Source organism: Streptomyces sp. NPDC005195 (genome assembly GCF_040608315.1).
In the GTDB taxonomy this organism is placed as follows: domain Bacteria; phylum Actinomycetota; class Actinomycetes; order Streptomycetales; family Streptomycetaceae; genus Streptomyces; species Streptomyces kaempferi.
This window is the reverse complement of the sequence record NZ_JBEXHZ010000004.1, coordinates 177,145-233,693: the sequence shown is the minus strand read 5'-3', so window position 1 is coordinate 233,693 and position 56,549 is coordinate 177,145. Positions and strand designations below refer to the sequence as shown.

General features: G+C 71.2%; 51 protein-coding genes and 3 pseudogenes (1 of these 54 running past the window's edge). 18 read left to right on the top strand and 36 right to left on the bottom strand.

What is annotated here, in order from left to right; translation table 11 throughout:
• Positions 1-79 carry the final stretch of a helix-turn-helix transcriptional regulator gene (locus ABZV34_RS07350; protein WP_356272166.1) on the top strand. Its footprint begins 761 nt before the window's first position, so only the last 79 of its 840 coding nucleotides appear in the window; its start codon lies beyond the left edge, outside the window; the stop codon is at positions 77-79.
• A complete protein-coding gene (locus ABZV34_RS07345; protein ID WP_356272164.1) occupies positions 76-264 on the top strand; it encodes a DUF397 domain-containing protein in 189 nt (62 codons plus the stop codon). Before ABZV34_RS07350 ends, ABZV34_RS07345 begins: the two co-directional genes overlap by 4 nt.
• A gap of 63 nt (positions 265-327) precedes the next feature.
• On the opposite strand, the gene ABZV34_RS07340 is transcribed toward ABZV34_RS07345, so the two are convergent.
• On the bottom strand, positions 328-1,614 hold the full coding sequence (locus ABZV34_RS07340) for an adenylosuccinate synthase (protein ID WP_356272162.1): 1,287 nt from the start codon (positions 1,612-1,614) through the stop codon (positions 328-330).
• 191 nt (positions 1,615-1,805) lie between these two features.
• On the opposite strand from ABZV34_RS07340, the gene ABZV34_RS07335 reads away from it, so the two are divergent.
• Positions 1,806-2,702 carry a diacylglycerol kinase family protein gene (locus ABZV34_RS07335; RefSeq protein ID WP_356272160.1) on the top strand — a complete coding sequence of 299 codons (897 nt, stop codon included), beginning with the start codon at positions 1,806-1,808 and terminating at the stop codon, positions 2,700-2,702.
• A 17-nt stretch (positions 2,703-2,719) separates the two neighbouring features.
• Here ABZV34_RS07335 and ABZV34_RS07330 read toward each other — a convergent pair whose 3' ends face one another.
• A complete protein-coding gene (locus ABZV34_RS07330) occupies positions 2,720-3,223 on the bottom strand; it encodes a MarR family transcriptional regulator (RefSeq protein WP_356272158.1) in 504 nt (167 codons plus the stop codon).
• 103 nt (positions 3,224-3,326) lie between these two features.
• On the opposite strand from ABZV34_RS07330, the gene ABZV34_RS07325 reads away from it, so the two are divergent.
• A complete protein-coding gene (locus ABZV34_RS07325; protein WP_356272156.1) occupies positions 3,327-4,244 on the top strand; it encodes an ABC transporter ATP-binding protein in 918 nt (305 codons plus the stop codon).
• Entirely contained in the window at positions 4,241-5,845 is a 1,605-nt protein-coding gene (locus ABZV34_RS07320; RefSeq protein WP_356272154.1) for an ABC transporter permease, read from the top strand. The genes ABZV34_RS07325 and ABZV34_RS07320 overlap by 4 nt, the downstream gene beginning before the upstream one ends.
• A gap of 89 nt (positions 5,846-5,934) precedes the next feature.
• On the opposite strand, the gene ABZV34_RS07315 is transcribed toward ABZV34_RS07320, so the two are convergent.
• The 8 genes from ABZV34_RS07315 to ABZV34_RS07280 form a co-directional block, all read right to left on the bottom strand.
• On the bottom strand, positions 5,935-7,155 hold the full coding sequence (locus tag ABZV34_RS07315; protein ID WP_356272152.1) for a cytochrome P450: 1,221 nt from the start codon (positions 7,153-7,155) through the stop codon (positions 5,935-5,937).
• Positions 7,156-7,260: 105 nt separating this feature from the next.
• The gene (locus ABZV34_RS07310) at positions 7,261-8,007 is read right to left on the bottom strand and encodes a response regulator transcription factor (RefSeq protein ID WP_356272150.1); all 747 of its coding nucleotides are present in this window, start codon (positions 8,005-8,007) and stop codon (positions 7,261-7,263) included.
• Positions 8,004-9,365 carry a histidine kinase gene (locus tag ABZV34_RS07305; RefSeq protein WP_356272148.1) on the bottom strand — a complete coding sequence of 454 codons (1,362 nt, stop codon included), beginning with the start codon at positions 9,363-9,365 and terminating at the stop codon, positions 8,004-8,006. Before ABZV34_RS07305 ends, ABZV34_RS07310 begins: the two co-directional genes overlap by 4 nt.
• 128 nt (positions 9,366-9,493) lie before the next feature.
• A complete protein-coding gene (locus ABZV34_RS07300; protein WP_356272146.1) occupies positions 9,494-10,168 on the bottom strand; it encodes a response regulator transcription factor in 675 nt (224 codons plus the stop codon).
• Complete coding sequence (locus tag ABZV34_RS07295) at positions 10,165-11,616, bottom strand: sensor histidine kinase (RefSeq protein WP_356272144.1); 1,452 nt, start codon at positions 11,614-11,616, stop codon at positions 10,165-10,167. Before ABZV34_RS07295 ends, ABZV34_RS07300 begins: the two co-directional genes overlap by 4 nt.
• Positions 11,617-11,662: 46 nt before the next feature.
• Positions 11,663-12,868: an acyltransferase gene (locus ABZV34_RS07290; protein WP_356272344.1), complete on the bottom strand. Its 1,206-nt coding sequence runs from the start codon at positions 12,866-12,868 to the stop codon at positions 11,663-11,665.
• Positions 12,869-13,007: 139 nt separating this feature from the next.
• Positions 13,008-14,009 carry an alpha/beta hydrolase gene (locus ABZV34_RS07285; protein ID WP_356272142.1) on the bottom strand — a complete coding sequence of 334 codons (1,002 nt, stop codon included), beginning with the start codon at positions 14,007-14,009 and terminating at the stop codon, positions 13,008-13,010.
• A 184-nt stretch (positions 14,010-14,193) separates the two neighbouring features.
• A complete protein-coding gene (locus ABZV34_RS07280) occupies positions 14,194-15,072 on the bottom strand; it encodes an alpha/beta hydrolase (RefSeq protein WP_356272140.1) in 879 nt (292 codons plus the stop codon).
• Between the two features lie 158 nt (positions 15,073-15,230).
• On the opposite strand from ABZV34_RS07280, the pseudogene ABZV34_RS07275 reads away from it, so the two are divergent.
• A pseudogene (locus ABZV34_RS07275) lies at positions 15,231-15,359 on the top strand (TetR/AcrR family transcriptional regulator C-terminal ligand-binding domain-containing protein); the annotation flags it as partial.
• A gap of 25 nt (positions 15,360-15,384) precedes the next feature.
• On the opposite strand, the gene kynU reads toward ABZV34_RS07275, so the two are convergent.
• The 12 genes from kynU to ABZV34_RS07215 all read right to left on the bottom strand — a co-directional run bounded on the left by kynU (position 15,385) and on the right by ABZV34_RS07215 (position 27,341).
• Positions 15,385-16,572, bottom strand: coding sequence for a kynureninase (gene kynU, locus ABZV34_RS07270; protein ID WP_356272138.1), 1,188 nt, complete (start codon positions 16,570-16,572; stop codon positions 15,385-15,387).
• Positions 16,565-17,413, bottom strand: coding sequence for a tryptophan 2,3-dioxygenase family protein (locus tag ABZV34_RS07265; protein ID WP_356272136.1), 849 nt, complete (start codon positions 17,411-17,413; stop codon positions 16,565-16,567). The genes kynU and ABZV34_RS07265 overlap by 8 nt, the downstream gene beginning before the upstream one ends.
• Before the next feature lie 155 nt (positions 17,414-17,568).
• A complete protein-coding gene (locus tag ABZV34_RS07260) occupies positions 17,569-17,982 on the bottom strand; it encodes a DUF3151 domain-containing protein (RefSeq protein ID WP_356272134.1) in 414 nt (137 codons plus the stop codon).
• 96 nt (positions 17,983-18,078) lie between these two features.
• The gene (locus ABZV34_RS07255; protein ID WP_356272132.1) at positions 18,079-19,614 is read right to left on the bottom strand and encodes an MFS transporter; all 1,536 of its coding nucleotides are present in this window, start codon (positions 19,612-19,614) and stop codon (positions 18,079-18,081) included.
• 61 nt (positions 19,615-19,675) lie between these two features.
• Entirely contained in the window at positions 19,676-20,698 is a 1,023-nt protein-coding gene (gene fbaA, locus ABZV34_RS07250; RefSeq protein ID WP_153289441.1) for a class II fructose-bisphosphate aldolase, read from the bottom strand.
• A 160-nt stretch (positions 20,699-20,858) separates the two neighbouring features.
• Complete coding sequence (pyrE, locus tag ABZV34_RS07245) at positions 20,859-21,407, bottom strand: orotate phosphoribosyltransferase (protein WP_356272130.1); 549 nt, start codon at positions 21,405-21,407, stop codon at positions 20,859-20,861.
• A 10-nt stretch (positions 21,408-21,417) separates the two neighbouring features.
• A complete protein-coding gene (locus ABZV34_RS07240) occupies positions 21,418-22,206 on the bottom strand; it encodes an aldose 1-epimerase (RefSeq protein ID WP_356272128.1) in 789 nt (262 codons plus the stop codon).
• A 354-nt stretch (positions 22,207-22,560) separates the two neighbouring features.
• Positions 22,561-23,436, bottom strand: a complete 876-nt coding sequence (locus ABZV34_RS07235; RefSeq protein ID WP_356272126.1) for an SRPBCC domain-containing protein — start codon at positions 23,434-23,436, stop codon at positions 22,561-22,563.
• 87 nt (positions 23,437-23,523) lie between these two features.
• Complete coding sequence (locus ABZV34_RS07230; protein WP_356272124.1) at positions 23,524-25,167, bottom strand: polyamine aminopropyltransferase; 1,644 nt, start codon at positions 25,165-25,167, stop codon at positions 23,524-23,526.
• Positions 25,168-25,410: 243 nt separating this feature from the next.
• The gene (locus tag ABZV34_RS07225; protein WP_266700463.1) at positions 25,411-25,953 is read right to left on the bottom strand and encodes a DUF2617 family protein; all 543 of its coding nucleotides are present in this window, start codon (positions 25,951-25,953) and stop codon (positions 25,411-25,413) included.
• 523 nt (positions 25,954-26,476) lie between these two features.
• Complete coding sequence (locus ABZV34_RS07220; protein WP_356272122.1) at positions 26,477-26,776, bottom strand: hypothetical protein; 300 nt, start codon at positions 26,774-26,776, stop codon at positions 26,477-26,479.
• Between the two features lie 178 nt (positions 26,777-26,954).
• The gene (locus ABZV34_RS07215) at positions 26,955-27,341 is read right to left on the bottom strand and encodes a tyrosine-type recombinase/integrase (RefSeq protein WP_356272120.1); all 387 of its coding nucleotides are present in this window, start codon (positions 27,339-27,341) and stop codon (positions 26,955-26,957) included.
• 23 nt (positions 27,342-27,364) lie between these two features.
• Here ABZV34_RS07215 and ABZV34_RS07210 point away from each other — a divergent pair.
• Positions 27,365-27,820 (top strand): annotated as a pseudogene (locus ABZV34_RS07210) (AAA family ATPase); the annotation flags it as partial.
• 1,254 nt (positions 27,821-29,074) lie between these two features.
• Here the strand turns inward: ABZV34_RS07210 and ABZV34_RS07205 are convergent.
• Positions 29,075-29,407: a hypothetical protein gene (locus ABZV34_RS07205; RefSeq protein ID WP_356272118.1), complete on the bottom strand. Its 333-nt coding sequence runs from the start codon at positions 29,405-29,407 to the stop codon at positions 29,075-29,077.
• A 249-nt stretch (positions 29,408-29,656) separates the two neighbouring features.
• Between ABZV34_RS07205 and ABZV34_RS07200 the strand changes: the two genes are divergently transcribed.
• From ABZV34_RS07200 to ABZV34_RS07175, 6 genes and pseudogenes are all read left to right on the top strand, one after another.
• Entirely contained in the window at positions 29,657-30,646 is a 990-nt protein-coding gene (locus ABZV34_RS07200; protein WP_356272116.1) for a LysR family transcriptional regulator, read from the top strand.
• Between the two features lie 478 nt (positions 30,647-31,124).
• A complete protein-coding gene (locus tag ABZV34_RS07195) occupies positions 31,125-32,321 on the top strand; it encodes a pyridoxal phosphate-dependent aminotransferase (protein ID WP_356272114.1) in 1,197 nt (398 codons plus the stop codon).
• Between the two features lie 71 nt (positions 32,322-32,392).
• Positions 32,393-32,650 (top strand): type II toxin-antitoxin system prevent-host-death family antitoxin, encoded by a 258-nt coding sequence (locus ABZV34_RS07190; RefSeq protein ID WP_307044807.1) that lies wholly within the window; start codon positions 32,393-32,395, stop codon positions 32,648-32,650.
• A 9-nt stretch (positions 32,651-32,659) separates the two neighbouring features.
• On the top strand, positions 32,660-32,920 hold the full coding sequence (locus ABZV34_RS07185; RefSeq protein ID WP_356272112.1) for a Txe/YoeB family addiction module toxin: 261 nt from the start codon (positions 32,660-32,662) through the stop codon (positions 32,918-32,920).
• Positions 32,919-33,017, top strand: a pseudogene (locus tag ABZV34_RS07180) (aminotransferase); the annotation flags it as partial. The gene ABZV34_RS07185 and the pseudogene ABZV34_RS07180, both read left to right, overlap by 2 nt.
• A 205-nt stretch (positions 33,018-33,222) precedes the next feature.
• Positions 33,223-34,326, top strand: coding sequence for a glycosyltransferase family 39 protein (locus ABZV34_RS07175; RefSeq protein WP_356272343.1), 1,104 nt, complete (start codon positions 33,223-33,225; stop codon positions 34,324-34,326).
• A 27-nt stretch (positions 34,327-34,353) separates the two neighbouring features.
• Here ABZV34_RS07175 and ABZV34_RS07170 read toward each other — a convergent pair whose 3' ends face one another.
• A complete protein-coding gene (locus ABZV34_RS07170) occupies positions 34,354-34,890 on the bottom strand; it encodes a YbjN domain-containing protein (protein WP_356272110.1) in 537 nt (178 codons plus the stop codon).
• Between the two features lie 360 nt (positions 34,891-35,250).
• Positions 35,251-37,848, bottom strand: a complete 2,598-nt coding sequence (clpB, locus tag ABZV34_RS07165; protein WP_356272108.1) for an ATP-dependent chaperone ClpB — start codon at positions 37,846-37,848, stop codon at positions 35,251-35,253.
• Positions 37,849-38,019: 171 nt separating this feature from the next.
• On the opposite strand from clpB, the gene ABZV34_RS07160 reads away from it, so the two are divergent.
• Entirely contained in the window at positions 38,020-38,433 is a 414-nt protein-coding gene (locus ABZV34_RS07160; RefSeq protein ID WP_356272106.1) for a TIGR03618 family F420-dependent PPOX class oxidoreductase, read from the top strand.
• A gap of 170 nt (positions 38,434-38,603) precedes the next feature.
• Here the strand turns inward: ABZV34_RS07160 and ABZV34_RS07155 are convergent, their stop codons facing one another.
• Together ABZV34_RS07155 and ABZV34_RS07150 are read right to left on the bottom strand one after the other, a co-directional pair.
• Positions 38,604-38,900: a (2Fe-2S)-binding protein gene (locus ABZV34_RS07155; protein ID WP_356272341.1), complete on the bottom strand. Its 297-nt coding sequence runs from the start codon at positions 38,898-38,900 to the stop codon at positions 38,604-38,606.
• 40 nt (positions 38,901-38,940) lie between these two features.
• Positions 38,941-39,192, bottom strand: coding sequence for a hypothetical protein (locus tag ABZV34_RS07150; protein ID WP_356272104.1), 252 nt, complete (start codon positions 39,190-39,192; stop codon positions 38,941-38,943).
• 143 nt (positions 39,193-39,335) lie between these two features.
• Here ABZV34_RS07150 and ABZV34_RS07145 point away from each other — a divergent pair, with 143 nt between their 5' ends.
• On the top strand, positions 39,336-40,319 hold the full coding sequence (locus ABZV34_RS07145) for a helix-turn-helix transcriptional regulator (protein WP_356272102.1): 984 nt from the start codon (positions 39,336-39,338) through the stop codon (positions 40,317-40,319).
• On the opposite strand, the gene ABZV34_RS07140 is transcribed toward ABZV34_RS07145, so the two are convergent.
• The 8 genes from ABZV34_RS07140 to ABZV34_RS07105 all read right to left on the bottom strand — a co-directional run bounded on the left by ABZV34_RS07140 (position 40,282) and on the right by ABZV34_RS07105 (position 49,813).
• The gene (locus ABZV34_RS07140) at positions 40,282-41,316 is read right to left on the bottom strand and encodes a helix-turn-helix transcriptional regulator (protein WP_356272100.1); all 1,035 of its coding nucleotides are present in this window, start codon (positions 41,314-41,316) and stop codon (positions 40,282-40,284) included. The genes ABZV34_RS07145 and ABZV34_RS07140 overlap by 38 nt on opposite strands.
• Positions 41,317-41,988: 672 nt before the next feature.
• Entirely contained in the window at positions 41,989-42,519 is a 531-nt protein-coding gene (locus tag ABZV34_RS07135; protein ID WP_356272098.1) for a hypothetical protein, read from the bottom strand.
• A 114-nt stretch (positions 42,520-42,633) separates the two neighbouring features.
• Positions 42,634-43,761, bottom strand: a complete 1,128-nt coding sequence (locus tag ABZV34_RS07130) for a substrate-binding domain-containing protein (RefSeq protein WP_356272096.1) — start codon at positions 43,759-43,761, stop codon at positions 42,634-42,636.
• Positions 43,762-44,525: 764 nt separating this feature from the next.
• Positions 44,526-44,972, bottom strand: coding sequence for a helix-turn-helix domain-containing protein (locus ABZV34_RS07125; RefSeq protein WP_356272094.1), 447 nt, complete (start codon positions 44,970-44,972; stop codon positions 44,526-44,528).
• A gap of 4 nt (positions 44,973-44,976) precedes the next feature.
• Entirely contained in the window at positions 44,977-46,164 is a 1,188-nt protein-coding gene (gene dnaJ, locus ABZV34_RS07120; protein ID WP_356272092.1) for a molecular chaperone DnaJ, read from the bottom strand.
• 33 nt (positions 46,165-46,197) lie between these two features.
• Entirely contained in the window at positions 46,198-46,860 is a 663-nt protein-coding gene (gene grpE / locus ABZV34_RS07115) for a nucleotide exchange factor GrpE (protein WP_356272090.1), read from the bottom strand.
• Positions 46,857-48,698, bottom strand: coding sequence for a molecular chaperone DnaK (gene dnaK, locus ABZV34_RS07110; protein ID WP_356272088.1), 1,842 nt, complete (start codon positions 48,696-48,698; stop codon positions 46,857-46,859). Before dnaK ends, grpE begins: the two co-directional genes overlap by 4 nt.
• Before the next feature lie 95 nt (positions 48,699-48,793).
• The gene (locus ABZV34_RS07105; protein ID WP_356272086.1) at positions 48,794-49,813 is read right to left on the bottom strand and encodes an MraY family glycosyltransferase; all 1,020 of its coding nucleotides are present in this window, start codon (positions 49,811-49,813) and stop codon (positions 48,794-48,796) included.
• A gap of 233 nt (positions 49,814-50,046) precedes the next feature.
• Between ABZV34_RS07105 and ABZV34_RS07100 the strand changes: the two genes are divergently transcribed.
• The 3 genes from ABZV34_RS07100 to ABZV34_RS07090 all read left to right on the top strand — a co-directional run bounded on the left by ABZV34_RS07100 (position 50,047) and on the right by ABZV34_RS07090 (position 55,504).
• Positions 50,047-52,329 (top strand): (Fe-S)-binding protein, encoded by a 2,283-nt coding sequence (locus ABZV34_RS07100; protein ID WP_356272085.1) that lies wholly within the window; start codon positions 50,047-50,049, stop codon positions 52,327-52,329.
• Between the two features lie 305 nt (positions 52,330-52,634).
• A complete protein-coding gene (locus tag ABZV34_RS07095; RefSeq protein WP_356272083.1) occupies positions 52,635-54,140 on the top strand; it encodes an FG-GAP and VCBS repeat-containing protein in 1,506 nt (501 codons plus the stop codon).
• A gap of 332 nt (positions 54,141-54,472) precedes the next feature.
• On the top strand, positions 54,473-55,504 hold the full coding sequence (locus tag ABZV34_RS07090; protein WP_356272081.1) for a Yip1 family protein: 1,032 nt from the start codon (positions 54,473-54,475) through the stop codon (positions 55,502-55,504).
• A 786-nt stretch (positions 55,505-56,290) separates the two neighbouring features.
• On the opposite strand, the gene ABZV34_RS07085 is transcribed toward ABZV34_RS07090, so the two are convergent.
• On the bottom strand, positions 56,291-56,549 hold a 259-nt coding region (locus ABZV34_RS07085), incomplete at its 5' end, for a hypothetical protein (RefSeq protein WP_356272079.1).

Genomic DNA, 56,549 nt, shown 5'->3' with positions numbered 1-56,549 from the left:
GAAGATCCGCACACAGGCTCTGAGCCCGGACGACTCGCTGAGCCTCATCGAGCGGGTGGCAGGAGAAGACCAGCGATGACAAGCACCTTGCAGTGGTTCAAATCGAGCTACAGCAACGACAGCGGAGGCGAATGCCTCGAAGTCGCCTACGAAAACCGCCCCGCGCGAGTGGACGCCATCCACATCCGCGACTCCAAGAACCCCACCGGCCCCGCCCTCGCCGTCACCCCGGACGCCTGGCGCCGGTTCGCCGGGTCCGTCTGACGGTCCCGGACACAGCACACCCCCGGGTCGGCCGAAGCCTCGCCGGGGGCGCGCTCAACGGCCCTACGAGATGAACGAGTTGATCTCGATCGTCTCGTCGCGGCCGGGGCCTACGCCGATCGCCGAGATCGGGGCGCCCGACATGTCCTCCAGCGCCCTGACGTACGCCTGGGCGTTCTTCGGCAGGTCGGAGAAGGACTTCGCCTTGGTGATGTCCTCGGACCAGCCCGGCAGGGTCTCGTAGATCGGCTTCGCGTGGTGGAAGTCGGTCTGGGAGTACGGGAGTTCCTCGACGCGCTTGCCGTCGATCTCGTACGCCACGCAGACCGGGATCTCGTCCCAGCCGGTCAGGACGTCCAGCTTGGTGAGGAAGAAGTCCGTCAGGCCGTTGACCCGGGTCGCGTAGCGGGCGATGACCGCGTCGAACCAGCCGCAGCGGCGGTCACGGCCGGTCGTGACACCCCGCTCGCCGCCGATGCGGCGCAGCGCGTCGCCGTCGTCGTCGAAGAGCTCGGTCGGGAACGGGCCCGAGCCGACGCGGGTGGTGTACGCCTTCAGGATGCCGATGACCCGGCTGATCTTCGTCGGGCCGACGCCCGCGCCGGTGCAGGCGCCACCGGCGGTCGGGTTGCTGGACGTGACGAAGGGGTAGGTGCCGTGGTCGATGTCCAGCAGGGTGCCCTGGCCGCCCTCGAAGAGGACCACCTTGTTGTCGTCGAGCGCCTTGTTGAGCACCAGGACCGTGTCGGTCACGTACGGGCGCAGCCGCTCCGCGTACGTCAGCAGTTCCTCCACCACCTGGCCCGCCTCGATGGCGCGGCGGTTGAAGACCTTGGTGAGGAGCTGGTTCTTGCCGTCGAGGGCCGCCTCGACCTTCTGCGTCAGGATCGACTCGTCGTAGAGGTCCTGGACGCGGATGCCGACGCGGTTGATCTTGTCCGCGTAGGTGGGCCCGATGCCCCGTCCCGTCGTACCGATCTTCCGCTTCCCGAGGAAGCGTTCCGTCACCTTGTCGACGGTGACGTTGTACGGCGTGATGATGTGAGCGTTCCCGCTGATCAGAAGCTTGGAGGTGTCGACGCCGCGCTCGTTCAGTCCGTTCAGCTCGGAGAACAGGACCGACGGGTCGACGACGACTCCGTTTCCGATCACCGGAGTGCACTCCGGTGTGAGGATTCCGGAAGGGAGGAGGTGGAGGGCGTACTTCTGATCGCCCACGACTACCGTATGGCCGGCGTTGTTACCGCCCTGGTAGCGCACCACATAGTCCACGGATCCACCGAGCAGGTCGGTGGCCTTTCCCTTGCCTTCGTCACCCCACTGAGCACCGAGCAGCACAAGTGCGGGCACAGGCGTACACCCCTTCCGGGCGGGGCATGTCCAAGGTCGGAGACGTACGCTGCTGTTTCTTTGCACGGCTGCGTACGCCGGCGACCTCCTTTGGCCGCGACCGTCGGACCGGATGCCCCGGAATAGACGAAGCCCCTGGCGCAATAGCGCAAGGGGCTCTTGCACAAAGATGCTACCCGAGGAAGCGAGGCATGACCGAGGTGGCGGCTTCCGACCAGCTTCTGGTGGTCATCGACCCGGTCGCCCGACGCCGTGACGGTGAGTCGGTACGGATCGCAAAAGACGTGCTCAGCGCGGGTGCGGCCACCAAGGTGTGCCTCCCGGAGGGACCCGAGGAATTCGCCCGCGCGCTGGCCCGCAGAGGGGCCCGGAGGCCGGTCGTCGTGGGCGACGACCGGACGCTGCTGCGCGCTGTGTCCCTTTTGCACCGCCAACGGGATCTGGCCGTGTGCGGGTTGGCGCTGGTGCCCGTGGGGGGATCGCTCTCCCTGGCGCGGGCCCTGGGGGTGCCCACGAGCGCGGTGGCCGCGGCACGGGCGGTGCTCGACGGGGTCGAGCGGCGGCTGGATCTGCTGGTCGACGACAGCGACGGGGTCGTACTGGGGGCGCTGCGCATACCGCCGGTGGGCTCGCCGGTGCCGTTCTCCGACGGGGCCGAGGAGATGGGGGCCGACGCTCCTGGGGCGCATCCGTGGCTGCGTACCTGCCAGTCGTTGGTCCGTACGCTCGCCGCCCGGCCCGCCGGGGTGGCGTCGGGGCGGACGAGGGCCTGGGGACGGGTGGCGTCCCTGCCCGCCGGGCCGGGACCCTCGCGGCTGCGGGTCGAGGTCGACGGGGTGACCCTGGTCGATCTGGATCAGCCGGTGGAGACGGTGTCCGTGATACCAGGGGTCTCCGGGGGCGCGGAGGTGGAGGTGCGGCCGGTCTCCGTGGGGGCGCAGGCCTCGCCGTTGCGGATGGTGGGGCAGCGGGTCACCGTGTCCGGGGCCGACTTCCGCTACCGGGCGGATTCGGTGGTCTCGGGGCCGGTGCGGACGCGGACGTGGACGGTGCGGGAGGGCGGGTGGGGGCTGACCCTCCCGGGCTGAGGCCCGGCCGCCCGTCGTCAGTGGCCGCCGTCGCCGAACAGCTTCTCCCGGTGGGTGCGCCAGCGTTCCATCATCCCGGCGATCTCGCCGTCGATGAACTCGAAGAAGGCGAGGGTCTCGGCGAGCCGGCCTCCGGCGGGGGTCGCAGGACCGAGGCTCTCGACGCCCGCGCGCAGGGCCGTCTCCCATCGCTTGAGCACGGCGTCACGGCTGGTCAGCGCCTCGTACCACTGGTCGCTGTGCACGCGGTACCGCTCGCGCCGGGAGCCGGGGTCCCGCTCGCGCGAGACCATGTGCTGCTGCGCGAGATAACGCACCGCGCCGGAGACGGCGGCCGGACTGACCTGGAGCCGCTCGCCGAGTTCGGCGGAGGTCATGGCACCGGAGTCGGAGGCGAGCAGCGCCGCGAAGACCCGGGAGGGCATCCGCTGCATCCCGGCCTCGACGAGCTGCGCCGCGAAGCCCTCGACGAACTGCGAGACCGCCTCGGGATCCCGCTCCGCCGCACTCGGTCGCTCCATCTGCCGATCCTCTCCCCTGCTCACGCGTCACCGTCGAGTCTATCCGGAGTTCATACCTTTCCTTAACTTCACAAATTTCTGAAAGAAGCGTACGTTCTGAATCATGACGAAGGCACACCTCGCCCTGGAGGTATCCGCACTGCGCAAGTCGTTCGGCAGGACGCATGCCCTGGACGGTCTCGACCTGCGCGTCGAAGCCGGCGAGGTGCACGGTTTCCTCGGCCCGAACGGCTCCGGGAAGTCCACCACCCTCCGCGTCCTGCTCGGCCTGCTGCGGGCCGACGCGGGCACGGTACGGGTGCTGGACGGGGACCCCTGGAAGGACGCGGTGGAACTGCACCGCCGGATCGCCTACGTCCCCGGCGACGTGACGCTGTGGCGGAACCTGTCCGGCGGCGAGGTCATCGACCTCTACGGACGGCTGCGCGGCGGCCTCGACCGGGGCCGGCGCGAGGAGCTGATCCAACGGTTCGAGCTCGACCCCACCAAGAAGGGCCGCACCTACTCGAAGGGCAACCGCCAGAAGGTCGCCCTCGTCGCCGCCTTCGCCTCGGACGTCGACCTGCTGATCCTCGACGAGCCCACCTCCGGCCTCGATCCGCTGATGGAGGAGGTCTTCCAGCACTGCGTCGAGGAGGAGCGCGACCGGGGCCGCACGATCCTGCTGTCGAGCCACCTCCTCAGCGAGGTGGAGGAACTCTGCGACCGGGTCAGCATCATCCGCAGCGGCCGCACCGTCGAGAGCGGCACACTCGCCGAACTGCGCCACCTCACCCGTACCAGCGTCACCGCCGAACTCGCGGGCCCACCGGGCGCCCTGGCCGCGCTGCCCGGGGTGCACGACATCGACATCCAGGGGACCCGGGTGCGGCTCCAGGTCGACACGGACCAGCTGAACGCCGTACTGCGCTCGCTCACCGACTCCGGCGTACGGTCCCTGGCCGCCGCCCCGCCGACCCTGGAAGCCCTGTTCCTGCGGCACTACCAGGAGGACGCGCCGGCGGAGGCGATGGCGCGATGACCGCCACAGCCTTCGCGGTACGGACCGGAGGCACCCGCCCACTGGCCGGAACCGGCACCCTCCTGAGGTTCGCGCTGCGCCGCGACCGCGTGCTCACACCGCTGTGGACCGGTGTGATCGCGCTGATGGTCCTCTCGCTGCCGAACACGCTGAAGACGGTGTACGGCACCGCGGCCGAACGCGCCGGTCTGACACGGCAGATGCTCACCAACAGCTCGCTGCGTGCCACGTACGGGCCGGTGTTCAGTGATTCCCTCGGCGGCCTCACCGCCTGGCGCGTGGGCGGCTACGCCGGGCTGTTCGCCGGGATCATGAGCCTGCTCGTCGTCGTCCGGCACACCCGTGACGAGGAGGAGAGCGGCCGCCAGGAACTCCTCTCCTCCGCGAGGGTGGGACGGCGGGCCCCGCTGACGGCGGCGCTGCTGGCCGCCCTGGCCGCGAACGGCGCGCTCGCCGTGCTCATCGCGGGCGGACTGGCCGGCCAGGGCGCCCGGGGCGCCCTGGCGCTCGGACTCGGCGTCGGGGGCGTCGGCATGGTCTTCGCCACGGCGGCGGCGATCGTCGCCCAGTTCACGCAGAGCGCGCGGCTGGCGAAGGGGCTGACGGGCGGAGTGCTGGGCACGGCGTTCGTCCTGCGGGCGGCCGGTGACTCCGCGGCGACCGACGGTTCGTCCCCGCTGACCTGGGTGTCGCCGCTGGGCTGGCTGGAGAACGAGCGGCCGTTCGCGGACGAGCGGTGGTGGGTGCTGCTCCTGTTCGCCGTGGCCGTCACCCTTCAGGGCGCACTCGCCTACGCGCTCACCGGGCGGCGCGATGTCGGCATGAGCTTCCTGCCGACGCGGCCGGGACCGGCCTCGGGGCGGCTAGGCACGGCCTGGGCACTGGCCTGGCGGCTCCAGCGCGGCAGTGTGCTCGGCTGGAGCCTCGGCTTCCTCGCCGCCGGGACCGCGTTCGGCGGGATCACCAAGGGCGCGTCCGGCCTGGTCGGCGACAACGCCAGGACCCGCCAGATCATCGAGCGGATGGGCGGCCGGTCCGGGATCACGGACGCGTTCCTCGCCACGATGACCGGCATGCTCGGGATGGTGGCCGCGCTGTACATCGTCTCCTCCGTGCTGCGGCTGCACGGCGAGGAGACCTCCCAGCGGGCCGAGCCGATCCTCGCGAACGCGGTGGGACGGCTCCGCTGGGCAAGCGGGCACCTGGTCATCGCCTTCGGCGGAGCCGCGCTGATCCTGCTGCTGGGCGGAGCCGGTCTCGGGCTGGGCTACGGCCACGAGCCGGGGCCGGTCCTCGGCGCCTGCCTCCTCCAGATCCCGGCGGTCTGGACACTGGGCGGCCTGGCGGTCCTCCTGTACGGGGTCTTCCCCCGGTCGGCACCCGGCGCCTGGGGCGCGGCGGGCCTCGTCCTCCTGCTGGGCTGGATCGGGCCCGCCCTGGACGTCCCCCAGGTGCTCATGGACCTCTCCCCCTACGGCCACCTCCCCAAGCTGCCGGGCGGGGAGATGACCTGGACACCGGTGCTGGTCCTGACCGTCATCGCGGCGGGCCTGACCGCCGCCGGGCTGGCGACCCTGCGCCGACGGGACCTGAGCGCCTGACACCGCACACCCGCGCGGGTCACCCGCGGGCGCGGGCGTCCTCGGCGGAACGGCCGCCGCCCTGGCGCTGTGGGCGCTCGGCCGGCGGATCAGAGGGCCACGCTGAGTCCCTCGAGTCCCCGGATCACGAAGTTCGGCTTGCGTTCCGGTTCCTCCGCGAGCCGCAGCGTCGGGGCCTGCTCGAGCAACGCCCCGAGCGACGCCGCCAGTTCGATCCGGGCCAGCGGCGCGCCGATGCAGTAGTGGATGCCCGCGCTGAAGGAGATGTGCGGGTTGTCGGTGCGGGAGAGGTCCAGTTCGCCGGGGCGGGTGAAGACCGCCGGGTCATGGTTGGCGGAGCCGAAGAGCAGGGCGATCTCCGCACCGCGCGGGATCGTCGTACCGTCGATCTCGATGTCGTCCAGCACCCACCGCTCGAACATCTGCAACGGGGTGTCGTAGCGCATCAGTTCCTCCACCGCCGTGGGGACCAGCGAGCGGTCGGCGCGCAGCTCCGCCAGCCGGCCGGGGTGGCGGAACAGCGTCCACCAGCCGTTCACCGTGGCGTTGACCGTCGCCTCGTGCCCCGCGTTCAGCAGCAGCACACAGGTGGAGATCATCTCCTGCTCGGTGAGCCGGTCGCCCTCGTCGTGCGCGGCGATGAGCCCCGAGATCAGGTCGTCGCCCGGCTCCTTGCGTCGGGCCTCGATCAGCTCCCGCAGATACTCCGTGAACTCGACCGACGCCCGTACCGCCCTGGCCGCCGTCTCCCGCGAGGGGTTCAGCTCGTACATCCCGCAGATGTCCGCCGACCACGGCCGCAGCGGTGCCCGGTCGGACTCCGGGATGCCCAGCATCTCGGCGATCACGGCGACCGGGAGCGGCTCGGCGACATCGGTGAGCAGATCACCGCCGCCGGCCGCGACCAGACCGGCGACCAGCTCGGCCGCCAGCCTCCGCACATACGGTCCCAGCCGCTCGACCGTGCGCGGGGTGAACGCCTTGGAGACCAGCCGGCGGATCCTGGTGTGGTCCGGCGGCTCCAGGTCGAGCATCCCGTGGTCGTTGAGCACGTGGAACGGCTCGTGCTCGGGCGGGGGCGCCGTCCGCCCGAAGTCCTCGTGCGTGAAGCGGTGCTGGTACGTCCGGCCCAGGCGCCGGTCCCGCAGCAGCGCCGACACGTCCGCGTGGTGCGGGACCAGCCACTGGTCGGTCGGCTCGTAGTAGTGGACCCGGCCGCGCGCACGCAGTTCCGCGTAGGCGGGGTACGGGTCCGCCACGAACGCCGGGTCCCAGGGGTCGAAGGTCCCGGGAGTCTCCAAAGCTGCCATGACCGGACGCTAGCCCGCCGCACCCCCCTCTGAACAGGGGCGTCCCGGCGGACGGCCCCCCGTGCCACCCGCGCCCTGCCACCTCCCGCCGGGACCGGGACCGGGTCACCTGGGCGTGATCAGCCGCGCCTCGTAGGCGAAGACCGCCGCCTGGGTGCGGTCCCGCAGCCCCAGCTTCACCAGGATGCGGCTCACATGGGTCTTGATCGTGGACTCCGCGACGAACAGCCGCGAGGCGATCTCCGCGTTCGACAGACCCTGCGCGATCAGGACCAGCACCTCCGTCTCGCGCTCGGTCAGGTCGCCGTAGGCCGCCTGTGCCGTGGCCGACAGCCGCGGGGCGTCGGCGAGCCGGGAGAACTCGGTGATCAGCCGCCTGGTGACCGAGGGCGCGAGCAGCGCCTCGCCCGCCGCGACCACCCGAACCCCGTCGGCGAGCTGCCGCGCGGAGGCGTCCTTGAGCAGAAAGCCGGAGGCTCCCGCGCGCAGCGCCTGGTACACGTACTCGTCGAGGTCGAAGGTGGTGAGCACCAGCACCTTCGCGGTGCTGTCCGCGGCGACGATCTCCCGGGTCGCCTCGATGCCGTTCAGCTCCGGCATGCGGATGTCCATCAGTACGACGTCCGGGCCGAGTTCGCGGACCCGCTCCACCGCGTCCCGCCCGTTGACCGCCTCGCCGACCACCTCGATGTCCGGCATCGCGCCGAGCAGCACCGAGAACCCCTCGCGGACCATCACCTGGTCGTCGGCGATCAGCACGCGGATGGTGTCACCCGCCGCCCCGCCGGCCGTCCGGCCCGGTGCCCCGCCGGTCGCCCCGTCCGGTGTCCCGCCCGTCGTCCCGCCCGTCATCCGGACTCCTCCGCCACGGGCACCGGCACCGGCAGGAACACCGTCACCTCGTATCCGCCGTCGTCCGTCTCGCCCGTCGTCATCTCGCCGTCCAGCATCGTGACCCGCTCCCGCATGCCGGTGATGCCGTGGCCCGCGCCGTGCGTGGACTTCACCAGGTTCGCGGCCGGCGCGGGGCCGTTGACTATCCGCAGGCCGAGCCCGCCGAGGACGTAGCCGATCTCCACGCGGGCCATGGCACCGGGCGCGTGCCGCAGCGCGTTGCTCAGCGCCTCCTGGACGATGCGGTACGCCGACAGCTCGACGCCCTGCGGGAGTTCACGCACCGCACCCGTGACCACCTTCTCCACGCTCAGGCCCGCGTCCCGCACATTGGCGAGCAGCGCTTCGAGATCGGCGAGGGTGGGCTGCGGGGCGTCCGGCGCCTCGTAGTCCTCGGCCCGTACGACACCGAGGACACGACGCAGCTCGGTGAGCGCCGCCACCGCGTTCTCCCGGATCGTGACGAAGGCCTGCTCCAGCTCCGGCGGCGGGTTCTCCACCCGATAGGGCGCGGCCTCCGCCTGAATGGCGACCACCGACATGTGGTGGGCCACCACGTCGTGCAGCTCGCGCGCGATCGTCGTGCGCTCCTCCAGCAGGGTGCGCTTGGAGCGCTCGTGCGCCGTCACGGACAGCTGGGCGGTCACCTCCCGCTCCGCCGCGCGGCGGATGTGCAGGACGGTGACGACCAGCAGGGCGAGCGCGGCGAGAAACAGCAGGGCGACCGAGTCGGTCTCGTAGTGCCCGGCGCCGAAGACGGTCTCGGCCGCCATCCCGTACAGCGCGGTCAGCACCCACATCCAGGCCGCGGTGCGCGGCCGCGTCCGCAGCGCCACCACCGTCAGCACCACCAGGTGGGAGACGAAGGCGCCCGGCGCCCAGGGCCAGTCGCCCCAGCTGTCGCTGAACACGGCCGCGAACGGTGTCGCCACGAGGGAGAACCAGAAGGCACCGACCGGCCGGACGAGCGTCAGCAGGACCGGGAGCAGCGCGAGGAATCCGGGCACCAGGCCGGGCACCAGGCTCGGGGTGCCGGGGCCGCCGTCGTTCTCGGTGCTCGCGACGGCCATCGCGAGCAGTCCGCACAGCACGGTGGCGGCGTGCGGAGCCCAGGCCGCGTACTCCCTGACACTCTCGGGGAGACGTCGGGTGAGCGGACCGTCCACCCGCATGCGCGGGAGCGGACGGTAGGCGAAGGCATCGTGGAGCAGGTCCTGCCGGAGTCCGCGCAGGGCGTCCACGTCGAGCCGGAACTCCGGGCTGCGTGGCTTGGCCCCGCCCGGCGGCGTCTTCTGCGTCTGGGTCGTGTCGGTCACGTTCGAAACGGTAGGCCGCCCGCCGGGCCGCCGTCGTCACCTGTGAGAAGGGTCCTGCCGGGTCCGTCTCAGGTACTACGGGGTGCGCCCGAGGGGGCGGCGGCCGGGCCCGCGCCACCGCCCGGCACTCAGTAGCCGGACGGGCGTACCAGTCCCGACTCGTAGGCGAAGACCGCGGCCTGGGTGCGGTCGCGCAGACCCAGTTTCACCAGGATCCGGCCCACGTGGGTCTTCACGGTCTGTTCGGCGACGACGAGGCGCTCGGCGATCTCCGCGTTCGACAGACCCTGCGCGATGAGGGCGAGGACCTCCGTCTCGCGCTCCGTCAGCTCGCCCACGCGCTGCTTGAGCGGGGTACGGGGTGCGGAACCCAGACGGGAGAACTCGGCGATGAGACGACGGGTGATCCCGGGCGCGATCAGCGCGTCGCCCGCCGCCACCACCCGTACCGCCTCGGCGAGCTGGTCGGCGGACGCGTCCTTGAGCAGGAACCCGGAGGCACCGGCCCGCAGCGCCTCGTACACGTACTCGTCGAGGTCGAAGGTGGTCAGCACCAGCACCCTGATCAGGGGTGTCTCGGCGGTGATGCGGCGGGTCGCGTCGATTCCGCCGAGCTCGGGCATGCGGATGTCCATCAGCACGACGTCCGGGGCGAGTTCGGCGACCTGGGCGATCGCGTCCAGGCCGTCCACCGCCTGGCCGACCACCTCGATGTCGGGCTGGGTGTTGAGCAGCACGGTGAAGCCCTGGCGGACCATCTGCTGGTCGTCGGCGATCAGTACACGGATGGTGCTGCTCGTCATCGGCTCTTGTCTCCTGTGCGGCCCGATGTGTCGACGTCGGGGGGCGGGTGGTCGGGGGGCGGGTGGTCGGGGGACGGACGGTCCGCGGACGGGTGGTCGGGGGAGGCGTCGTCGGTCAGGGCGACGCCGTTGCGGGGCAGGAAGGCGGCCACCACGAAGCCGCCGTGCGACGTCTCGGCGGTCACCAGGGTGCCGCCCAGCATCGCGGCCCGCTCCCGCATCCCGAGCAGACCGTGCCCCGCGCCCGGGGACGGCGGGGCCGGGCGCTCGGGTCTCGAATTGATGATCCGCACCTGGAGGCCCCTCGGGAAGTGCCACAGCTCGACGCGGACCGCCGAACCGGGCGCGTGCCGCAGCGCGTTGCTCAGCGCCTCCTGGATGATCCGGTAGGCCGACAGCTCGACGCCCGGCGCCAGCGGAAGCTGCTCGCCGGAGATCTCCGTCGTCACCTCCAGACCGGCCGCGCGGGTGTTGGCGACGAGCGCGTCGAGGCGGTCGAGCGTGGGCTGCGGGGAGTTGGGGGCGGCGCCGGTGCCGGCTCCGAGGCCGTACGGGTCCTCGGGGTTCTCCGAGCGCAGCACACCAAGGACACGGCGCAGCTCGATCAGTGCCTCCAGGGCGTTCTGCCGGATGCCCGCGAGGTTCTCCCTCAGCTCCTCGGACGGGTTCTCGACCAGGTGGGGAGCGACCTGGGCCTGAATGGAGATCACCGACATGTGGTGGGCGACCACGTCGTGGAGTTCGCGTGCGATCCGGCTGCGCTCCTCCAGCAGGGTGCGCCGGGCACGCTCCTCCGCGGTCAGCGAGGCCTGTTCGACGAGCTGGGTGCGGGCCTCGCGGCGGCCGCGCAGGGCGATGCCGAGGAGGAGCACGGCGGCGAAGACGGCGAGTGCCGGCAGGCCCGTGGAACGGTAGGCCGCTCCACCGACCACGCCCTGCAGGAAGTACGTCACCAGGGCGGTCAGGGACAGCGCGCCGACGGCCGCTCTGGTGCGCAGCCGCAGCGCGAGCAGGAAGAGCACGAAGGCGTGCGCGGTGATCGTCGCCGATCCCCACGGCCAGTCGGGGCCCGGGAAGTGGACGCCCGTCACCATGCGGTTCCTCGCCGCCATGGCGCCGAGGACGGTGCCGCCCAGGGACAGCCACCAGGCCGGCACCGGCCGCCACAGGGCGAGGGCGACCGCCACGCCCTGCGCGATTCCGAACAGGTTGCCCAGGGGGAGGCCGAGCCGGTACTCGGTGGTGAAGGTGTCCGCGCTCGTGAAGATGATCAGGAGGGCGACCATGCCCACCAGGAAGTGCGGCAGCCGTCGCAGCCACCGGGGCCGGGACAGCGGCGGCAGGGGCGCGGCCGCCGTCGACGCGAGGTCGGCGAGGACCTCCCGTACCGGGACACGGGGCCGGGCCGCACTCCGGCGGCTCCGCCGCGGGGGCGTCGCGTCGGGCATGGAGGGCTCCTTGTCCGGCTCCCCGGGCTCCGTGCCGGTCACCCCGTCATCCCTGGGCACGAGGGGCCGTTCGTGTGCCCGCCGGACCACCACGGCGGTGCACGCGGACGATACGGGAGGGGCGGCCCGTGCGGCGGCGCGGGCCCTGTTCGCGGGAGCGGAACGCGGCCCGGCAGACGGCCAGGGCGAGGGTGAACACCGGGAGCCAGGCGAGGCGGGCCGCCACCCAGCCGAGGTCGTCGGGAACCGTGTGCAGTCCGGGCAGCCGGCCCACGGACAGGCCCACGGCGGTGACCGCCATCAGGGACGTCTGGTGCCAGAGGAATATCGTCATCGCCGACAGGTTGACCATCGCCACCGCCGCCCAGGCGAGCGGCCGTCGCAGCCACCGGCGGAGGGGCTCGCGCAGCAGCAGCGCGAGGCCGCACTGGGCCAGGCCGAAGGTGACCGCGGCCAGCGTCGGCGGGTTCAGGTTCGAGACCGCCGCGCCCGGGACGCCCACCATCGACGCGGGGTAGCCGGCCCACGCCACCAGCGCGGCCGTCGCCGCCGCGCCGCAGCCGAACAGCACCCAGCCCGCGCGCCGCCGGTCCAGCTCGCCGCGGGTCCAGGCCGCGCCCAGCGTGTACGGGACCAGCCAGCCCGCCGCCACGTTCACCCAGCCGAGCCAGGAGGGTCCGCCGAGTCCGAATCGCACCAGGTCCACATGGAGAACGACGGCCAGCGGCCACAGCGGGTTCAGTCGGGTGAGCAGCGGGGTCGCCGCGGTCAGCCCGGCGAACACCAGGAGGAACCACAGCGGGGACAGGGCGAGTTCGACGAGGGCGTGGACGGTCCCGACGCCGGTGCCCGACCCGAGCAGGCAGGCCGCGACCACCGCCCAGAGGGTCAGTAGGGCGGCCACCGGCTTGAAGAGTCTCGCCAGGCGTGCGCGCAGCCACTGACCGTACGTCATGCCCCTTGCCCGTGCCGACGCATGACTCCTCGTCGCCACATGGCCGCCGACCAGGAAGAACACGGCCAGGGTCTGGAAGGCCCAGGAGATGGGGGCCAGCCACGGCAGGTGCCGTAACGGGCTCTCCGCGCGCAGTGTGCCGCCGTCCTCGACCAGGGCCGTCACCAGCCAGTGGCCGAGGACCACCCCGAGGATCGCGAAGGCGCGCAGCGCGTCGACGGCACGGTCCCGCCGCGCGGGGGTGGCCGCGTCGACGCGCCGGGCGCCGCCGCCGACGGCCCGCGCCGCGGCCCTCAGGCCGGAGCGCTCGCCCGCCCGCGCATCCCGACGGCCGGCTTCCTGTCCGCCGCCCCCGACGGCCTCCTCCGCTTCTTCCGTGACGCCGGTTCCGGCTTCCGGCGGGCGCGGCGTGCGCTGTACCGACGTGGGTGATGGCTTACGCACGGGGCACCTCCGAGGTGTCTCCGAGGACGATCCGGGCGAGGTTGTCCAGGGACACCGAGCCCGGCTTGAAGTAGTCGCTGTGGCCGCCGCCGCCCGCCGTGAAGACGTGGGCGCCGAAGGCCGGGGACATCGGGTCGGTGCCGAAGCCGACCGTCGTGCCGAAGAGGTCGGCGCGGCCGTGGGGGACGTTCGCGATCCAGTCGCCGGCGCCGCGGGCCGCCCAGACGCGGGCGGACGTGCCCAGGTCCGCCACGGAGTCCGAGCCGGTACCCGGGCTGCCGACCAGGGCGATGTCCGCCACGTCCAGCCCTCGCGCCGCGCGGCCGCAGACGACCGAGCCGTAGGAGTGGCACAGCAGGGAGAAGTGCGCCTCGGGGCCGACGACGCCGCGCAGTTCGCGTACGAACCCCCTCAGGCGCGGGGCCGCTTCCTCGGCCCGGCCGGCCGTCAGGACCGTGGCGCTGACCGTGCCCGGGGTCTCGTAGCCGAGCCAGGCGACGACCGCCGTACCCGGGCCGAGCCGGTCGTGCAGGGCGAGAGCCGCGGCGCGGAAGCGGCCGTACGTCTCCAGGGTGGTGTCGGAACCCGGGACCAGGACCGCGACGCGGCCGGCGTGCGCGAGGTCGCCGAGGACCTCGACGGCCAGGCCCGCTCCCCGGCCGTCGAAGGAGAGGAGGTGGCGGCCGCGAGCGGCCATCGCGCGGTCCGCGGCGGCCCGGGTGCGGTCGCCGTGGCCGGCTGCCATGCGGGCCGCCCGCTCGGCGTTCGCGCGGTTCGCCGCGTACGCCGTGGCCAGGGTCGAACGGGTCGGCGGGGCGAGTACCGCCGGGGCGGGGGCGGGGATCCGCGGGCGGGCCGCGGCCGACACGGGGACGACGACGGCGCAGACGACCAGTGCCGCGAGCAGGGTACGGACCGGGCGCCGGAGCGCCTGCCCGCCATCGCGTCGGCTCCCGCCCCCGTGCGCGTCACTCGGCCTCGCCCGGAGATCCATCGCGTCCGTCCCCTCCCGCTCGCCCGCTCGTCGGGTGCCTCTGCAGGGGAAGTTACGGATCGTGACGCGTCGTCGGCGTCCTCCCAGGGAGCTCACCCGGGAGGTAGCTCTCAGGTACTACGGGTATGACCCGGGGAGTGCGGGACGGCACCCAGGAGGTACGGGACGGCGGTGACCGCAGCTGTCACCAGGCCAGTTGGGCGATCTCCTCGGCCACGACCGCGCACGCGTCCGCCGCCGGATCGATCAGCGGGAAGTGGCCGACGTCCTCCAGGAGCGTCAGACCGACCACCTCGCCGGCCCGTGCCGCGGCCTCGGCGTACGACTCCGCGACCGCCTGCGGCACGACGAGGTCGGTGCGGCCCTGCACGAGAGTCGTGGCGATGCCCGTGGGGAGCAGGTGGGCGGGGTCGGCATAGGGCTGCCGTTCCGCGAACCTCTCCTCGCCGCCCAGGAGTTGACGGGCCGCCCCGGAGCACACGTCCAGCTTCTCGGCGACCTGGAAGTCCGCGATCGGGGCGAGGGCGACGACGCCGCGCAGCGGGACGGGGCGGTCGGTGCGCCAGGGGGCGTCCGCGGGCAGGACGTGCCGGGCCGCGGCCCACAGGGCGAGGTGGCCGCCGGCGGAGTGGCCGGTGATCACCGTGCGGTGGGGGTCGACCCCCGGCAGATGCGCCTCCACCAGCGGGGGCAGCGCGTCGAGCGCCGCCGCGACGTCGTCGAAGGTGTCGGGCCAGCGGCCCGCCACCGGGCCCTCGCCGCCCTGCGCGGGGAGCACCGCGCCCCTGCGGTACTCGACATTGGCCACCGCGAAGCCGCGGCGGGCCAGGAAGTCCGCGAACGGGGTGATGTGCCGCCGGTCGTACGGGGCGCGCCAGGCACCGCCGTGCAGAACGACCACCAGCGGGACGGGCAGCGCGGGGTCGGGATCACGCGGGCCGTAGAAGTCGATCACCTGGTCGGGGTGGTCGCCGTACACGGCGGTGACGTCGGGGTCGACGGGCGGGTGGGAGAAGGCCGACGCCTCCTCGGCGGCGTCCCGTGCTGCGGCGTCGTCCGGCATGCTCCAACCTCTCAGCGGTGAAACGGATTTGGATGTGGCGGACCGGGAGAGAGATCGTCCGTTGGCGGGGACGGTATCAGGCCCGTGACGTGCGCCTACACCCGGACATCACGCTCGGTGAGGGTTGAGCGGTCCCGCTGTTTCGTTACGCTGGGCGGGCGCTGCGGCGCTTCTACGAGGTACGGGTGGGCGAGTGGGCGCCGTGGGTCGAACAGGGCGCGGCCCGGGGAGAGCTGCCGGCCGGAACCGACCCCTCGTTGGTGGTACGGGCGGTGTCGGCGCCCCTCCTCTCCCCGAGCCCCACCCTCTCCCCTAGCCCACCGTCTCCCCCAGCACCCGCGCCGCCCGCTCCACGTCCGCGAATCCCACGTACAGCGGGGTGAGGCCGAAGCGCAGGATGTCCGGGCGGCGGAAGTCGCCGACCACACCGCGGCCGACGAGACGCTTCATCACCTCGCCCGCGTCCGCGCACCGCAGGGAGACCTGGCTGCCGCGTTCGGCGTGGACCGACGGCGTCACGGACTCCACGAGGCCCCCGGGAACGTACGCCTCGACACACTCCAGGAAGAAGTCCCCCAGCGCGAGCGACTTGGCCCGGACCGCCTCGACCGACACCCCGTCCCACACCTCGAGCGCCGCCTCCAGGGCCAGCATGGAGAGGATGTCCGGCGTACCGACCCGCCCCCGCGGGGCGCCCGGCGCCGGTATGAACTCCGCGCTCATGTCGAACGGGTTCGTGTGCGAGTTCCAGCCGGGCAGCGGGGAGTCGAAACGCTCCTGCAGGCCGGCGCGGACGTAGAGGTACGCGGGCGAACCCGGCCCCCCGTTCAGGTACTTGTACGTGCAGCCGACCGCGAGGTCGACCCCGTGGGCGTCCAGACCCACGGGCAGGGCCCCCGCGCTGTGGCAGAGGTCCCAGACCGCCAGGGCGCCCGCGTCGTGGATCGCGGACGTCAGGGCCGGCAGGTCGTGCAGCCGGCCGGTGCGGTAGTCGACGTGGTTCAGCAGCACCGCCGCCGTACGGGGCCCCACGGCGTCCGGCACCGCCGACGGTTCCACCGGGCGCAGCTCGCAGCCCGTCAGACGGGCCGCCGACGCGGCGATGTAGCCGTCCGACGGGAACGTCGTCGCGTCGACGACGATCTCGTCCCGCCCGGCACCGGCCAGCCGCACGGCCCCCACCAGTGCCTTGAAGACGTTCACGCTCGTCGAGTCACCGACCACGATCTGACCGGGAGCGGCGCCGACCAGGGGCGCGATACGGTCGCCGATCCGCTCCGGCGCCGTCCACCAGCCGCTCTCCTCCCAGGACCGGATCCGCAGCTCACCCCACTGCCTGCGGACGACGTCGTCGACCCGGCCGGGGACGTCCACCGACAGCGCGCCGAGCGAGTTCCCGTCCAGGTACACCACGTCGTCCAGCACGAACCGGTCGCGCAGCCCGGCGAGTTCGTCCGCGGCGTCCAGCGCCGCCGCCCTCCCGGCGTACGACTCAGACATGGCTGCGCGCCGTCCACAGCTCGGGGAACACGTTCTTCTGCGCACGCTTCTCCAGCCAGGCCACCCCGGCGGAGCCGCCCGTGCCCGTCTTCGCGCCCATCGCGCGGCGCGTCGCGACGAGATGGTCGTTGCGCCATCGCCACACCAGCTCCGCGACGTCCGTCAGCGCCTCCCCGAGCCGGGCCAGGTCGCTCTCCTCGTCCCCCGAGTAGAGCGCGGTCCACACCGCCTCCACCTCCGGCGAGGGCTCGTACCGCAGCGACACGTCCCGCTCCAGCACCGCGGCCGGGACCGCGTGCCCGCGCCGCGCGAGCAGCCGCAGCACCTCGTCGTACAGGCTCGGCTCGTACAGCGCCTTCTCCAACTCGGCGTGCACCCGCGGCGCGCCCCGGTGCGGGACCAGCATCGACGCGGACTTCTCACCGAGCAGGAACTCCATCCGCCGGTACATCGCGGACTGGAATCCGGAGCCCTCGCCGAGGGCGGAGCGGTACGAGTTGAACTGCGCCGGTGTGAGCTGCGCGAGGGGCCGCCAGGACGCGTTCAGCGCCTCCAGCTCCCGCAGGGACCGCTTGAGGGCCGCCACGGCGACGGGCAGCCGGTCCTCGCGCAGCGCCTGCGCCGCGGTCTCCCACTCGTGCACGATGACGGTGAACCACAGTTCCATGACCTGGGTGGTCACCAGGAAGACCATCTCTCCGGGGTCGTCGGAGCGGATGTGCTGCAAGTGGGTGAGGACGTCCGCCTGGACGTAGTCCTCGTACGGCGTGGTGCCGTGGAAGTCGAGATGCGGGGTCTCGGGCGCCTGGGCCACCATGGGCCGGGCCGGCTGGGACGACATCGCTGTCTCCTGATACGTGCTCCGGGTAGCGGTCCGCCCCTGCCGTCATCGACACGGGGGCCCCGGTCCCCACCGGGAATCCTGCGCAATCGTCCCCCGAAAACGCAAGACCCGCCCGGTCACACCCGCCGGACGGGTCCCACGGGTTCCGCGCCCTAACCCAGCGTCTGCGCCGCCGTCGGCGAGGAGTCCTTCAGGAACTGGCTGCAGCGCTCGTACTCCTCCTTCTCGCCGATCGCCTGCGCGGCGCGGGCGAGGCCGTTCAGGGCGCGCAGGAAACCGCGGTTCGGTTCGTGCTCCCACGGCACCGGACCGTGCCCCTTCCAGCCGCTGCGGCGCAGGGAGTCCAGGCCGCGGTGGTAGCCCGTACGGGAGTACGCGTACGACTCGACGACACTGCCCCGCTCGTACGCCTCGTCGGCCAGCTGGGCCCAGGCGAGCGAGGAGGTCGGGTACTTGGCGGCGACGTCGGCGGACGGCGTGCCGTTCGCGAGCAGCTCGCGCGGCTCCGGGTCGTCGGGCAGGTAGGTCGGGGGCGGTCCCCCGAGAAGGTTCTCGTGAATCGTCATGGGTTCCAGTCTGCTGCATCGCCGGTGCCCGGTGACGTCCGCCCGCCCCTCCGGAGCCACCGGTTCCGCGGGAGCCGCCGGGCGGCCCCCGGCGGCTCAGGACGGCAGCGTTCCAGGGGCCGCCGCGCGCTGGGGCTCCAGCGGGGGCGTCGTCACACAGCCGTGCGTACGGCACTGGGGGCGGCGGCAGTCGGGCGCGGGCCGGCGGACGGTCACGAAGGCCAGCACCGCCCCCACCACGAGCACGCCCGCGCACAGCGGCATCGCGCGCTGGAACGCGGAGTCGAAGGCGTCCGCCGAGCGGTACGCCTCCGGACCCATGCCGACCAGCACCGGCAGGGCCGCCACGGCGAGGAGACCGCCGACCCGGGCCGCCGCGTTGTTGATGCCGCTGGCCAGGCCCGCCCGCCCGGTGTCCACCGAGGCGAGGACGGTCGCGGTCAGCGGCGCCACGAGCGTCACCATGCCCGCGCCCATCACCAGCAGGGCGGGCAGCACGTCGCTGACGTACACGGCGCCCTTGCCCACCCGCAGCATCAGCAGCATGGCCACCGCGCACAGCAGCGGGCCCACCGTGAGCGGGACGCGCGGCCCGATGCGCTGCGCCAGTTCGCCGGAGCGGGCGGAGAACAGCAGCATCAGGGCGGTGGTGGGCAGCAGCGCCGTCCCCGCCTGCAGGGGCGAGTAGCCGGCCACGACCTGGAGCTGGAGCGCGGTCAGGAAGAAGAAGCCGCCGAAGGCCGCGTACACGCACAGGGTGACGAGATTGACGGCCGTGAACTGCCGCGACGCGAAGATGTCCGGCGGCATCATCGGATCGGGCCGGGTCCGCTCGACGTGTACGAAACCCACCCCGGCGGCCACGCCGAGGACCGCCGACACCCAGACCAGCACGGAGCCGCTGGTGGCCTCGATCAGGGCGTACGTCACCAGCGCGAGCGCCACCGCGCCGAGGGACGCGCCGAGCACGTCGAAGCCGCGGCGCGGCCGGCCGGCCGCGAGCTCCGGGTCCCGGCCGGGCACGGCGGTGCTCCCGTCGGACTCCGGGACGTGCCGCAGGGCCACGGGCACACACACCAGCGCCAGCGGGATGTTCAGCAGGAAGACCCAGCGCCAGCCGGGGCCGTCCACCAGCCAGCCGCCCAGGAACGGGCCGACCGCCCCGCCGATGCCGCCGAAGCCCGACCACAGGCCGACGGCCTTCGCGCGGTCGTCCGGATGGAAGGAGGCCTGGATGAGGGCGAGCGAGCCCGGGGTCAGCAGCGCCCCGCCGACGCCCTGCAGGGCGCGGGCCGCGATCAGCACGCCCGCGTTCGGCGCGAGCCCGCACAGCAGCGAGGCGGAGGCGAACCACATGACACCGAGGACGAACACCTTGCGGCGCCCGAACCGGTCCCCGAGCGAACCGCCCAGCAGGATCAGCCCGGCCAGCGTCAGCATGTACGCGTTCACGGTCCACTGCAGGGCGGCCAGACTCGCGTCCAGGTCACGGCCGATCCGCGGCAGCGCGACGTTGACGACCGTCGAGTCCAGCATGGCCATGCTGGAGCCGAGCACGGTGGTCAGCAGGATCCACCTGCCCGCGGGCGAGGAGATCCGTACGGCCGGTGTTTCCTGCGAGGGCACAGCCATACTCCGGAGCATACGGAAGGGCCCGGCACCTTGGAGGTGCCGAGCCCTGACCGGAGTGCGGTTACTTGATCCTCGTGCCCGTGGAGCGCAGCGCGGCGCAGGCCTCGGTCACCCGCTGGGCCATGCCGGCCTCGGCCAGCTTGCCCCAGGTCCGCGGGTCGTAGGTCTTCTTGGAGCCGACCTCGCCGTCGACCTTCAGGACGCCGTCGTAGTTCCTGAACACGTGGTCGACGACCGGACGCGTGAACGCGTACTGGGTGTCGGTGTCGAGGTTCATCTTCACGACGCCGTTCTCCAGCGCGGTGGCGATCTCCTCGGCCGAGGAGCCGGAGCCGCCGTGGAAGACGAAGTCGAACGGGGACGCCGTGCCGAACTTGGCGGCGACACCGTCGCTCAGCTCCTTCAGGAGCTCGGGGCGCAGGACGACGTTGCCCGGCTTGTAGACGCCGTGCACGTTGCCGAAGGACGCGGCGAGCAGGTAGCGGCCCTTCTCGCCCAGGCCGAGGGCCTCGGCGGTGCGGATCGCGTCGTCGACCGTGGTGTACAGGGAGTCGTTGATCTCGTGCGAGACACCGTCCTCCTCGCCACCGGTCGGGGTGATCTCGACCTCGAGGATGATCTTCGCGGCGGCGGCCTTCGCGAGCAGCTCCTGGCCGATGGCCAGGTTGTCGGCGAGGGTCTCGGCGGAGCCGTCCCACATGTGCGACTGGAACAGCGGGTTCTCGCCCCGGGCGACGCGCTCGGCGGAGATGTCGAGCAGCGGCCGGACGTAGGTGTCCAGCTTGTCCTTGGGACAGTGGTCCGTGTGCAGCGCGACCGTGATGTCGTACTTCGCGGCGACGATGTACGCGAACTCGGCGAGCGCGACCGCGCCGGTCACCATGTCCTTCTTGTGCTGGCCGCCGAGGAACTCCGCGCCACCCGTGGACATCTGGATGATGCCGTCGCTCTCCGCCTCCGCGAAGCCGCGCAGCGCAGCGTGCAGGGTCTGGGAGGAGGTCACGTTGATGGCCGGGTAGGCGAACTTGCCTGCCTTCGCCCGGTCGAGCATCTCGGCGTAGACCTCGGGGGTTGCGATGGGCATCTGTCCGCTCCTTGTATGTGCGGGTGGCGTTCTGCTGCTTACGGCCCTGACCTAGGGGGTGACGTCATCGTCGGCCCCATCCTTCCAGACGCGGCCCGGTGCTCCGGTCACCCTGTCCGGGATGCGGGATCCCGGGTTCGGCGGGATCCCGGCCCCGTCGTCAGTCCAGGCCCAACTCGTCCTTGGAGAAGGCGAAGAGGTACGGCACTCCGGCACCGGCCTCGATCTTCTCGGCGGCGCCGGTCGCGCGGTCGACGATCGTCGCCACCCCGACGACCTCGGCGCCGGCCTCCCGGACCGCCTCGACGGCGGCGAGCGGGGAGCCGCCGGTGGTCGAGGTGTCCTCGACCACGAGCACCCGCCGCCCCCTGATCTCCGGGCCCTCCACCCGGCGCTGCAGACCGTGCGCCTTGGCCGCCTTCCGTACGACGAAGGCGTCGAGCCTCCGGCCCCGGGCCGCGGCGGCGTGCATCATGGCCCCGGCGACGGGGTCGGCGCCCATGGTGAGGCCGCCCACCGCCTCGAAGTCCAGCCCGTCCGTGAGGTCGAGGAGCACCTGTCCGACCAGCGGCGCGGCCTCGCCGTCCAGCGTGACCCGGCGCAGGTCCACGTAGTAGTCGGCTTCCAGACCCGAGGAGAGGGTCACCTTGCCGTGCACCACGGCCTTGTCCTTGATCTGCTGCAGCAGCGCTCCGCGCACGTCACTCATGCCCGCCAGCTTAGAGGCGCCGCCAGCTCCAGGTCATGGACGCCTCCAGCGGCTCGATGGGGGTGACCAGGCGCGGGTGGGTGTTCAGCCCGTTCGGCGGACCGGTCTGCGGCTCCACGCATACCGCCGCCTCCTGCTCGTCGTACACGACGACCCACTCCTCCCGGCTGGCCACCTTCAGTTCCAGCCGGCCGGGCCAGGTGAGGGTGACGTCGACGCCGCCGGGCATGCCGAAGCAGTCGTCCCAGGGGCTGGGGAGGGGGTCGACGCGGCGGCCGGTGGGCAGATGGTCGGCGCCGCGCTCCTCCTGCCAGGCGGGGGTGAAACCCACCTGGACGCCCTCTCCCTCCAGGGTCCGGTTGAACCACGGGTGCCAGCCGATCTGGGCGGGGAAGGACGAGTCGTGCGTCTCCACCGACATGGTGACCATGAAGGTGTCCTCGGTCAGGGCGAACACCTGGGTGACGCGGCCCGGATGGGGCCAGGGGTCGACGAGGTCGTACGTGATGACGGCCTCCCGCTTGTCGACGCGGGCGGTGCGCCAGGCGCCGTCGCGGGCGGTGCCGTGGATGGCGTGGGGCGGGGAGTTGAGGGGCATCTGCCGGACGGTCGCGCCGTCCAGGAAGCGGCCGTCGCGGATCCGGCCGCACCACGGGGTCATCGGGAAGCACCCGAACTTCTCACCCTGGCGCAGCAGTTCCACGCCGCCGACCTTCAGACTCCCGACCCGTCCGCCGTTGCCCGGCGTGACGGTCGCTTCCGCGTCGCCCGCGGTCAGCGTGATGTCTTCGTTACTCACGGAGTTGACCCTACTGGTCCGGTTCTCCCGACCGGCCCGTACCCGGGGGCTGCCGCCCGCGGATCCCCGTTTTCGGCCTGAACGGCCTCGTCCTCGAACGCCGGACGGGCTGAAGGAGACGGCCCCGGCCGGAACCTTCCCTCCTGCCCGGAACCCCCCAGCGCGGCCCCGCATCGTCAGCCCGTCCGGCGTTTGAGGACGAGCCCTTCGGGCGATGCGGGGGGCCAGGGGGCGGCAGCCCCTTGGCGGGGTGCGGGGGCGGAGCCTCGCAGGTGGTTAGGGGGCGGAGCTCCTCGCGGGGTGCGGGGGCGGATCCCCCTGTACGGACACCGGGCACCCCGGCAAGAAAGGGGCTCAGCGCCGCTTGCGCAGCGCCCGGGTGACAACGATCGCCGAGGCCACGACGACCGCCGCCGCGGGAGCCGCCCAACGAAGCACCGCCCGCCCGCCATCGGCCTCCGGCGCCGGCACCGGCGCGTAACGCCCCCGCGGCGGCGCGTGGTCGACCTCCTCCGCGCTGCGCCCGATCATCGTCCGCCGCGCGTGCGCCGCCTCGGCGAGGGAGTCCTCCCTGCCCACGGGGCCCGGACCCGTCGGAGCCGGTTCCTGGTCGTCCCCGGCAAGGGGATCGAGGGACGGCGGCGGGACCTCGGCGTCGAAGACGGAGTGCGTCACGTCGCCCCCGTCCTCGGACTCGCCCCCGGAACCCCTCTCGGAACCGTCCTCGACCTCAGCCTCAAGGCCCGCCCCGTCCCCGGCCCCGGCCTCACCCTCGGAACCGGATCCGTCCCCGGCCGCGGACGCGTCCTCCGTCCCGGCCGCCAGATTCTCCGCGAACCGGTTCAGCAGCCGGGTCGCCGCCGCGGCGACCGTGGCCGGAGCGAGTTCCGCCAGGCGCCCGTCCGCCGTGGCGGTACCCGTGACGACGAGGGTGGTGCCGCCCTCGGCCGGCGCCAGCCGGAGGGTGAGGGCGAGTTTCACGGTCCCGGTGCCACGGGCCTCCGCGCCGTCCCCCTCGACGGCGTACGCGCCGTCGTCCTGGGCGACGACCCGCACCGCCCCGCGATAGGTGATGGTGTGGCCGCCGACGCGGACGCGCAGTCGCCCGGAGACGGGCGCGGTGCCGGCGTCCTGCTGGAGCCCGGGTACCGCCCGGGCCACCCGCGCGGGATCGGCCAGCGCCTCTCTCAGCCGCTCGGCCAGAACCGGAACGAACACCTCATGCTCCATGTCGGCCGAGCCTACCCAGGCCGGTGCGAACCGCACCCGCGTATCAAGGGATTCCCGCCTCATTCCCCCATTCCCCCGCCCCCCGTGTCAGTCGGAGTAGCGCGGATGCACCAGCGTGGACGGCGCCTCTCCCGTGATCCGGGTGAGCCACACGGCCCGTGCGTCCGCCGCGAGGTTCCGCGGGGTGAGCGAGCGCAGAGCGGGCCCGCGGGGGTCCAGGCGCAGGGCCGTACCCCTGGCGGACGCGAGGACGAACCCCCAGTCGCGCGGGGCCCTGGCCACACCCGCCGTGCGGTCGGGTCCGGCCGCGGAACCGGAGTCGCGCCCGCCCACGCGGTACGGGTCGGCGCGCAGGCCGGCGGCCCGCATCGTCACCTCGACGGTCCAGAAGACACGGGGGCGTGAGGAGACCGGTCCGGCGTGCACCACCAGTCGCCCGCCGTCGGCCAGCGCCCGGCGCGTCAGCCCGTAGAACTCCTGCGAGTACAGCTTCGCGCTCGCCGTGATCCCGGGGTCCGGCAGGTCGGAGATCACCACGTCGTACGGGGGCGGGTCCCCGCGCAGCCAGCAGAAGGCGTCAGCGGTGAACACGTGCACCCGCGGGTCGTCGAACGCGTGGCCGTTGAGCGCCGACAGGGCCGGGTCGCGGCGTGCCAGCCTCACCACGCCGGCGTCGCGATCGACCACGTCGACCCGGCGGACGTCCGGATAGCGCAGCACCTCGCGGACCGCGAGTCCGTCGCCGCCGCCGAGGACGAGCACGCGCGCGCGGCGCCCGTTCATCGCGGGGTGCACCAGAGCCTCGTGGTAGCGGTGCTCGTCACGGCCGCCGACCCGCAGACGTCCGTCGAGGAAGAGGCCGAGCGGATGTCCGTGCGTGCCGCCGGTGAGGACCACTTCCTGTACGCCGGTCCGCAGGGCCACCCGCACGTCCCTGCCGTACACCGCCTGCCGTGCCGCGTGCTCGAAGTCGTCGACGAGTACGGCGGCCGCGGCGAGCAGGCCGAGGACCACCACATTGGCGATCAGCAGGAGCCAGCACCCGCGCCTGCTCAGGTCCCGGCGGAACAGGCCGAGGACGAGGGCGCCGCCGACCAGCGCGTTCACCGCCCCGGTCAGCAGGGCGCCGGTCAGCTGCCCGAGCTGGGGCAGCAGCAGAAAGGGAAAGGCAAGGCCTCCGACGAGGGCGCCGACGTAGTCCGCGGCGAAGAGGTCCGCCACCGCCCCGCCCGGGTCCTGGCGGCGGATGCGCTGTATCAGCTCCATGAGGAGGGGCACCTCGGCGCCGATCAGCAGGCCGATGGCGAGCGAGAAGGCGGCCAGCAGGTACTGGGACCCGCCCGCCCAGACGCCGCCCCAGCCACCGGTCCACGCGAACATGGCGTACAGGGCCATCGCGCTGCATCCGCCGACCAGCGCGAGCGCGGCCTCGACCGCGCCGAAGCCGGCCGCCGCGCAGAGACGCAGACGCTTGGCGGCGAGGGAGCCGACCCCCATGGCGAAGACCATGACGGACAGCACGACCGAGGCCTGGGTGACCGAGTCGCCGACCAGGTAGGAGGCGAGTGCGACGAGTTCGAGTTCGTACACGAGTCCGCAGGCCGCACAGACGAACACGCCCGCGAGGACGAGGAACCGGCCGGTGCCCGGACGGACGGGCAGCCGCGCCTGGCCCTGGAGGCCCCAGGGCGGCGGCGCGCCGGGGGGAGCAGGCGCGTGCGGTTCGATCACGCTGGGAACGCTACGTCACACCGGCACTACGCCTCGTCACCCACACGTGTGGATCTGGCGCACGCCCGTATACGGTTGCCGGCGCAGCTACGGGGCAGGTACGCGGCCCGTCGGGGGCCCGTCGCCCCGGTCCCGCGGTTCGTCTCAACGGCCCTGTCCCCAGGGACCCGGACCCGCACGGCCTCACTCGGATCCGCACGGCGTCACACGGCCCCGGACGGCCCGACTCGACCCCGCACGGCCTCACACGCCGGACGCGCTGAGCAGATCGGCCTCGGCCGCCACCCGCACCCCCACCCTCGTCCGGGTCGCCACCAGCTGGCCGTCCTGCGGGTACGCGTGCCACGTACGCCAGTGGACCTGGCCCTCGTGACGCTGCGCCAGCAGGGCGGTGAAGGCGTGCGGGCTGCCGGGGAAGACGCCGACGAGTCCGTTCGGGTGGTCGGAGACCAGGGCCAGCAGTTCCTGGGCGCGCCCCGCGAAGGAGCCGCACGAAAGCGTCTCGACGCGCGCCGCGAACTCGTACTCCCAGTCGCCGACCCGCTTGGCCACGCCGAGAGGAAGGGGCGTGCTGCTGCCGGCGATGCACGCGACGGTCTCCGAACAGCTGCCCCGCTCCTCCTCCAGGAGGACCTGGTGGGACGCGCCGAGGAGCCGCAACTGCAGTCTCGCTCCGTCGAGTTCGAGGTCGAGGGTGGCGAGCGCGGGCAACGGCTCGCGCCCCAGGGCCCACGCGAGGTCGGCCGCGCGCGTGTCGGTGTAGGCGGTGTTCAGGGTCGTGAGCATGGGTCGGCTCCGCTAGCACGCAAAGGGAGGTGGGGGTCCGGCGCAACCGGTCGGTACGGGGGGATCGACCCGGTCAGCCCGGTCGGCCCTGTCAGGAAGGGACGATCCGAGGGCCGCGTTGGCGTTTTAGAGGGAATCATGAACTGTGGTGCCACCACAGCGTTTTTACCCAACTTCGTAGGGTTTCCATCCCCCCGGGGGCTCCGCAGTTCAACTGTTCAACCACGCCGTGCGCCGGGCGCGCGGAAACGGAAGCCCGGTCCGGCCTCCGGGAGCGCGGCAACACGCGCCGGTCACGGCCCCCGGAAAGCCCCCCGAACGGCTCATGAAGGGAAGCTCGCCGCGGGCCCGACGATTCCTCGTGAAATTTCCCGGCCGCACCCCGGCACCACCCTCCCGGTCGCACCCCCGGCGCCACCTCCCGGCCCGGCCCGGTACGCGGAGGTGCCCGCCGGAAGTGGTCCCGGCGGGCACCCGCGCGTGCTGCGGACGCGTGGTCCGTGTGGAGCTCGGCTGCCCCGTGTCAGCTGCCTCCACCGCATCCGCCGCCGCCACCGCAGGACGACCCGCCGCCGCACGACGAGTGACCGCCGCCGCCGCACGAGTGACCCCCGTGATGACCCCCGTGGTGCCCGCCGCCGGACGAGTCGCCCCCGCCGGCCCACCAGCTGCCGCCACCGCCGGTGCCGCCCCCCAGGAGGCTCCCGCGCGAGCCGGAGCTCCGCGCCCTCACCGAACCGGCCTTCCCGCGGCCGCGGCGGTTGGCCCTGAGGCCGCCGATCAGGACGATGAAGAAGACCGCCAGGATGATGCCGATGATCATGGCGCCACCCTCCTTTCGTTCCCCCGAAGCGGCCCCCCGTGGGCGCCTCGCGTCGTGCGTGACAGGGGAATGCCCCCGCCCTCCGCCGCCCAAAGCAGAGTTGAGGAACTTCAGAGGCTTCTCTCAGGGCAACGGCCCCTGACCTGCACAAAAGAGCAGTTCAGCGGCCGTCCGCGCCCTACTGGGCCGTCTGTGGGCCGTGATCTTCCTGGGAGACACGCTGAAACACCATGTCGATGGCGCGGCGGGCCCGCTTGCGGCTGTCGGGCATCAGGTGGGCGTACACCCGCAGCGTCAGCCCCGGGTCAGCGTGCCCCATGTACTCGCTCACGGCCTTGATGTTCTCTCCCGCGTCCAGCAACGCGGAGGCGTAGAAGTGCCGGAGCGCGTGCATGCCGTGCTTGCGCGCCGACTCGTACTTGCCGTTCTCGTCCGCTTCCGCAATGAGGCTCGCGGCAGCAAGAGCAGGCTTCCACTCCTTGCCGTTGAAATTGCTGCGCCACACCATGCCCCCTAGCTCGGCCGTAAAGATCAGCCGGGCGGACACCTTCTTGCCCTCCGGCACGTCCCACAGCCCGCGACTTCGTCAGGCTTTGTCCCGATGAAGAGATGTTTCGCCGACATGGTGTGTACGGGGTCGACTTCCCGCGAGGCGTCTTTCCGACTCTCGAACGCCCGATACTCGAAGAGATCTCCGGGGAATTGCGCGAGTTGCTCTGGTACGGGCATGACGTGGTGGTCGACCACGGCTTCTGGACACCCGCCGACCCTGCCCACTGGCGCTCGATCGCGACCGACGCCGATGCAAGCACAGTGCTCGTCTACCTGGAAGCGAGCCACGAAGAACTCTGGGCCCGTGTGAGCGAGCGCAATGCGCAGCATGCCGACGATCCCAACTCGATCTACTTCGCCGAAAGCGATCTGCTCCGCTACCGAAATCGCTTCGTGCCTCCAGGGCCAGATGAGCCACACCTCGTCTACGACGGCAACCCCGATTCGGTACTGAAAGCGCTGGAAGAGTCCGCTCGGCTGGATAGGGATTAGGAAGGTGCGCCCTACGGCCGCGCGACCTTTGGCAGCTCGCTGTGCTCGCGCTCGCGACCTCCGGCGCGTGGCCGGCGCCGTTGCAGTCGACTGTCCCGCCTGAAGAGACCATCCGCGCCCCCGCGCGAGGGTGGTCTCTTCAGCGTTTCCGACTCGCCAGCATCCGTTAGCGTCCGCGACCCAGCTCTACCAAAAGTGGCCCTGAACTGCGCAAACACGCTGTCAGTAACAGAGCGTATCTGGACGCTGCGGACGCTAGCGGACGCTACACATTTTGTTTAGCGTCCGCAGGAACGGTGCAGGTCAGAGGGGTGGGCGATGCTCGGCGGACGCTGTTTCCCCTCAACTCTCTAGTAAGAGAGTGAAAGACGGCTCTTCAGGAGGGGCGATCGCGGTGCATGCGGCCGTCCGCCCCCCTCCTGAAGAGCCGTGGTGAGTGGCACGGAGCGGGAGGGGCCCGGCAACGCTGACCCGAGCCTGCCGTCTGCCCCTTGGAATGCCGTTCTCGCGCACAAGCAAGAGGAGCACCACTCGCGCCAGGCGAGGCGTGCTCCTCTTGCTTGTGCGCGCTCTTGCGTCGGCCGTCATCCCGCCCGATTTGGGGCAGTTGCAGCCGCCGGTTGCATCGATAACGCCGGTTGACCCCCTGCAACCGTCTCTGGCCTGCGAGTTTCCAAGTTGCCACGGTTTCCCGGCAGGGGCCCTACGCGCACGCGCGCGTAAGAACGCGCGAACTGCCGCATCGCAGCTCCTCCATGGGGCCGCGGGCGGCCGTTCGCGCGTCCGGGGGTTTCCGCCCCATGCAAGGAGGTCCAAACGCCCTGGGGGGCACTCGCGGCCTTCGCCCCTACGGCGGTTGCCGCGCGAGCGTAGCGAGCTGCCAAGAAGCACGCGGCCGTAGGCCGCTCCTTCATGCTCTTCTCCCGCGGAGCCGTCAACAGTGCCTTGCCGGCGGCCGCTTGTCTTGTCGCTTGTCGCTTGTCGCTTGTCGCTTGTCGTCTCAGGCGAAGTCGCACCGCAGGGGCATCCGATACGGCCTCTGACCTGCGAGCCGACAAGCGACAAGACAAGCGACAAGCCAGGGGACGGAACACGAAGCGCGGAGAGACCAAGGTTACGGACTTCTCAACCTCATCAAGGCGCTCCCGCCGCGCAGAGCGCGGCAGCAGCGCGGCCCGGCGCCTCGGGCCGACGCTCCTGCCTTCGTCCCGCTCCGGCCCGGCCGCCGGCCCTGGCGTCAGGAGCTTGCCTTTATCAGGGCGTGTACGACTCCCACTCGTTCACCTTGCCGCTCCCGTCAGCGTTGGTGCCCCCGTCGGCGCACCAGAAACCGTACTGGCCCCGCCCACCCGCCGCCTCCCGATTGAATTCCATTTCCCGCTGGTTGTTCACTTCGGCCTGGCAAAGTTGCCACGCCTGGTCAACCTGCCACTGAACCGGGCTGCCCCACGCGCCGTTGTAGTGGTAGCTCTGGACGAGCCAGTTGGTGGTGCTCGCCGAAGCGGACCCTGCGCCCAATGCGAGCACGCCGGTTGTCGCGGTCCCTGCCAAGAGAATGGCAGCCGCAGCTCGCTTGATCCTTGACATTCACTAACCCTTCATTGGTTCCTCGACCCGCGACGTGTCATGTCGCGGGCCAGGAAGGCTGCTAAATACACGAGGCGGCAGGCGGACTGGGTCAGGCCGCGAAGGAAGGGCCAAGGACGCCGGCACGGTTCGCGGACTGAGACGTAATGGTGCGAAGCCTTCCGTCGCGTCGACCTGCCTCAACGCCATGCTGCGCGGCCCGCCAGCATGAGTCCAACAAGTAGCGCTCGGCTGCCATGAAAGAGACTCATGAACATCAATCTCGCCCAACTCCGGGCGTTCACCGCCGTCCTCGACGCGGGCGGCTTCGGCGCCGCTGGCGAACAGCTCGGCATCAGCCAATCCGGCGTCTCGCACACCGTGGCCGCGATGGAACGGGAGCTCGGCGGCCCGGTCCTCGTCCGAGACAGGGGCCTTCCCCGCCCGACGGCATTCGGGGAACGGCTGCTCCCTCACGCCCGGTCCGCGCTGGCCGCCGCGGACGCCATCAACAACCTCGCGGCGCAGCGGGACGGCCTGCCGTCCGGCACCGTCCGGCTGGGCGCCCCGCCGACTGTCTGCCAGGCACTGCTACCGGACCTGCTCACCCGCTGGCGGCAAGAACTGCCGCGGGTATCGGTAACAGTCTTCGAGGGCCAGGACGACGAGATCACCGACTGGCTCGAGGCCGGAACCCTGGACCTTGCCGTGCTGGTCGACCCGTCTGCGCCGCCCGCCGGGAGCGTGCGGGTGGCGGCGGACGCGTACGGTGCGCTGCTGCCGGCCGACCATCCGCTGGCCGGAGAGCAGGTCGTCGCGGCGGACGAGCTACAGGACGACGCATTCCTATTTTGCGGGTGCGAGCGCTACATCCGTGAGGCGCATCGGCGGGTCGGGGTGCCGTTCCGGCCGACCCACCGGGTCCGCGAACTGGCCACCCTGGTGGCCATGGTGCGGTCTGGGGTGGGAGTGTCGATCGTGCCGGGGCTGGCGCGGGCGCTGCTGACGCCGGGAACTGTCTTCGTCCCGCTGCGACCCCGCCTCACCCGCGCCCTGGTACTCACCGGCCCCGCCGCCCGCCCCTGGCACCCGACCGCGGCAGCCGTGGTACAGGCGTGTGCACCCATTGGGGGGTGCGAAGAGTCCCCAGCAAACCCGGTAAGACCAAGGAACGTGCCGAGCCGGCGAGCCAAGACGTCCAGCCGCAGGCCCACTGCGGACATTTCCTCCGTTGACATCAACGCCCCCGGACGGCGATGACACTCAGCACCCACGTGACCGCCGGTCGTCATCAGCTCCCTTCCGGCAGCCTGTATGGCCGTTGATGACCGATCTCTATAGAGCTACGGATCAGAAGTTGCCCGTGCCCCAGCGGTGCCCGCTAGAGCGGGAGGCTGCGGTCAGCCCACGGCTCAAGGACTGCCGGCGCTGGGCCGTCTGTGGGCCGTCCGAGGGTGGACGACCACGACAGACGACGACAGTCCACGACGGCCCTCCCCCTGCTCAGCGGCGGGTCGTGCTGCACCGGCGCAGGCGCCCCTCAGCGAAGGTGAGTTGAGGAACTCCTGAGCATCAGAAGCGTGAACGGTCCCCGAGGCGGTCGCCGCGACCTCGCACCGCCTGGCCGGCTCTCGGGCGGGATCCCCCCACACGGCGCAGGACGAAGGGAGCGGGCGCCGGGGTGCGGGCCGGGGCCGGACGGCCGCTGAGTTGAGGAACTCCCCAGCGTGGGCGCAGGATGACCGGCATGACCTCCAACGGCCGCCGTCCGCTCCTCAACCGCCGACTCACCGAGTTCGGCACCACGATCTTCGCCGAGATGTCGGCCCTGGCGCTCAGCACCGGCTCGATCAACCTCGGCCAGGGCTTTCCCGACACCGACGGCCCCGAGGAGATCCGGGAGGCGGCCGTACGGGCGCTGCGCGACGGACGCGGCAACCAGTACCCGCCGGGCCCCGGTGTGCCCGAGCTGCGGACGGCGATCGCCGCGCACCAGCGGCACCACTACGGGCTGTCGTACGACCCCGACCGCGAGGTGCTGGTCACGGCGGGCGCCACCGAGGCCATCGCCGCCAGCCTGCTGGCCCTGGTGGAGCCCGGCGACGAGGTCATCGCGCTGGAGCCGTACTACGACTCGTACGCGGCCTGCATCGCGATGGCGGGCGGCACCCGGATCCCGGTCACCCTGCGCCCGCACGAGGGCCGCTTCCGGCTGGACCTCGACGAACTGCGCGACGCGGTCACGGACAACACCCGGCTGCTGCTCCTCAACACCCCGCACAACCCCACCGGCACCGTCCTCTCCCGCGCGGAGCTCGGCGAGATCGCGAAGCTCGCCGTCGAGCGGGACCTGCTCGTCGTGACGGACGAGGTGTACGAGCACCTCGTGTTCGACGAGGCCGAGCACGTGCCGCTGGCCTCCTTCCCCGGGATGCGGGAGCGGACCGTCACCATCGGCAGCGCGGGCAAGACCTTCTCCTTCACCGGCTGGAAGGTCGGCTGGATCACCTCCACGCCGGACCTCGTCACCGCCGTACGGTCGGCGAAGCAGTTCCTGACGTACGTGGCGTCGGGACCGTTCCAGTACGCCGTGGCCGAGGCGCTCGCGCTGCCGGACACGTACTTCGCGGCGCACCGCAGCGACCTGCGGGCCAAGCGGGATCTGCTGGGCGCGGGCCTCGCCGACGCGGGCTTCCAGGTCTTCCGGCCGACCGGGACGTACTTCATCACGGCCGACATCCGCCCGCTCGGCGAGAACGACGGCGTCGCCTTCTGCCGCTCCCTCCCGGAGCGCGCGGGGGTCGTCGCCATCCCGAACGCGGTCTTCTACGACCACCGGGAGGAGGGCGCGCCGTTCGTGCGGTTCGCGTTCTGCAAGCGGACCGAGGTGCTGACGGACGCGGCGGAACGGCTCCGCAAGGCATTCGCGCACTGACCGTCGTCCGGCGCTTGCCCGCACCACAGGGACCGACGTACAATTTCTTGTACGCTAAAGGAGGTTCGATCGTGAAGACCATGACGTACTCCGAGTCGCGCGCACGGTACGCCGAGGTGCTCAACTCCGTCACCGACGACCGCGAAGAGGTCGTCATCACGCGGGCCGGACATGAGCCGGTCGTCATCGTCTCCCTCGAGGACTACGAGTCCCTGAAGGAGACGGCGTACCTGCTGCGGAGTCCGGCGAACGCCCGGCGCCTGCTCGCGTCCATCGACGAGCTGGAAAACGGCGGCGGCACCGTGCGCGAGCTGGCGACGGAAGAATAGGGGCCACGGGTGAAGATCACCTTCTCTTCCCGTGCCTGGGAGGACTACCTGTGGTGGCAGCTTCAGGACCGGAAGATCCTCAAGCGCATCAACACGCTCATCGCGGACACCGCCCGGAACGGCAACGAGGGGATCGGCAAACCGGAACCGCTCAAACACGGATTCCAGGGCTACTGGTCGCGCCGCATCAACGATGAACACCGACTCATCCACAAAGCCACCGACGACGGTGTCCTCATCGCACAGTGCCGCTACCACTACGAGAGCTGACGACCGGGAGGAGGGCGCGCCGTTCGTGCGGTTCGCGTTCTGCAAGCGGACCGAGGTGCTGGAGGCGGCCGTCGAGCGGCTGCGGGCCGCCCGGTAGCACGCGGGGCACCGCTCCCGCGGGCGGCGCGCCGACGCGGGGAACGCCGCACCCGCGCGGACGCGCAACGCTCGCGAACGCTCCGTAGGGGACACAGAGTTCGGGTGTGACCCACGCCAGTACCCTTCCGGCTCCCGCTGTCCAGAAGCCCGCTGACGGGGACCGCGCCCGCGCGGCGCGGTCCGGGCGAAACGTGCCCGCCGTGGTGTACGCGCTGGGGCTGTTCGTCCTGGCCCGGCTCGCCGGTGCCCTGGTGCTCGCCGCGATCGCGCGGGCTCACGGCAAGCACCCCCTCGCCCTGCTCGGACGCTCCTGGGACTCCCTGTGGTACCTGGGGATCGCGGCACACGGCTACGTACGCGCCCAGCACCTCAGACCCACCGTCGTCCACAGCGACCTGGCGTTCTTCCCGCTGTACCCGGGGCTCGTCCGGGCCGTGACGGCGGTGACCCCGCTCAGCGGGGGCGCGGCGGGGCTGCTGGTGTCCTGGCTGGCCGCGGCGACCGCCGCGTGCGGGATCTACGCGGTCGGCGCCCGGCTGCACGGCCGCGCCGTCGGTATCGCGCTCGTCCTGCTCTGGGGCCTGCTCCCGCACTCGGTGGTGCTGTCCCTGGCGTACACCGAGCCCGTCCTCACCGCCTTCGCCGCCTGGTCCCTGTACGCGGTGCTCACCGGACGCTGGCTGTGGGCCGGCACGCTCGCGGCCCTCGCGGGCCTGTCACGGCCGAACGGCTTCGCGGTCGCCGCGGCGGTCCTCGCGGCGGCGGCCTGCGAGGTCTGGCGGCGGCGCGGCCGGAAAGTTCCCCACAGCCTGTGGACGGGCGCCGCGCTCGCACCGCTCGGCTGGTGCGGCTATGTGCTGTGGGTGGGCCACCGCCGGGGCGATCCGCTCGGCGGGTACTTCGAGGTGCAGCGGCTGTGGGGCTCGCGCTTCGACTTCGGCGTGGGCGCGCTGCGCTTCGTCAAGCACCTGCTGCTGCGCGGGGACCGCTTCGTGTTCCCCATGTCGCTGGTGATCGTGGCGGCGGCCGTGCTGCTGTACGCGCTGCTGATCGCGGACCGGGCCCCGCTGCCGCTGCTCGTCCACAGCGGCGTCCTGCTGCTGATCGCGCTCGGCGGCGCCGGGTTCTTCGAGTGCAAGCCGCGCTTCCTGCTGCCCGCGTTCCCCCTGCTGCTGCCGCTGGCCCGGGCGCTGGTGCGGACGGCAAGAGCCCGGCCCTGGCACGCCGTCCTGGTGGTCGGCGCCCTGGCCGGGCTCTCGTTCGCCTACGGCGCGTATCTCGTCGTCATCGCGCACACGCCGCTGTAGAACCTGGCGGAAAACCAGCGGGAGGACTTACTCGTCGCCCTCGGGGTCCTCGGGCTTGTCCGCCTCGTTCACTTCCTGCTCCAGGCCGAGCTGCTCGACGAGCCACTTGTCGAACTCGATGGCGGCCCGCACCCAGCTGACCGTCGACGACACGAAGTGCTCGAGGGCGACGCCGGTGCCGATCAGCATCTGCGCCTCGCCGATCAGGCGGACGGTGCCGTCGTCGTGCGTGTGGGTGTAGACCTTCGGCCACAGCGTGCGGCGGTTCCAGTCGTCGATCGACTCCAGCAGCGTCGGCTTCTCGTCGATCTGGTGCGGCCGGTCGTAGAACGTCCGCACCGAGAAGACCTGCTGGTCTCCCTCGCCGCGGAACATGAAGTACGTACGGAACTCCTCCCACGGCGCCGCGAGGTCACCCTCGTCGTCGACGACGTACTTCAGCTCCATCTGGTCGAGGAGCTGCTTCACGAGGTCCTGATCCGGGACGACGGGGCCCGCCGGTCCGCCGGGCTGCGGCTCGGGCTGGCCCCCGAAATTCGGAATCGAGGACGGGTCGATGCTCACCGTGTATTTCCCTTCGTACGGATACCGCCATCCTCCCCCATCCGGGGCGGGGAGTGGCAACCCCTGACGTGGCCTGTCGGCCGGGGCGGCATGTTCTCGTCAACGGCGGCGGGGGCGGAATCCGTCGTGGCGGGGGCGCTGAGCCCGGTACGGCGGCCCGGGGCCCGCGGCGGCACGGACCCGGCGGGGAGTCGGGCGGGGTGCCGTCCCGCTCCCCGCCCGACTCCCCATCGTTCACGAACGTGAACGATGGGGGTCCGGCACAAGGGCGGGGTCACCCGCCCTCGTCACGTCCGGCGCGTCAGCTCCCGCGCGTCACCTCCGGCGCCTACCCGTGCCGAGCGGCCGCGCGCGCCGGCGTCACAGCGTCTTGCCGGTCGCGGGCCCCACGATCAGGCCGTCCCCGAAGGCGTCCACCCGGACCGTGTCGCCGTCCTTGACCTCGCCCGCCAGGATCTCCTTGGCGAGCCGGTCGCCGATCGCGGTCTGGACGAGGCGGCGCAGCGGGCGGGCACCGTACGCCGGGTCGTTGCCCTCGCTCGCGAGCCAGGCCAGGGCCGGGTCGGTGACCTCCAGGGTGATCCGGCGCTGCGCCAGCCGTTCGGCGAGGCGCTGGATCTGGAGCCTGGCGATGCGCTCCAGCTCCTGCTCGTCGAGGGCGGAGAAGACCACCAGGTCGTCGAGCCGGTTGAGGAACTCCGGCTTGAAGGAGGCCCGGACGACCTCCAGCACCTGCTGCTTCTTCTCCTCCGCGGAGGTCAGCGGCTCCACCAGGAACTGGCTGCCCAGGTTCGAGGTGAGGATCAGGATGGTGTTGCGGAAGTCGACCGTCCGTCCCTGCCCGTCCGTCAGCCGCCCGTCGTCCAGGACCTGGAGGAGGATGTCGAAGACCTCCGGATGTGCCTTCTCGACCTCGTCGAGCAGGACGACGCTGTACGGGCGCCGGCGCACGGCCTCCGTGAGCTGGCCGCCCTCCTCGTACCCGATGTAGCCGGGCGGGGCGCCGACCAGCCGGGCGACGCTGTGCTTCTCGCCGTACTCGCTCATGTCGATGCGGATCATGGCCCGCTCGTCGTCGAAGAGGAAGTCCGCGAGGGCCTTGGCGAGTTCGGTCTTGCCGACGCCGGTCGGGCCGAGGAAGAGGAAGGATCCGGTGGGCCGGTCCGGGTCGGCGATTCCGGCGCGGGTGCGGCGTACGGCGTCGGACACGGCCTGCACGGCCTCGCTCTGGCCGATCAGCCGGCGGCCCAGCTCCTCCTCCATGCGCAGCAGCTTCTGCGTCTCGCCCTCCAGGAGCCGCCCGGCGGGGATGCCCGTCCAGGAGCCCACGACGTCGGCGATGTCGTCCGGGCCGACCTCTTCCTTCACCATCGTGTCTCCGGCGGCTTCCTCCTCCGCCTCGGAGGCCTCCTCCAGGTCCCGCTCCAGGGCGGGGATCTCGCCGTAGAGCAGCTTGCTGGCGGTGTCGAAGTCGCCGTCGCGCTGGGCCCGTTCGGCCTGGCCGCGCAGCTCGTCGAGCTTCTCCTTGAGCTCACCCACGCGGTTGAGGGACTGCTTCTCCTTCTCCCAGCGGGCGGTCAGCCCGCGCAGTTCCTCCTCCCGGTCGGCGAGGTCACGGCGCAGCTTCTCCAGACGCTCCTTGCTGGCGGCGTCCGTCTCCTTGCTGAGCGCGAGTTCCTCCATCTTCAACCGGTCCACGGAGCGCTGGAGTTCGTCGATCTCGACGGGGGAGGAGTCGATCTCCATGCGCAGCCGGGACGCGGCCTCGTCGACGAGGTCGATGGCCTTGTCGGGCAGGAAGCGGGAGGTGATGTAGCGGTCGGAGAGGGTCGCGGCGGCCACCAGCGCGCTGTCCGCGATCACGACCTTGTGGTGGGCCTCGTAGCGCCCCTTGAGTCCGCGCAGGATCGCGATGGTGTCCTCGACGCTCGGCTCGGCGACCAGGACCTGCTGGAAGCGGCGTTCCAGGGCGGGGTCCTTCTCGATCCGCTCGCGGTACTCGTCGAGGGTCGTGGCGCCGACCATGCGCAGCTCACCGCGGGCGAGCATGGGCTTGAGCATGTTGCCCGCGTCCATGGAGGAGTCGCCGCCGGCGCCCGCGCCCACCACCGTGTGCAGCTCGTCGATGAAGGTGATGATCTGCCCGTCGGAGCCCTTGATCTCGGCGAGGACGGTCTTGAGCCGCTCCTCGAACTCGCCGCGGTACTTCGCCCCGGCGACCATGGCGCCGAGGTCGAGCGAGACGAGCCGCTTGTTCTTGAGCGACTCGGGCACGTCGCCCTTCACGATCCGCTGGGCGAGGCCCTCCACGACGGCGGTCTTGCCGACGCCGGGCTCGCCGATGAGGACGGGGTTGTTCTTGGTGCGCCGGGACAGCACCTGCACGACCCGGCGGATCTCCTGGTCCCGGCCGATGACCGGGTCGAGCTTGCCGTCACGCGCGGCGGCCGTGAAGTCCGTACCGAACTTTTCGAGTGCCTTGTACTGGCCCTCGGGATCCGGGGTCGTCACCCGGCGCCCTCCCCTGGTCTTCTGGAACGCCTCCAGCAGCTTCTTCGCACTGGCGCCCTGCTGCGAGAGTACGTCCCCGCTCCGGCCGCCCTTCGCGGCGATGCCGATGAGCAGGTGCTCGGTGGACAGGTACTCGTCGCCGAGCTCCCTGGCCTTGCCGGCCGCCTCGGCGATGACCGCGAGCAGCTCGCGATCGGGCTGCGGTGGTGCGACGGTGGACCCGGTCACGCTGGGCAGGGCGGCCAGGACGCGCTCGGCGGCGGCCCGTACGGAGGCCTGGTCGGCGTCGACGGCGGCCAGCAGATCGATGATGTTCTCGTTGTCCTGCCCCCCGAGCAGCGCGAGCAGCAGGTGTGCGGGGGTCAGGTCCGGGTGCCCCTCGGACACGGCCCGGCCGGTGGCCGCGTTGATCGCATCCCGGCTCCTGTTGGTCAGCTCGGCGTCCACGTTCGCGTTCTCCTCCTGTGCACGGACTTCCTGAACAGACTTCCGGTACGGACTTCGCGTACGGAGTTCCCGTACGGACTGACTCAGCCAACGTACACAAAGTTGAGTCTATTCCACTCAAGGTGAGCCCGGGGCGGCTTACGGCGAACCGGGCGGGCTACATTTCGGACCATGGCCGCATATCCGGTGGACCCGCACGATCCCGATCCCGCCTACCTCGCCTTCTGGCGGGAGCGGCACCTGTGCACCCTGACCACTCTCCGCGCGGACGGCAGCCCGCACGTCGTTCCCGTCGGGGTCACCTACGATCCGGGGGCCGGGCTGGCCCGGGTCATCACCGGCGGGTCCAGCGCGAAGGTGGGGCACGTGACGGCCGCCGGGCCCGGCGGCGCCCGGGTCGCGGTCTGCCAGGTGGACGGACGGCGGTGGGCGACGCTGGAGGGGCGCGCGACCGTCTCCGCCGAACCGTCGCGCGTCGCGGAGGCGGTGCGGCGGTACGCGGAGCGGTACAAAAGGACGCCTTCGCCCAACCCGGCCCGGGTGGTGATCGAGATCAGACTGACCTCGGCGCTGGGGCGCGGCTGATTCCGCCGGACGGTCGGTTCCGGCCTCCGCGACGGAGGCCGCACCGGGGGACGAGGCTCCGATACCAGGATGTTTCGCCCAAAACTGCAGCGGCGTCACCGTGTTCAGGTCACGGTGACGCCGCTGCGGGGGGAAGTACCTGCGCGATCTACTACGACGGGGGAATCGCGTCAGGCACTGCGGGGGGTGGCTGAGATGGTCTGTACGTCCGGGGCTTCCGGCTCGGCCAGCTGATGGTCACGCTGATCGAGGTTCACAAAGATCATTCCGTACCGGATGGCACATCGCACCGGCTGCGGCGCGCCGCGCGGCCGTCGCAGACACCGGTACGCCCGTAGGTCCTCGTCCTCGTCCCGGGTGACGACGACCGGCTCTCCGAACACGGTCACCATCAGCGAATCCCCGGTGTGCGGGATCGCGGTCGCCAGGTCGATGAAGTGCCAGCCGGAGCGGTAGGCGGTGGCCATCTCGCGTCGGAAGGAGCGGTCGTCGGGGGGCGTCGTCACGTCAACTCCCGGAGCCGTCATCCGCCGCCGGAGTCACCACCACGTCGTTCGGGGTTGGCGCCGGCCAGTGACTGTCCGCCAGGACACTGTCCACGGCCACCGACGGCCAGTGACTGTCCGCCAGCACACTGTCCGCGGCCACCGACGGCCAGTGACTGTCCGCCAGCACATCGCCCTTCGCCCCGGAGAGGCCGCCCACTGCTCCGAATGCCACCACGGCGGAGAAGGCGGCGACAAGCACCGAGCGAAGCATTTTGTTACGCATAGTCGGCTTCGTCCTCACTTGAAAGTCCCGTCTTCCCCCGTCGAATAAGACGATGGCTCATTCGGGCACGTCGTGGCCACATAATCGATGCATCATGTTCCTGCACGTTCAGGACCCTGGGGGGTGGAGTTTTGGTGACACATCAGTCGAATGCGACACATCCCCACAGTGTGACCCGGCTGTGCGAGGACGGAGGCCGTCTTTACGCGACCGCGCTGCGCACAGGACGTATCGCGCGCGCCGACGTGGAGCCCGCCCCCTGCTTGATGGAACTCTCGCTCCTCCACCCCGATCCCGACGACGCGAACTGGCTGCGACCGGTGCCCCCTTCGGTGGCCCTCGCCCAGCGACTCAACCCCATAGAGCACGAGATCACCGAACGCAGACGCCTCTCCGTCGAGTTGAGTGACGCCTTTGAGCCGTTCATGGCTCTCAGCGTCCAGGGAACGACGCCCACCCCCTCCATCACGGTGCTGGAGGGCGGCGACCGCATCAACGCGGCGCTGAACCTGGCGACCGCACAGTGCCAGCACGAGATGCTCACGATCCAGCCGAGCGACCGCGGCTCCGAGCGCAGTCTCCTCCAGGGACTGGAGCGCGACCGGCCGCTGATCGAACGTGGTGTGAAGATCCGGACGCTGTATCAGCACACCGCCCGCCACAGTCCGGACAAACTGGCGTACGTGGCCCAGCTCTCCGACGGCAAGGTCGAGTACCGCACCATCGACGAGCTGGTGGAGCGCCTCATCGTCTGTGACGAGAGCGTCGCCTTCATTCCCACCCGCGACGACCAGCAGGTCGCCCTGGAACTGCGCCACCCCGGACTCGTCCGCTACCTGATCAAGGTCTTCGAGTTCATCTGGGGCCGCGCCGTCCCGCTCTCCGCCGGCGCCCCCTACGAGAGCGCCCCGGGCGGCATCACCAACATCCAGTACTCCATCGCCAAACTCCTGGTGGAGGGTCACGTCGACGAGGCCATCGCCCGCCGCCTCGGCATGAACGTCCGCACCTGCCGCGCCCATGTCGCCAAGCTGGCCACCTCGCTCGGCAGCGGCAGCCGGGCGCAACTCGGCTATCTCATCGCCCAGTCGGGGATTCTGGACCAGGAGCACTGACCGGCAGCGGCTCCGGGGAGCGCGGCGGCCCGTCGAGCCCCGCCTGCGCGATCCGGACGCCCAACTGCGTACGGCTCGCCGCTCCCAGGGTCTCCGAGAGGCGCGCGATGTGCGCCCGGCAGGTCCGCACGCTGATCCCCAGCCGCTCGGCGACCACCGCGTCCTGGTGTCCCTCGGCGAGCAGCGCGGCGATCGAACGCTCGCGATGGGTGATGCCGTCGATGCCGGTCTCCGGCAGCGGGGCGGCGAGCGGGATCGCCAGCCGCCACAGCCTCTCGAAGACCGTCACCAGGTAGTCGACCAGCGCCGGGTGCCGCAGCTCCAGCGCGATCGTGCGGTCGTCGTTGGCCGGGATGAACGCCACCTTGCGGTCGAAGAGGATGAGCCGCTCCACCACCTCGTCGAGCGTCCGGGCCTCCGCCGCGCCCCCCATCATCTCCATGTAGTTGTGCAGGCCCTGGCCGTGCCGTGCCACATGCGTGTACAGGTCCCGCATCCGCACGCCCCGCCTGCGCATCTCCAGCGCCCGGTGCAGGCCCTCCGACAGCTCGTCCTCGCGGCGGATGCCGCCCGGCTGCACCGTCAGCACCTCGCTGGTGCACGCCTCGGTCGCCTCGTCCATCGCGGCCCGGATCCTGGGCAGCCCGTCGAGGACACGGATCGCGACCCCCTCGGCCCGCGCCTGCACGCGGCCACCGAGCCCGGCGTACCACTCGAACGCCGTCACCGCGTCGCCCACCCGCGTCTGACTCGCGCTGATCTCCTCGTACACACCCCGGATCAGCCGCGTCATGACCTCCTGCGGCGAGGTCGGCACCAGCCACCCCATGTCGTCGGGGTCCGGGTGCAGCAGCGCCAGCTCGACCAGGCAGGGCACCGCCTCCGCGTCACCGCGCGGCACCCGCCCGCGCCGCACGGCCCGGGAGTACACCCGGTCCCCGGCGTCGCACAGTCGGTCAGCGCCGTGCGGATGCCTGTCCGCCCCGTGCCCGGCCATCTCCCACCCCTGGCTCCAACCTCCGGCTCCGGCAACCTCCGTGATGCGACGCTGCGCACCGTCCACGGCGGAGCACTTCCGCACTGCGGGACCCGTGGCCCGCGTCTTCCGCAGCGCAACTATGCGCGGCCCCGACCGCCATCGCAACACGGGCACGACCCCGGCGCGCCCCCTCTCGCCCGCATACGTCCGGACATTTACCCACCTCCGCACGGCGCCCTGCAACTACATGACGGCGACACCGCTCCACCCCGTGCCGCCGGAGCCCGCCGCGGGCGCGATCATGCCGAGGTGACCCCGCGCGCGGGCATCCACCCCGGGAGGGAGCGGCGGACCGGCGGAGGTGCCGGTGAGTTCCCCGGGGCGGCGTGCGGCACGGCCCGGGAGGTGGCGCGCGGGGACGGCCCCGGGGGCGCGTACGGCCTGAGGGGGCGCGTATGGCCTGGGGGTGCGCACAACCCCTGGGGCGGCACGGGCGCCGGCTACGGGGCCTCCGGAGGCGCAACGAGTGCGCGGGGCGCGTTCAGCCGCGCCCGGACCGGTGACCGCCGCCCCGAACGCGAAGCCCCGGGCGGGGACTTCGGGGACGGTGGCTCCGGCAGTCTCCCGGGAGAGCGCCACCCCGGCACCGCGCTCACCACCTCCACCTCCCGCTCCCGCGGGGGGCTCGCCTCAGACAGCCGTGGCCCAGCTCCTGAGGAGCGCCTCCCGGGCGGCCCGCCAGGGTGTGACACCGTCGCCCTCGGCGCTCCCCCACTCCAACAGGCGTGCCACGTGCGCCGTGCCCTCGACGAAGCGGTTCAACAGGTCCAGCGACAGCTCGTACTCGGACTGCACATAGCCCCCGACGGCCGCCGCGTACACCGTCAGTTCGGCCTTCTCCTCGTCCGTGCCGACATGGAGTCCGAAAGCGGGCGGTGCCTCACCGCCGCCCGTCGCCAGGTCGAGGACCGTGTCCGTCACGCTGTTGACGAGCCATCGGGTACTGGAGCGCACCTGCACGTCGTGCACGGTGAGCGCGCGCACGTCCCGCCACGCCCAGAAGCCCCTGTGGTCCGTGCCCACCGCCTCGAGGCCCTCGGGAGTGAGCCGTACCCCGCGCCCGCTCCCCGCGGGCTCGGCACCCACGTACACACTCTTCCCGGTGATCCAGAACAGGCCGATCATGGCCACGGGCGCCTCCAGTACGAACGCGTCGGGCACGGTCTCCCGGTGAGAGCCCGACCGGCCCGGAACGGTTCATCCGGGCCGTGAGATACGTACGCGCGGGAGTCCCCGGCCGGGGACTCCCGCGCGTACGCGGCAGGACGGGAACGGCTACTTGATGTGGGCCGCCGTACAGGCCGCCTTGTACTTGACCGTGCAGATCTCCGCGACGGTGTAGATGTCGTCCTGGAGGACCGTCTCCTTGATGTTGTCCTTGGTCAGGGCGACCACGGGCATGAGCTGGGACGGGATCTTCTTGGTCGTGGGGCTGTCGACCCTGTCGCGGGTCAGCGCGTCGAACTCGATCCCGCGGCCCTGGACCTTGGCCACGGCCATCTCGGCGGCGGCGGTGGCCTCCTGCGGGTACGACTTGTAGACGCTCATGTACTGGTCGCCCGCGAGGATCCGCTGCACCGCGTCGAGCTCGGCGTCCTGGCCGGTGACCGGCGGCACGTTGCTGATACCCATGGTCTTCATGGCGTCGATGACCGCGCCCGCGATGCCGTCGTTGGCGGAGTAGACACCGGCGATGTTGTTGATGCCGATGGCCGAGATCGCCTCCTCCATGTTGGACTTGGCGTGGGCCGGGTCCCAGTCCTTGGTGTCGTACCGCCGGGCGATCTCGACCTTGCCGTCGAGCACGGACATGGCGCCCGCCTTGAACTGCGCCGCGTTCGGGTCGGTGAGCGCGCCGTTCATCATCACGATCTGCTTCGTGGCGGCGCTGGTTCCCAGCGCCTTCAGCAGTTCCTTGCCCTGCACCTCTCCGACGAGCTCGTTGTCGAAGGAGATGTACGCGTCGATCGGGCCCTCGGCCAGGCGGTCGTAGGCGATGACGGGGATGCCCGCGGCCTTGGCCTTGCGCACCCCGCTCGCGATGGCCTTGGAGTCGACCGCGTCCACGAGGAGGACGTCGACCTTGTCGTCCACCAGTTGCTGCAGCTGGGTGCTCTGCTTGCTCGCGCTCTGCTCGGCGTTCAAGCGGATGACATCGCCCTTGCCGTTGGTCAGCTTTCGGACCTGCTCCTGGATGATCGGGTAGTCGAACTTCTCGTAACGCGTGTTTGCCTTCTCGGGGAGAAGGAGACCCACCTTGATGTCGTCGCCCTTGGTCGGGCTCGCCTTGGAGTCGCTGCCGCCGATCCCGTCGACGACCCCGCAGCCGGCGAGTGAGACGGCCATCGCGGACGAGGCCAGGGCTATGGCCGTACGACGAAGCCGGGTGTTACGAGTGTTCACATCAGGTGCCTTCCGGGCGAGGTAGCTGCATTGCGACCCAGGTGGCTGAAAGCCAACGCGGCGATCACCTCAGCGTCAAGGAGTAACCACTTAACGAGATGGCAACAGCGTTCTGTGTTCCCCAAGTGAACACGATGGGAAGAGCGTGTACCTCCACTTCCACGTAAACCCTGCGGCGCGCTTCGTTCCCCCACACCCCGTCAGGGCCGGACAACCCCCGCCTCCGACCTGGAGACTTGAAGATGGCCGAGTATCACCGCAGCTCCGGAGGGGCGAGCGTGAGCCCGGCCCGACACGACGGGACGGCCCCCGCCGAGGCCGCAGTGATCTGCGTCACTCGCGAACGCGCCCGTCGCCCGCATCGCACAACTCCGGCCGCAATGACCGACTATGTCGCGCCCGCCTACAAACGGCAGTTCACCTGAACGTCGCTTTGTGGGGCACACCGAAGAAAACGGACCGCGGCGTTCACGGCGCGGACTTGGCCGATTCGGCCCCCTCCCGGCGACACCCGCGGGACCGGCCTCCACCGGGACGTCACCAGCGCCCGGAGACAGACCGTCGGCCTCACTCGTTCCCGGCGGCAAACCCCTTCGCCTCGATCGCACCGCGCGGGCCCTCTCCCGCGGACGTCGGGTGCGGCCGCGTCCCGCAGACAACTCGCGCGCCCGGCGGAACACTTCACGGGACGTGCGCGCCCCGGCCGCGGACACGCGACGGGGCCGGGAGGTGATCCACCTCCCGGCCCCGTCGACGATCGGGAACTACTCCGACGACCGCTTCGGCCGCCACACCACCAGCGCGCTCGTCTGCTGGACCTCCTGGTACGGGACCAGGTCCCGGCGGTAGGAGGCGTGCACGGCGGCCTCACGCTGCTGCATGGCGGCCGCCGCGCCGTCCAGGGCCGACTCCATTTCCACGACACGGGACTGGAGAGCGGCGACCTGGTTCTCCAGCTCGATGATGCGTTTGATGCCCGCCAGGTTGATGCCCTCGTCCTGCGACAACTGCTGGACGGTGCGCAGCAGTTCGATGTCGCGGGCCGAGTAGCGCCGGCCGCGCCCGGCGGTGCGGTCCGGGGAGACCAGTCCGAGGCGGTCGTACTGGCGGAGGGTCTGCGGGTGCAGGCCGGAGAGCTGGGCCGCCACCGAGATGACGTAGACCGGGGTCTCCTCGGTCAGTTCATAGGGGTTTCGACGACGGCCGTCCATCTGCTCATACTCCCTTCGCGGCCTGGAACAGCTCCGCCCGCGGGTCCTCGTCCGCGGTTGCCTCGCGATACGCCTCCAGGGCGTCACGCGCCTTGCCCGACACGTCCGTGGGGACCGCGACCTCGACGGTGACGAGGAGGTCGCCGCGGGTGCCGTCCTTGCGGACCGCGCCCTTGCCGCGGGCCCGCATCGTACGGCCGTTGGGCGTGCCCGGGGGCAGTTTCAGGGTGACCGGGGGGCCGCCCAGAGTGGGTACCCGCACCTCGCCGCCGAGGGCCGCCTCCGCGAAGGTGACGGGCACGGCGACGGTGAGGTTGTCGCCCTTGCGGCCGAAGACCGGGTGGGCGTCCACATGGACCGTGACGTACAGGTCGCCGGCCGGCCCGCCCCGTTCGCCGGGGCCGCCCTTGCCGCGCAGCCGGATCCGCTGCGAGTCGGTGACGCCCGCCGGGATGCGGACCTGCATCGTGCGCGACGACTTGGCGCGACCGCTGCCCGAGCACTCCATGCAGGGGTGCTCGGCGATCAGACCGCGGCCCTTGCAGTCCGGGCAGGGGTCCGTGAGCGAGAACCCGCCGCCGGAGCCCCGCGCCACCTGGCCGGTGCCGACGCAGGTCGGGCACACACGCGGGGTGCCGTTCTTGTCGCCGGTGCCCGAACAGGCCTTGCAGGGCGCCTGGGAGGTCATGCGCAGCGGGACGGTCGCGCCGTCCACCGCCTCCGTGAAGCTCAGCGTCACTTCGGTGTCGATGTCCTGGCCGCGCCGGGGCTGGGTCCGGGTGCCGGTGCCCGCGCCACTGCGGTTGAACAGGCCACCGAAGACGTCGCCTATGCCGCCGCCGAAGCCGCCCGCCCCGCCGCCCGCCCCGCCCTGGGCGCCGCCTCCGAAGAGGTCACCCAGGTCGAAGTTGAAGTTGCCGCCGCCCGCTCCGGGCCCCGGACGGAAGCCGCCGTTGCCGAAGAGGGCGCGTGCCTCGTCGTACTCCTTGCGCTTCTTGGCGTCCCCGAGGATGTCGTTCGCCTCGGAGATCTCCTTGAAGCGCTCCTCGGCCTTGGCGTTGCCCTTGTTGGCGTCCGGGTGGAACTCGCGGGCGAGCTTCCGGTACGCCTTCTTGATCTCGGCCTCGGTGGCGTCCTTGGGGACGCCGAGAACCTTGTAGTAGTCCTTCTCGATGAAGTCCTTGGTGCTCATCCTCGACGTCCCTCCTTCCTCGTCGTGTCAACGTCAGCCCTCGTCCGGGCCACCGCTCTCCTTGTCCTCGGCCGCCTCAGCCGTCGTGTCGTCGGACTTGACGGACTGTGCGCCGGGCTGGGGCTCCGCGACCGCCACCCGCGCGGGGCGGATGGTGCGCTCGCCGAAGCGATACCCGGGCTGGAGAATCGCCACGCACGTCGTCTCCGTGACGTCCGGCGCGTACGAGTGCATCAGGGCCTCGTGGATCATCGGGTCGAAGGGCTCGCCCTCCTTGCCGAACTGCTGAAGCCCCATCTTCGCCGCGATGGTCTCCAGCGACTCGGCCACCGACTTGAAACCGCCGACCAGTTCGCCGTGTTCCCGCGCGCGGCCGATGTCGTCGAGGACGGGCAGGAGCTCGGTCAGGAGGCTCGAGACCGCGAGCTCCTTGACCGCGATCCGGTCGCGCTCGACCCGGCGGCGGTAGTTCTGGTACTCGGCCTGGAGCCGCTGGAGGTCCGCGGTGCGCTCACCGAGCGCCGTGCGTACCTGGTCCAGCTGGGCCGTCAGGCCGGCGGTCTGTGCTGCGGCTGATGCGTCCCCGGCCGGGGGCGCCCCCTCCGCGGAGGGGGCGCCCTTCGGCTCGGCGTCGTCAGGGGTGGCGCCGGAGGGGACGTCAGGCTTCTCTTCGAAGCCCGGGGTCTCCTCCGTCACGCGGCACCGTCCTTGCGGTCCTCGTCGACGATCTCGGCGTCCACGACGTCGTCGTCGGCCCTGGCCTGCTCGGCACCCTCGGCGCCACCGCCGGCCTGCGCGGCCTGGGCGTCGGCGTACATGGCCTGGCCCAGCTTCTGCGAGACGGCGGCGACCTTCTCGGTGGCCGTACGGATCTCGGCGGAGTCCTCGCCCTTGAGCGCGGCCTTCAGCTCCTCGACGGAGGCCTCGACCTCGGCCTTGACGTCACCGGGGACCTTGTCCTCGTTGTCCTTGAGGAACTTCTCCGTCTGGTAGACGAGCTGCTCGCCCTGGTTGCGGGTCTCGGCGGCCTCGCGGCGGGCGTGGTCCTCCTCCGCGTACTTCTCGGCCTCTTCACGCATCCGGTTGACCTCGTCCTTCGGCAGCGAGGAGCCACCGGTGACGGTCATCTTCTGCTCCTTGCCCGTGCCCAGGTCCTTCGCGGTCACGTGCATGATGCCGTTGGCGTCGATGTCGAAGGCGACCTCGATCTGCGGGACGCCGCGGGGCGCCGGCGGCAGACCGGTCAGCTCGAACATCCCGAGCTTCTTGTTGTACGCCGCGATCTCGCGCTCGCCCTGGTAGACCTGGATCTGCACGGACGGCTGGTTGTCCTCGGCGGTGGTGAAGATCTCGGACCGCTTGGTCGGGATCGTCGTGTTCCGCTCGATGAGCTTCGTCATGATGCCGCCCTTGGTCTCGATGCCGAGGGACAGCGGGGTCACGTCGAGGAGCAGGACGTCCTTGACCTCACCCTTGAGGACACCGGCCTGCAGGGCGGCGCCGATGGCGACGACCTCGTCCGGGTTGACACCCTTGTTGGCCTCGTTGCCGCCGGTCAGCTCCTTGACGAGCTCGGCGACGGCCGGCATACGGGTGGAGCCACCGACGAGAACGACGTGGTCGATCTCGGACAGGTTGATGCCCGCGTCCTTGATGACGTTGTGGAACGGCGTCTTGCAGCGCTCCAGAAGGTCGGCGGTGAGCTGCTGGAACTGGGCGCGCGTGAGCTTCTCGTCCAGGTGCAGCGGGCCCTCGGCGGACGCCGTGATGTAGGGCAGGTTGATCGAGGTCTCGGTGGACGAGGACAGCTCGATCTTGGCCTTCTCCGCGGCCTCACGGAGGCGCTGGAGGGCCATCTTGTCCTTGGCGAGGTCCACGCCGTGGCCGGACCTGAACTGCTGCACCAGGTAGTCGACGACCCTCTGGTCCCAGTCGTCACCACCGAGGTGGTTGTCGCCGTTCGTGGCCTTCACCTCGACGACGCCGTCGCCGATCTCCAGGAGGGACACGTCGAAGGTGCCGCCACCGAGGTCGAAGACGAGGATCGTCTGGTCGTCCTTGTCCAGGCCGTACGCGAGCGCGGCGGCCGTGGGCTCGTTGACGATACGCAGGACGTTCAGGCCCGCGATCTCGCCGGCCTCCTTCGTCGCCTGACGCTCGGAGTCGTTGAAGTACGCCGGAACGGTGATGACCGCGTCCGTGACCTTCTCGCCCAGGTACGCCTCGGCGTCGCGCTTCAGCTTCTGCAGGATGAAGGCGCTCATCTGCTGCGGGTTGAAGTGCTTCCCGTCGAGCTCGATCTTCCAGTCCGTACCCATGTGACGCTTCACCGAGCGGATGGTCCGGTCCACGTTCGTGACCGCCTGGCGCTTGGCGACCTCGCCGACGAGCACCTCACCGTTCTTGGCGAAGGCGACGACGGACGGCGTGGTCCTGGCACCCTCGGCGTTGGTGATGACGGTGGGCTCGCCGCCCTCCAGAACGCTGACGACGGAGTTAGTCGTGCCCAGGTCGATGCCGACCGCACGTGCCATTTCAATTCCTCCAGCAATGACTTGAGTGGAACGGACTCAAGTGTGCACGACGTCCCGCTCCCGGTCAACAGAGCTGAGTCGAGGGGGCTCAAGTCTTATCTGTTCCTTACACGCAGGTGCGCGCCTACCTGCGGTTTTCCCGGGAGGATCGCCCCATGGGCGGGAACACGAAGGAGCACCAGGACCACCCCCGCGGCGCCGCCGGCCACCCACAGGGCCGCCGTCGCCCCCACCCACCCCAGGTCGATCAGCATGCCGACGAGTGCACCCGCGAAGCCGGTGATCCCGACGAGGACCACGGCGCCCTGCGCGGTGACGCCGAGGTGGCGCAGCCGGTGGACGAGGTGGTCAGGAGCGCCGCTCAGCAGCGGACGCCCGGCCCGCTGCCGCGACACCAGCACGAGCGCCGCGTCGGCGGTCGCCACCGCCGTCAGCGCGAACACGGCCCCCACGCTCGACCCGGCCTCCCGGTCCGCGTGCACCAGCACCGCGGCCGAGGCCAGCACGAACCCGGCGAACAGGCCGCCACAGCGCCCCGGCACGATCCGGGCGGGCGGCCAGCCGTGCATCAGGAACCCGGTCAGCGCGGCGGCCAGCACGCTCAGCAGCGTCGCGAGCCCGTCCATGACCTCGGCGGCCGCGCACCCGCTCAGGGCGAAGGCGGTCACCACGGCGACCGTCCCCATCACTCCGTCGGCGTGATCGAGGGAGGTGAAAGCGTGCGTGACGAGGACGACCCACCCGACGGCCACGACCCCCACGGGCAGTCCGAGTTCACCGAACGGCACGGTCAGCGCGGCGGCGGTGGTCACGACGGCCACCCGCACCGGGAGCGGTACGGGTCTCAGGTCGGCGACGAGCCCGAGGACACCGACCACCGTCCCGGCCACCAGCAGCCGCCCGGCCGCGGGGCCCAGCGGGGCCACGTCGGTCCAGTCACCGGCCCCGGCGACGAACGCCGTCGCCACGATCACCGCCGGGCCGCCGAGCAGCGCGACCAGGCGCCCCCGCCGTCGTTCGACGGAACCGAGGCGCAGGGAGAGCGGCCGCAGCAGCGCGGCGAGCAGGGCGGCGAGGAACAGGGCGGCGATGGCGGCGACGATTCCGTACAGCACAGCGCCAACTTAGGGTTGAATGTCTGGAATGTACCGCAGATAACACGATCGGGTTTACGTGTCGACCTCTCGACCCCGGGAAGAGACACCCCCGTCAGGCAACCCTCAGCGACGCAGATCACCGCACCCCTGGCTACAGTGCGGCGCAAGAAGTGGGTAGTCTCAGACGGACTGCATAAGTTACCGCTTAGTAATCACACAAAGCCCCACCTCGCAGGCCCGAGGAGCCCCCAATGCAACTCGCCGCGATCATTGTGTCGCTGACCCTGACCGTGGTCGGCGTTGCGCTCATCGCCCGAGCCGTCGCGCAGATCTACCGGTTCATCAAGCTCGGCCAGCCCCTCCCGGCCGGATCCCGGACCGACGCCTGGAAGGCCCGCAGCATCACGCTGGCCAAGGAGTTCGTCGGCCACACCCGGATGAACCGGTGGGGGATCGTCGGCGTCGCGCACTGGTTCGTCGCCGTCGGCTTCCTGACCCTCGGCCTGACGATCGTCACGGCCTACGGTCAGCTGTTCAAGGCCGACTGGACGCTGCCCGTCCTCGGCGACTGGCTGCCGTACGAGCTGTACACCGAGTTCATCGCGCTGTTCACGACGCTCGGCATCCTCGTACTGATCGCGATCCGGCAGCTCAACCGGCCGTCGAAGCCGGGCCGCAAGTCGCGCTTCGCGGGCTCCAAGACCGGCCAGGCCTACTTCGTCGAGGCCGTCATCCTCGTCATCGGCCTCGCCATCATGACCCTGCGCGGTCTGGAGGGCGCGATCCACGGCGTCCACCACTACGAAGCCGCGTACTGGGCGTCGTACCCCCTGGTCGCCGCCTTCAAGGGCCTGAGCCTCGGCACCCTGCAGACCCTGGTCTACCTGACCGCCATGATCAAGCTCGGCGTCACCATGGGCTGGGCGATCACGGTCGGCCTCAACACCAACATGGGTGTCGCCTGGCACCGCTTCCTCGCCTTCCCGAACATCTGGTTCAAGCGGAACGCGGACGGCGCCACCGCGCTCGGCGGCCTGCTCCCGATGACCTCCGGCGGCAAGGACATCGACTTCACCGACCCCGGCGAGGACGACGTCTTCGGCGTCTCCCAGGTCGAGCAGTTCTCCTGGAAGGGCCTGCTCGACTTCTCCACCTGCACCGAGTGCGGCCGCTGCCAGTCGCAGTGCCCCGCCTGGAACACGGGCAAGCCGCTCTCCCCCAAGCTGCTGATCATGTCCCTCCGGGATCACGCGCACGCCAAGGCCCCCTACCTGCTCGCGGGTGGCGGCAAGGACATGGAGGGCAACGAGAAGGCCTCGGCCGAGGCCCTCGCGGACGTGCCCGCCGCGGCGCTGGCGGAGGCCGAACGGCCTCTCATCGGCACCGTCGAGGAGAACGGCGTCATCGACCCCGACGTCCTGTGGTCCTGCACCACCTGCGGCGCCTGCGTCGAGCAGTGCCCTGTCGACATCGAGCACATCGACCACATCGTCGACATGCGCCGGTACCAGGTGATGATCGAGAGCGCCTTCCCGTCCGAGGCGGGCACGATGCTCAAGAACCTGGAGAAGAAGGGCAACCCCTGGGGCCTGGCCAAGAAGCAGCGGCTGGAGTGGACCAAGGAGGTCGACTTCGAGATCCCCGTCGTCGGCCGCGACATCGAGGACCTCACCGAGGTCGAGTACCTGTACTGGGTCGGCTGCGCCGGCGCGCTGGAGGACCGCGCCAAGAAGACCACGAAGGCCTTCGCGGAGCTGCTCCACATGGCGGGCGTCAAGTTCGCGATCATGGGCGGCGACGAGAAGTGCACCGGTGACTCCGCCCGGCGCCTCGGCAACGAGCCCCTCTTCCAGGAACTCGGCATGGAGAACGTGGCCGCGCTGAACATGGCGTTCGGCGAGGAGACGGACGACGAGGGCACCACCACGCCCGAGTCGAGGAAGCCGAAGTCGGCGAAGAAGATCGTCGCCACCTGCCCGCACTGCCTCAACACGATCGGCAACGAGTACCCGCAGCTCGGCGGCGACTACGAGGTCATCCACCACACCCAGCTGCTCCAGCACCTCATCGACGAGGGCAAGCTGCTCCCGGTCACCCCGGTCGAGGGTCTGATCACGTACCACGACCCCTGCTACCTGGGCCGCCACAACAAGATCTACACGCCGCCGCGCGAGATCATGTCCGCCGTCCCGGGCCTTCGCCAGCAGGAGATGCACCGCCACAAGGAGCGCGGCTTCTGCTGCGGCGCCGGTGGTGCGCGGATGTGGATGGAGGAGCGGATCGGCAAGCGCATCAACAACGAGCGTGTCGACGAGGCGCTCTCCCTCAACCCGGACATCGTCTCCACCGCCTGCCCGTTCTGCCTCGTCATGCTGACCGACTCGGTCAACGGCAAGAAGAACGACGGCAAGGCCAAGGAGTCCATCCAGGTCGTCGACGTCGCGCAGCTGCTGCTCGACTCCGTCAGGACGCCGGTCGATCCGGCGGGGACCGCGGAAGCCGAGAGCGAGCCGGAGCCCGAGCCGGTGAAGTAGACCGAAGACGCCCCGCGAACGCCGGAGGAGCTGATGACAGCGCCTCCGGCGTTTCGCGTTCTCCCGGGCTCCTCCGCGTCCGGATTGCCTGGAGAGCGACACCGGAGATGAACACCTGACCCGAAGGCTTCGCATCTCCCGCAAGAAGTCCGAACTCCCGTACAACCCTGCTGCCTCCCTGTGGGTCTCCTGTTCGCCGACCGGATCATGAACGCCGGGACGACTCCGGGCGAACGTGAACCGTCCGCACCCCATTGACTGGGAGTGCCCGCCAGGCATTCCCGCATGCCGCAGGAGAACCCCGCATGCACATGCAGCACCCGCACCACCGTTCCCGCGCGCTGCGGCTCGCCCTCGCGACGGCCACCGCGGCCGCCCTGACGGGAGGCCTGCTCACGATCTCGGCCGCGACGGCCACGGCCGCCGACTCCACGACCGTCCCGGCCGCCGACTTCAACGGCGACGGCATCGGCGACGTCGCCTTCTCCGCCGAGGGCGCCTACGTGAGCGGCCACAAGGCAGCCGGCCAGGTCGTCGCCCTCTACGGCACCGCCACCGGCGTGTCGGCCGCCAAGCGCTCCACGATCAGCCAGAACACCGCCGGGGTTCCCGGCACCGCCGAGGCCGGAGACGCCTTCGGCGCGGAGACGGCCTACGCCGACTTCAACGGCGACGGATACGACGACCTCGCCGTGTCCTCTCCGCACGAGAAGTTCGGCACCGACACCGACGCCGGTGGCCTCGCCGTCCTCTGGGGCTCCCCGAGCGGCCTCACCGGCAAGGGCGTGGCCATCGCCGACCCCGCCTCCTCCTCGCACGACCTGTGGGGCAAGAACCTGGCCGCGGGCGACTTCGACGGCGACGGCAAGGCGGACCTGGCCGTCGGAAACACGTCGAGCACGATCTACGTCTACAAGGGCGGCATCACCACCGGCGGCGCGGCCGGCCTCGCCCGGACCACGATCAAGCCCCCGATCCAGTCCGGCGGCAGCGCCCGCGGTCCGATGAACCTCACCGCCGGCGACATCAACGGTGACGGCCGCACCGACCTGGTGGTCGACGGTTTCGAGACCAAGACCGACTACGGCTGGAACACGAACTACTACGTGCCCGGCACGGCGAACGGCCTGAACGTCTCCGCCGCGAAGGCCCTGAAGGCCGGCATCATCACGGCCATCGGCGACATCAACGGCGACGGCTTCGGCGACATCGTCAGCGGCGCGCCCTGGGACAACACCAAGCTCAGCGACGGCACGACCCCTCCGGACTCCGCGTACGGCGGCAAGGTGAACATCACCTACGGTTCCGCGTCCGGCCCCGCCGCGACCGCCGGGATCAGCCAGAACACCGGCAGCGTGCCCGGCACCGCCGAGAAGAACGACAGCTTCGGCTACGAGCTGGACCTCGGCGACATCAACCACGACGGCTACCAGGACCTCGTCGTCAGCACCGCGTACGAGGACCTCGACGGCCACGCGGACGCCGGCATGGTCACCGTCCTGTACGGCTCGGCGCACGGCGTCAACACCTCCTCCGGCGCCCAGGCCTTCGCCCAGAGCACGCCGGGTGTCCCGGGCAACGACGAGAAGGGCGACCTCTTCGGCCTGGACGTGAAGCTCGACGACGTGACCGGCGACGGCCGGGCCGACCTCCTGGTGGGCTCGTACGAGAACGCCGGCGACGGCACGGTCACCTACCTCCCCTCCAACGGCACGAAGATCACCACGACCGGCTCCCGCTCGGTCTGGCCGGCCGACGCGGGCGTCTCGACCACGGGCACCCCGGCCTTCGGCGCCAATTTCGCGGACTGAGTCCGTTCCCGGCGGAAGGGCGCGCTCCGACGGAGGGCGCCCTTCCGCGAAGAACGCGTGGCCGTACGTCCGGCCACGGGCATGGCACGCACGGCCGGCGGGGCATGGCGCGCACGGCTTGCGTGACATGACTCGTGGGCATGCGTGACTCGTACGGCCCATGCGGACGGCACCGAACGGACCGCACACGATTCCTCGCGACGACTCAGGCCGGGTCCCACCCGCGGACCGGCCTGAGCTCCGCCGCCTCGGGCCCCGCCGCACATCCCTCACAAGGCCCCCGTAGAAACCCCGGACAACCCCCGTTCGGCCCTTGTGCGGACCCTTAAGGGATGTCACAGCTCGGACCCAAAGGCCGCCCTACGGGCCCAGGCCCGGCACGTCACTGTGCGGGACCAGGTACGTTCGATTACGTGGCTGGATTCAGGATCGGGCGGGGCCGGGACAACCGGGCCCCGCAAGCGCGACCGCAACAACACCAACCGTCGTACGGGCAGCAGGCCCCGCAGGGAGGCCGGGAGCCGTACGGCTACCCGCCCGCGCCCTCGCGGCAGCAGCAGCCGTACGGGGGTCAGCCCTACGGCGGCAATCAGCAGCCCTACGGCCATGGCCAACAGGGCGGCGGACAGCAGAGTGGCTGGCCCCAGGCCGGCGGCCCCGGTGGCGGTGAGCCGGAGTACTTCGGCGACGGGCACCCGCAGCAGGGACCGGACCCGTACGCGGCGAACAGCCCCGGCCACACCCAGGCGTTCTCTGTCGGTGAGGACCCGTACAGCCAGGGCGAGACCTACCGCGCGGGCCAGGCGGCGGCCCCGCCCGTGGGCCCCCGCCTGCACTGGAAGGACCTGCTGAGGGGCATCGTCATCAGCCCCAAGCAGACGTTCCTGCAGATGCGCGACTACACGATGTGGGCTCCGGCCCTGATCGTGACGTTCCTCTACGGCCTGCTGGCGGTATTCGGCTTCGACGGTGCCCGCCAGGACGTCATCACCGCCACGCTCTCCAACGCCGTCCCGATCGTCCTGACGACGGCTGTGGCGATCGTCATCAGCACGTTCATCCTGGGCGTGGTGACCCACACCCTGGCCCGCCAGCTCGGCGGTGACGGCGCCTGGCAGCCCACGGTCGGCCTCTCCATGCTGATCATGTCCCTCACGGACGCTCCGCGCCTGGTCGTCGCCATGTTCTTCGGCGGCGACGCGTCCTTCGTCCAGCTCCTCGGCTGGGTGACCTGGGTGGGGGCGGGCGCCCTGCTCACCCTCATGGTCAGCAGGTCCCACGACCTGCCTTGGCCGAAGGCCCTGGCCGCGTCGGCGATCCAGCTGATCGCGATCCTGTCGATCATCAAGCTGGGCACGTTCTGACGGACGATCCTCGGCGGCGCCACGCTACGCACGAGAAGGGGCTTCTCCCCCGCCACACGGCACGGGAGGGGCCCCTTTCCCTCTCCTTTCCCGTTCCCGTTGTCTTTCCTGTTGCCGTTGCCGTTGCCGTTGCCGTTGCCGTTGCCGTTGCCGTAAAAGCGCCGAAATCGCACCGGCCGTCGTCGCGGCTCGGTGGGCCGCGAGAAACTCCGGGGCTGCACGGGAGAAAAGACGGACTCCACGAGCATGCCTGGTAATCGTTTCCACGTCTGCCGTCGCCATCCTGCCCAGGGAGACTCAGGATTCGGCGAAGTCGGCGATGAAAGGCTGGTCGAGTGAAGCTCACCAAGCGTATTGCCATGATCAGCGCCGCCGCGACGGCAGCGGTTCTCTTCGGCGCGGAAGGTGTCCGGGCTCAAGGAGACAGGGGGACACCTCCCGGTTCCCGGTAACGCGTCACCTTCAGACCCCCTATCCGATGAGGCCGGGCCAGAGCCTCTACACCAGGGGCTCCTCTCGAACCTGGGCATCACACGAGTCTTCAACTTCCAGGCCCGTTGTCCACCGGGACAGGCCAGACAGGGAAACACCCCTCCGTCAATCAGGACATCAACTGCAATCAGGGCTGAAACGAGAGCCAGTCGGCGCCTGAGCAGGCCGCCCGCCACAGCCCGAGCTCCAGGCGCCGGCGACGTGCTCCCGCGGCAACCTCGCCCCCAGGAGGGCGTGCACGTGAAAGTCCGGCGGTCGGGTGACTTCGTCCACCCGGCCGCCGGACTTTGAGATTCAGCCGTTGTTGTTGTTATTGTTGTTGTTCCCTCCGCCTCCGTTGTTGTTATTGTTGTTGTTGTTGTTCGCTCCACCGCCTCCGTTGTTGTTGTTATTGTTGTTGTTGTTCCCACCCCCGCCGTTGTTGTTGTTATTGTTGTTGTTGTTCGCGCCCCCGCCGTTGTTGTTGTTATTGTTGTTGTTGTTCCCGCCTCCGCCGTTGTTGTTGTTATTGTTGTTGTTCGCTCCGCGGCCTCCGTTGTTGTTGTTATTGTTG

Bases quoted from the DNA above. Each gene is read 5' to 3' on its own strand.
- ABZV34_RS07095 (WP_356272083.1), top strand. From the start codon at position 52,635: ATGCACATGCAGCACCCGCACCACCGTTCCCGCGCGCTGCGGCTCGCC.
- ABZV34_RS07265 (WP_356272136.1), bottom strand. From the start codon at position 17,413: ATGTCGTCCCAGCCGGCCCGGCCCATGGTGGCCCAGGCGCCCGAGACC.
- kynU (WP_356272138.1), bottom strand. From the start codon at position 16,572: ATGTCTGAGTCGTACGCCGGGAGGGCGGCGGCGCTGGACGCCGCGGAC.
- ABZV34_RS07325 (WP_356272156.1), top strand. From the start codon at position 3,327: ATGACGAAGGCACACCTCGCCCTGGAGGTATCCGCACTGCGCAAGTCG.
- ABZV34_RS07205 (WP_356272118.1), bottom strand. From the start codon at position 29,407: ATGTCAAGGATCAAGCGAGCTGCGGCTGCCATTCTCTTGGCAGGGACC.
- ABZV34_RS07225 (WP_266700463.1), bottom strand. From the start codon at position 25,953: ATGCTCACGACCCTGAACACCGCCTACACCGACACGCGCGCGGCCGAC.
- ABZV34_RS07200 (WP_356272116.1), top strand. From the start codon at position 29,657: ATGAACATCAATCTCGCCCAACTCCGGGCGTTCACCGCCGTCCTCGAC.
- ABZV34_RS07280 (WP_356272140.1), bottom strand. From the start codon at position 15,072: ATGCCGGACGACGCCGCAGCACGGGACGCCGCCGAGGAGGCGTCGGCC.
- ABZV34_RS07155 (WP_356272341.1), bottom strand. From the start codon at position 38,900: ATGGCCACCGCCTACCGCTCCGGCTGGCACTTCATCGACCTGGCGACC.
- ABZV34_RS07160 (WP_356272106.1), top strand. From the start codon at position 38,020: ATGGCCGCATATCCGGTGGACCCGCACGATCCCGATCCCGCCTACCTC.
- ABZV34_RS07195 (WP_356272114.1), top strand. From the start codon at position 31,125: ATGACCGGCATGACCTCCAACGGCCGCCGTCCGCTCCTCAACCGCCGA.
- ABZV34_RS07345 (WP_356272164.1), top strand. From the start codon at position 76: ATGACAAGCACCTTGCAGTGGTTCAAATCGAGCTACAGCAACGACAGC.
- ABZV34_RS07100 (WP_356272085.1), top strand. From the start codon at position 50,047: ATGCAACTCGCCGCGATCATTGTGTCGCTGACCCTGACCGTGGTCGGC.
- dnaK (WP_356272088.1), bottom strand. From the start codon at position 48,698: ATGGCACGTGCGGTCGGCATCGACCTGGGCACGACTAACTCCGTCGTC.
- pyrE (WP_356272130.1), bottom strand. From the start codon at position 21,407: ATGAGTGACGTGCGCGGAGCGCTGCTGCAGCAGATCAAGGACAAGGCC.
- ABZV34_RS07255 (WP_356272132.1), bottom strand. From the start codon at position 19,614: ATGGCTGTGCCCTCGCAGGAAACACCGGCCGTACGGATCTCCTCGCCC.
- ABZV34_RS07295 (WP_356272144.1), bottom strand. From the start codon at position 11,616: ATGCCCGACGCGACGCCCCCGCGGCGGAGCCGCCGGAGTGCGGCCCGG.
- ABZV34_RS07300 (WP_356272146.1), bottom strand. From the start codon at position 10,168: ATGACGAGCAGCACCATCCGTGTACTGATCGCCGACGACCAGCAGATG.
- ABZV34_RS07260 (WP_356272134.1), bottom strand. From the start codon at position 17,982: ATGACGATTCACGAGAACCTTCTCGGGGGACCGCCCCCGACCTACCTG.
- ABZV34_RS07330 (WP_356272158.1), bottom strand. From the start codon at position 3,223: ATGGAGCGACCGAGTGCGGCGGAGCGGGATCCCGAGGCGGTCTCGCAG.
- ABZV34_RS07335 (WP_356272160.1), top strand. From the start codon at position 1,806: ATGACCGAGGTGGCGGCTTCCGACCAGCTTCTGGTGGTCATCGACCCG.
- ABZV34_RS07320 (WP_356272154.1), top strand. From the start codon at position 4,241: ATGACCGCCACAGCCTTCGCGGTACGGACCGGAGGCACCCGCCCACTG.
- ABZV34_RS07315 (WP_356272152.1), bottom strand. From the start codon at position 7,155: ATGGCAGCTTTGGAGACTCCCGGGACCTTCGACCCCTGGGACCCGGCG.
- ABZV34_RS07125 (WP_356272094.1), bottom strand. From the start codon at position 44,972: ATGGACGGCCGTCGTCGAAACCCCTATGAACTGACCGAGGAGACCCCG.
- ABZV34_RS07220 (WP_356272122.1), bottom strand. From the start codon at position 26,776: ATGATCATCGGCATCATCCTGGCGGTCTTCTTCATCGTCCTGATCGGC.
- ABZV34_RS07150 (WP_356272104.1), bottom strand. From the start codon at position 39,192: ATGCTTCGCTCGGTGCTTGTCGCCGCCTTCTCCGCCGTGGTGGCATTC.
- ABZV34_RS07235 (WP_356272126.1), bottom strand. From the start codon at position 23,436: ATGGAGCATGAGGTGTTCGTTCCGGTTCTGGCCGAGCGGCTGAGAGAG.
- fbaA (WP_153289441.1), bottom strand. From the start codon at position 20,698: ATGCCCATCGCAACCCCCGAGGTCTACGCCGAGATGCTCGACCGGGCG.
- ABZV34_RS07310 (WP_356272150.1), bottom strand. From the start codon at position 8,007: ATGACGGGCGGGACGACGGGCGGGACACCGGACGGGGCGACCGGCGGG.
- ABZV34_RS07140 (WP_356272100.1), bottom strand. From the start codon at position 41,316: ATGGCCGGGCACGGGGCGGACAGGCATCCGCACGGCGCTGACCGACTG.
- dnaJ (WP_356272092.1), bottom strand. From the start codon at position 46,164: ATGAGCACCAAGGACTTCATCGAGAAGGACTACTACAAGGTTCTCGGC.
- ABZV34_RS07090 (WP_356272081.1), top strand. From the start codon at position 54,473: ATGTCACAGCTCGGACCCAAAGGCCGCCCTACGGGCCCAGGCCCGGCA.
- ABZV34_RS07285 (WP_356272142.1), bottom strand. From the start codon at position 14,009: ATGGATCTCCGGGCGAGGCCGAGTGACGCGCACGGGGGCGGGAGCCGA.